Here is a 47,804-nt window from a genome sequence, read left to right on the forward strand (position 1 = left end):
TGAGTGCCGATTTTTTCTTCTATTTTGTGAAAAAAGTCATATATATGCCTTTTTTTTAGGCATTTCCACTACTTTTATTAATTTTTATTTTGGAAAAATACGTTCATCTTAGATTTTAGATGTCTTCTTATAGAGGTTATAGGCATATATAGTATTTTCGATTCCAAAGATATATTAGAGCAAATGCTCTACTCCCCAACTATATTTCTCTCTATCTTCTTATTTGCTTTAATTACTTTTCATTATTACTGATCTATAGATTGTTCCACGTGGAACGTTGAATTATTTTTTGTGATCCTTAAATAAAAAAAGCAGGATTACTCCTGCTTTTTATCACTACAGAACATTCTTAGTCAGTGAACGTTACACGTGCAATTGCTTTTTTACCTGACTGGATAATGAAAGTACCGTTTTCTTTTACAGAGAAACCTGCATCAACAGCATTCCAGTCAACTTTTACTGCACCGCGAGATACAGCATCTTTTGCAGCTGCAGCATTTGGATTTAGACCAGCTACACGTAGAATCGTGGCAATAAAGATTTCCCCACCAAACTCACCACGTGAAATAGTCACTTCTGGAGTGTCTTCTGGTACTTCACCTTCTGTAATAACGTTACCAGCACTTTTATGGGCATTAGTGGCAGCTTCTGCATCATGGAAGCGCTCAACTAGCTCAAGTGCAAGAATACGTTTTACTTCTTGTGGATTACGACCAGCAGCAATTTCATCTAATAAAGTTTTGATCTCATCTAGAGATTTAAAGCTGAGTAAATCGAAATAGCGTTCAATTAAAGAATCAGGCATTGATAAAACTTTTTGGTACATAGCCCCTGGTGTATCAAACACACCAATATAGTTAGCTAAAGATTTAGACATTTTATTTACGCCATCTAAACCCTCTAGAATCGGTACAGTGATACACACTTGCGACTCTTGGCCATAACGGCTTTGTAAAGTACGACCCATAAGTAAGTTAAAGGTCTGGTCTGTACCACCTAACTCAACGTCAGCTTCAAGTGCAATAGAGTCATAACCTTGAACTAAAGGATATAAAAACTCATGGATTGCAATTGGCTGATGGTTGCTATAGCGCTTAGTAAAGTCATCACGCTCTAACATGCGAGATACGGTTTGCTGGCTTGCTAGCTGAATAAGGTCAGCAGCAGACTTTTGATTAAACCATTCTGAGTTGAAACGTACTTTTGTTTTATTCGGATCTAATATTTTGAAAACTTGTTCTTGATACGTTTTAGCGTTGGCTTCTACTTGTTCACGTGACAACGGCGGACGAGTTGCGCTTTTACCAGTTGGGTCACCGATCATAGCTGTATAGTCACCAATCAAGAAGGTAACTTCATGGCCCAAATCTTGGAAAGTTTTTAGTTTGTTAATAAGAACCGTATGTCCTAAATGTAAATCTGGTGCTGTAGGGTCGAAACCAGCTTTAATTTTAAGAGGACGATTCTCTTTGAGCTTTTTCAGTAAATCTTCTTCTGAAATAATTTCGTGCGTGCCTCGTTGGATGAGGGCAAGCTGTTCTTCGGCGGGCAAGAAATTTGACATCACAAAACCTAAACACATCAGTTATTCAATTTGTGCGATATACTAACATTTTTTCAGCGTCTTGCAGGGGAAGTTGCATATGAGCGCAATCTATATCGGCGTAATGACTGGCACTAGTATGGATGGTGTAGATATTGTTGCGGCTTCATTTGAGCCACTACAGCTTCATGCCACTCTTACAGTTCCATTTGAACCCGAGTTACGTGATGAGCTTATGTCGTTAACTTTACCTGATGACAATGAAATTGACCGTATGGGTAAAGCTGACGTTGCTCTAGCGAAGATGACTGGTCATGGGATTAATACTCTCATTGAAAAAAACCAGTTAGATCGTAGCCAAATAAAAGCAATTGGGTCTCACGGGCAAACCATTCGTCACCGCCCAGAACATGGATTTACGCTACAAATTGGCGATCCCAACATCATTACTGAAATCACTCAGATTCCGGTTGTTTCAGATTTCCGTCGTAGAGATATGGCAGCAGGCGGTCAAGGCGCACCATTAGTTCCAGCTTTCCATCAAGCATTATTTCAACATCCAAGTATTCATCGTGTGATTTTGAATTTGGGTGGTATTGCCAATGTGAGTATGTTGCCTGCCAATAATGCTGACGGCGTATTTGGTTTTGATACAGGTCCTGCAAATATTTTGATGGATGCTTGGTGTCATCGCCATACAGGTCATCCATATGATGAAAATGGTGACTGGGCTGCCTATGGTCATCCTATTCGCTCTTTACTCGACCGTCTTCATGCGCATGAGTATTTTTCTAAAGAACCCCCTAAGAGCACAGGTCGTGAAGACTTTAATATTGACTGGTTAGATGATCAGTTAATCGATTGGCGAAATGATTTAACTTATGATGAGTTAGAAGATACACCTGAAAACATCCAAGCTACCCTATTAAAGCTTACTGTGCGTGCTATTCAAAAAGCGATTTATCGCTCTGAGATGGAAACAGGTGAAGTATATGTATGTGGTGGTGGTGCTTATAACTCTTATTTATTAGAACAATTACGCTGGCGTCTTCGTAAGCATAATTGGTCTGTTCAACCTACAGATGTTTTAGGGCTTTCCCCTACTTGGGTCGAGGCTACAGCATTTGCATGGTTAGCAATGCGCTTTGTAAATGGTTTAAGTGGTAATTTGCCTGCAGTAACAGGTGCTTCGGATTTCAGAATTTTAGGTACAATCACAGTAGTATAAAAACTACTTATTGATTGATTGGTCAGATTCGACCTCATAACACATTTACTGACCCGAAATGCTGTTATTTAAATGAGCATAAAAACTCATGATAAATGCCGACAAAAATAATTTAAGGCATATTTGTATGGATCTGACCAAACGTATTCATCAATACACACGTGGGGCTTGGACATTCGATGTAATTGATTCAGGCCCTATAGATGGTCCACTCGTTGTTTTATTGCATGGTTTTCCAGAAACTGCTCATAGTTGGGAGCAAACCTCAGAGTTATTGCATCAACATCAATTTAGAACGCTTGCGATCCATCAACGCGGTTATAGTTTAAATGCTAGGCCTCAAAGCCGATTTCAATATTCATTGAGTGAACTTGTAGAAGATGTGGCCAGTTTCATTGAGCAGCTTGGTCAGCCAGTTTATTTAATTGGGCACGACTGGGGCTCGGCAATTGCCTCGGGTGTTACGATGAAGTATCCACAATATATTCAGCATCTCACTTTAGTTTCTGTGCCCCATCAAGCTGCTTTTTTAAAAGCTTGTTTAAGCAGCAGACAACTTTTTAAATCTTATTATTTTGCAATTTTTCAGCTACCGATTCTGCCCGAACTTTTATTTAAAAAGATACCTAAATTGGGCCGTAAGTTTCTTAAGTCATCAGGTATGACCGAAGAGCAAATTGCGATATTCGAGGCTGAGTTTATAGAAGAAAATAGATTAACTACGGCATTGAATTGGTATCGTGGCTTTTTTTGGGACAAGCCTCAAAATCCTTTTAAAGCAATAGATGTTCCTACTCTTTTTATTTGGGGTAAACATGATATTGCCGTTACAGAGAAAAGTGCCGAGCTAAACTCACATTATTTTAAAAATAGTTATAACGTAGTTTTTATGGATGCATCGCATTGGATTCCATATCAGAATGCACCTGAACTGGTTCAATACTTTTTAGAATCTATCAGTGAAAAATAATGATTTGACCAATAAAAAAACCTCTCAAAATAGAGAGGTTTTTTTAATTTTAAAATTCTTTTTAAATCGAGAACGAAGAACCACAACCACATGTTGTTGTCGCATTCGGGTTTTGGATAATAAAACGCGACCCTTCAAGACCTTCTACATAGTCAACTACTGAGCCAATTAAATATTGATAGCTAAGTGAGTCAACAAGCATTTTTACATCGCCATTTACGAATTCTGCATCATCTTCATTTACGCTTTCAGCAAAATTGAAGCCATACGAAAATCCTGAACACCCGCCTCCTGTTACATATACACGTAACATGAGATCGTCATTCCCTTCACTATCACGGAGTTGGCGTACCTTATTGGCAGCATTATCTGTCAAAACTAGAGCTTGGGCATTCATGATGATTGTTCCTCGGATTTTGCTGTGCCTTTCAAAATAAAAAAGACCCTATATTGAGTATAGCATAATCAATATAGGGTCTGTCTTCGAAGTTTAAAGCGAATCTTGAGTATTTTTATCAAGATTATTTGTAATTCTCGTCCTGTAAGCCACATTCAAAGTTTTTAGCATCTTGCTTACAACGGAATTGCCACAGTAGTTTCATCATACGCTTATCGTACACACCACGTTGTGTAAGGTTAATTCGAGACTCCCGCATAAGCTTTTGGTAACCTGGTTTATCTGCTGCTGGAACATCCATCCAGTATTTTTGCGGAATATCAGCTTTCATTTTACCCAAGATGGTAAAGGCACGTGGTAGCTGACCTGAAACCCATTCTCTAGATTTCTGACCAAAACCAGCTGGGAACTTATCAGGACGGATAATAATATTTCCTGTGACCTGTAAGATCGGATAGTTCACGATCGCACCTTTTGTTCCTAAACCTTTTTGTAGCTCTAAAGGCTTAAATGCTGCTGCTGGCGCACCAATAATATCAACTTGATGGTTATTAAATTTCGCACCGAAATTTGTGACGTCAGCACTAACTGCCTGTGCCCCGACCTGCTGAACCATAATTTTTTGTGCTTCATCATAGTCAAGAACAGCAATTTTCTTACCTGCGGCTTTCGCTACTGTATTGATACTGCGATCGTTTACTAGAAGATAAGCATCACCAACTGGAATAACACCGACAACCTCATAGCGACCATTAACCATATATTTACTAAAAGTTGGACTCGCTAAACCTTGCATTATTTTTACAGCAAGCTTCAGGTCAGGAATGGCCCCGATCGCGTCTAATGACCCAGTAAATGAGTTAAATTGACGGCCACGCATACCTGACACACTAATACCATCACATTTGCCAGCTTTAAAATCTTCAGCAATCACGGCTTCATTCTGGTTTACTTTAAGTTCGATATCAGCTCCCCAGTTTTTAGCAGCAAGTTGATAATCCTTCATCAGTGCATAGACATCGCCATTTTTACCAACGAAGTCAAAAACACATACTGTTTGTTTAGCCTGAGCTGCAAAAGAAACTGTAGTAAGTCCCATTGCAAGTAATAGCATTTTGGAAAATTGCATATTCTTTTTCCTTTCCTTGTGGAGTTTTTGTTTTTCGATACCAAGAAATTTCACACCGATCAGGTATGAATCGGATAGGCCTCATATAAAAATCATATTGAAGATATTTTTACGAATCCATTTTACTTTTATGATTTTATTTCCATGAAAAATAGATAGCGGTTGACCTACCTATTAGCAATTATTTTAATCACTCAAGTCCTTGATCCATTTTTATACCTTCATGTTTCCTTATGAAGTTTTTATCTAAATTTAGCTTAACGTCTTTGTAGTTATCCACAATGGCAGAATTGACAGCATATACAAAACAAAAAGCCTAGAACTAAGTCTAGGCTTTTTGAGAGAAATTAAGGTTATTCACCAGGCATTGAACATTCAAAGTTAGCCTTGTCTACAGAACAACGTGCTTTTTTCAATACAGACATCATTCCTGCATCATAAACACCGCGTTTAGTTAAGTCCATACGGCCATCACGCAACATTTTTTGATACTTAAGTTTGTCTTCTGCACTTAAGTTCATTTTGTATTTGCCAGGAATTTGTGCTTCTAAGCGATTGATCATTGCCAAGTTCTTAGGTAACTGTTTAACGAACCAGTCACGAGATTTTTGACCAAAACCTGCTGGGAATTTATCAGAACGTAATACAAGATCTGCTGTAACGTGTAATACAGGGAAGTTCCACATTACACCGTTTGCACCCAAACCTTTATTTAACTCTAATGGTTTGTAAGCATAGGCAGGCGCACCAACCATATCTACTTGACCATTATTAAATTTCGCAGCAAAGTTTGAAATATCAGAAAGAACTGCTTGAGCACCTACACGTTGCACCATAATTTTTTGTGCATCGTCATAACCTAACACGGCGAATTTTTTACCCGCAGCTTTTTCAACAGAGTTGATGTTTTTGTCACGTACGAAAATGAATGCTGAACCTAGCGGAGAAATACCAGCAACTTCGTATTTTTTACCACCCATATTTGTGGTCATTTTTGCTGCATTACGCGCATCTAATACATAAGTAATTGCACGTTGAGCGATTTGGTTATTTGGAACACCGCCGAGTGAGTCGATAGATCCTGCGAATTTGTTATATTGGCGTGCACGCATTGCTGTCATTGCTACAGCATCACATTTACCCGCTTTAAAATCATTATCAGCAACAGCCTCGTCCTGACGAGGTACCAAGTTAATTTCAGTACCCCAGCCTTTTGCAGCTAGAGCCCATTCTTCCATCATTTTATATGAGTCGCCTGCTTTTCCTAAGAGGTCGAATACACACACGGTACTCGCTGCTTGCGCTGAAGCAGAAAAACCAACAACAGAAGCGGCAGCCATAGCAAGTACGATTTTTTTCATTTTCTTCATCCTTCCACGGAATAGATTTTTTGTTTGAAGTTTCCTTTCAAAGACAGATATTAATCATGTTTTTTAGAAAAAAATAGAGCTTTTACTCAAATATTTTTATCTAATTGAACCATTGTTTGTTCAATTTAAATTATTTATTAGTAGTAAAAATCACTAAGTTTCCGTAAGTTACTTTTTATATTCACAATTTTCATACCCATATTCAGATTTGAAATATATGTAGCGTTTTTGTGTTTAAAAAATAAGCTACTCTCCATTAAGTGTACATTCAAAATTTGTCCGTTCGACTGTACAGCGAGCACGCTTAAGTACACTCATCATAGTCGCATCATATACACCCTGTTTTGTTAAGATGAGGCGACCTTCACGTAAAATTTTTTGATATTTAATTTTATCTTCGGCTGAAAAATTCATTTTAATTTTTGAGGGTACACCCATTTCTAGCCGTTTGATCATGGCAAAGTTCTGAGGTAGTTTTTGTATAAACCAATCACGCGACTTTATTCCAAAATCGACTGGAAACTTGTCATTTCTCGTAATTAAATCACCAGTGACATTCACGACAGGAAAAGTAAACATAGCCCCTTTCGTTCCAATTCCTTTGCCTATCTCTAAGGGTTTATAAGCATAAGCTGGTGCAGCAATTGCATCGACTTGTCCACTATTAAACTTTTTCACAAAATCAGTAATTTCAGAAGGAATGGGTTTTGCCCCAACACTTTCAACCATAATTTTCTGTGCTGCGTCATATTGCAAAATAGCAAATTTAGTCCCACGTACTTTTTCAATTGAGTTGAGGTTTTTATCTCTTACAAATAAATACGCCAACCCAATCTGCACAATACCAACGACTTCGTAATTTGTTCCATTTTGTGCAGTCACCATGCGATGTTTATTGCGTTTATCGAGAACATAGCTAATTGCTTTTTGGGCAATTGCATTACTGGTTACCCCACCAATCGCATCGATAGAACCTGCAAATTTATTGTAATTTCTCGCCCGCATGGAAGTCATATAAGCGGCATCACATTTGCCTTCACGTAGCCTACGGTCAACCAAACCTTCATCTTGAAATGGAATTAAGGTGATATCAGCTTGCCAACTTTTGGCTGCAAGTGCCCACTCCTCCATCAATTTATAGGATTCACCTGACTTACCTAATAAATCAAATACACACACATTTTGTCCCGCATGTGCTGTCCCCATAGCACAGTAAAATACTGCACTAACTATCCCCAATCTTTTTTTCATTTGACTTTCCTTAGTCTAGTTTTATTAATAGCTCATTAATCAACCAAATTTTAAACTGTTTTTATTTTAGTCATATTTTTTTAAATATGTTCTATCTTGTTCAATATTTTGAAAATTTCGGATGAATAGCGAAATCTAGCCTATATTAATACATGCAATTATTGACTGTGACTCACTAAAATCCGGAATATTTTGTTTTCATCGGCAGTTGTCTTTAAAATACAGCATCCCTCACTCACCTCGATACAATAAGATGATTCAATTTGACCAAGTTTCTTTACGCCGCGGTGGACGTATTTTATTTCAAAAAGCGTCTATGCAATTACACCCAGGTTGGAAGATTGGTCTAACTGGTGTAAATGGTGCAGGTAAATCGACGTTATTTGCTGCATTACTTGGGAGTTTAGGTGCCGATGAAGGTTCACTTACTCGTCCTTCAGGCTGGACCGTAGCGCATATGGCGCAAGAGATAAAAGCCTTAGATATGCCTGCAATTGATTTTGTTCTTTCAGGTGATGAAGAATTTTGGGATATTCAAAATAAGCTTGCTCAACCAGATCAACTAAGTGACTTTGAATTGGCTAAATTGCATGGTCGATTTGATGAGATTCATGGTTATTCAGCACCATCTAAAGCTGCTCAACTCATGGCTGGTCTTGGTTTTCTAGAAAATCAATTGCGCTTAAACGTTGAGAGTTTCTCTGGTGGATGGCGAATGCGCTTAAATTTGGCGCGTACCCTCATGAGCCGTTCAGATTTATTATTACTAGATGAACCAACAAACCACTTAGACTTGGATGCAATCTTGTGGTTAGAAGATTGGCTTAAAGCCTATGAAGGTACACTCATTTTAATTTCGCATGACCGCGACTTTTTAGATGCGATTACAGATCATATTCTGCATATAGAAAATCAGGAGCTCACCCTTTACACCGGAAATTACTCTACATTTGAAACCACGCGTAGTGAACGTCTTGCTCAGCAGCAACAAGCTTTTGAGAAGCAACAAGAAACACGTGCTCACCTACAAAAATTTATTGACCGTTTTAAAGCAAAAGCGACTAAAGCTCGTCAGGCACAAAGTCGAATTAAACAACTTGAGCGCATGCAAGAGCTCGCTCCAGCTCATATTGATACACCTTTTACTTTTAGTTTCCGTGAACCAACCAAAATGAGTTCGCCGTTACTGACTTTAGACAATGCCAGCATTGGTTATGGCGATAAACAAATCGCCGAGAAAATCAGATTACAAATTACACCAACCTCTCGTATTGGTTTACTTGGTATGAACGGCGCAGGTAAATCAACCTTAATTAAGAGCTTAGTGGGTGATTTACCGCTCTTAGCTGGTGAACGCAAGGCGTCAGAGTTACTTAATATTGGTTACTTTGCCCAGCACCAAATGGATGCTTTAGATGGCCATGCTACTCCAATGTTACAAATTGCCCGTTTAGCAGGTAAACAAATTAGTGAAGCGACTTTACGTTCTTTTTTAGGTAGTTTTGGCTTTAGTGGTGAACGCATGGATACGCCATGTGAAACCTTTTCTGGTGGAGAGCGCGCTCGTTTGGCCCTCGCACTAATTGTATGGCAGCGTCCAAATGTTTTAATTCTAGATGAACCGACGAACCATTTAGATCTTGATATGCGTCATGCATTGAGCATGGCATTACAAGACTTTGAAGGTGCTGTCGTACTGGTTTCCCACGAACGTCAACTCATTGCAAGTGTTTGTGACGAGCTTCTTTTAGTGCACGGTGGTAAATGTACCGAGTTTGAAGGTGATTTACATGATTATGCTAAATGGCTACGTGAAGCACGTCAGCAACTCATCAATGCTCAAACTGCTGTGGCACAGAATAATTCTTCCTCTGCCGCTCCTGCCCCCTCTAAAGTCGATAAAGAGGCGCAGCGTAAAGAAGCAGCTCGCCGTCGTGAACAAACGCGACCTATTCGTAAAAATATTGAAAAAGTTGAGTCTCAAATTGAGAAGCTTCAAACGCAGCTTGCTAAAATTGAAGAATCTTTGGCAGACACAACGTTATATGAGGCTACACGTAAGGATGATTTACTCAAGCTTATGAATGAGCAGACTGAGCTGAAGGCTAAACTTGAGCAACATGAAGAGCAGCTTTTAGAACTCATGATGGAGTTGGAAGAAATGGAAGCTTCGTTCGAAAACTAATTATCTTGCCAGTTCCACGCTCACTGCGTGCTGGAACTGGCTTTTTTGCTAGTATTAAAAATAAAGCATATATTTTTGATTACATCAGAAAATTTGAGTGAAGACCAACTGCTTTAATTGAACTGTTAAATTTTTGAGATAGATTCAAATTTGATAACATATAAAACTTAAGCTACATCTTAAGGGTTGCCATACACAGATAATTTAACTAAATTCTGTAACTTCGTTTTACCCTTCTTGAGTAGGTATTTAATTCGGGATCAGACAAACTGAATGAATTTTATTGATTTTATTACTAATTTTGAACAATTTTTACCTATTTTAATTCAGGAGTATGGCGCATGGGTCTATGCCATACTCTTTTTAATTATTTTTTCTGAAACAGCTTTTGTGTTTATGTTCTTTTTACCTGGAGATAGCTTACTTCTAACAGTAGGAGCGCTGTGCTCAGTGATTGAAATGATGCACTTGGGTTATATGATTACGTTACTTACCGTTGCAGCCACGCTAGGTTATATTGTGAACTACTCTATTGGTCGTCATTTTGGCAATCGTATTTTTGAAGCAAAGTCACGTTTTATTAAGAAAGAGTATTTAAATAAAACTAACCGTTATTTCTTGCAACACGGCGGAAAAACCATTCTTCTGGCACGATTTATTCCTTTTGCACGTTCTTTTGCACCATTAGCTGCTGGCTCTAGCAATATGAGTTATGGAAAATTTTTAATCTATAATGTAGTTGGTGCTATTTTGTGGATCTGCATTCTTTTAACAGCGGGCTATCTATTTGGCCATGCGCTCATTCAGGTTACAGATTTAGTAGAAAATTAATCTTTTTCAAATTTAATAAACTCAAGTGAACTAAAAAATAAAGGGAATGAATCAATCATTCCCTTTATTTTATTTAGATCAAAATTAATCTATCTAAATTTTTTATGGTTTTCATTACGGATATTAACCAAATTGATTGCTTCCGTTTTTGCTTGGTCTAATTGACCCTTATCAACCAACACTGTAATTCGATCAATTTCAGTAACTAGTTGATCTAAACCTGCTTGATATTGCTTTACCTGTACATTTTCTGGTGGTAAACCTTCTAATTTATGAGGTAAAGAGTGTTTCGAAGATACTGCTGCCTGACGCATAATCACAAGCTGCTGTTTTGCATTATTAAGATTTTTCGCTTCAGCAAAAGCTTTTGTGCTCTTTGCTAAAGTTTTCATGTCGGCTTCTAAATCTGCTGCAAATGCAGAATGACTCACTAAAGCCGCACATGAAATCAGCATACTTGCTAAAATTTTTTGACCCATCATCTTCTCTCCCTAGACTGATTTAGAATCATGTTTTGAATTAAGCATCAATATCTGCATTTAAAGCATTCTCTTCAATGAATGCACGACGTGGTTCAACGTCATCACCCATTAAGCAAGAGAACATACGATCTGCTTCAATCGCATCGTCAATAGTTACCTGTAACATATGACGGTTGTCAGGGTCCATTGTGGTTTCCCAAAGCTGTTCAGCATTCATCTCACCAAGACCTTTATAGCGCTGGATCATCATCCCGCGGCGCGAATCTTGCAAAATATGCTGCCAAACTTGATGGAAGTTAGCCACTTGAATACGGCGATCACCTTTTTGTAAATAAGCGCCATCTTCAAGCAAACTGAACCAACTCTTCGAGTTTTTCAGCAAACGAGCATACTCAGCTGAGTTCAATAAACCTGCATCAAGCAAATATGCATGTGGAAGGTTATGAACATATACAGTAATACGCGGCCAATAATGCGCAGATTTTTCACCCTGAGCATTTTCACGCTCAAATGACTCTAGGGTAATTTCTGGACGTAAACTTGGCTGTAATCTTGTAATGATATCTTTTACCTGATCAGCCCATTGTTGTACATAAGCCTGATCATGATTTTGATCGCTCTTGAATGCTTCCACTTCAAGTAAAGCATCTAGTAAGCTAGCTGGATAACGTAACGTTAAGCGCTGTAAGCTCTTTTGCGAAACTTGATAATCCTGAATGACTTTAGCAAGTGCTTCACCTGTAATTGATGGTGCTTCAGCATTGGTATGCAAAGATAGCTCATCAATCGCATTTGAAATTAAATAATTTTCCAATGCATCATTATCTTTGATGTATTGTTCCTGCTTACCTTTTTTCAATTTGTATAAAGGCGGCTGTGCAATATAGATATACCCACGCTCAACCAATTCTGGCATTTGACGGAAGAAGAACGTTAACAACAAAGTTCGAATGTGCGAACCATCAACGTCAGCATCGGTCATGATAATGATTTTATGATAACGCAGCTTGTCAGGATTATATTCTTCACGGCCAATACCACAGCCGAGAGCAGTAATTAAAGTACCCACTTCCTGACTAGAAATCATTTTGTCAAAGCGTGCACGTTCAACGTTCAGGATTTTACCTTTCAACGGCAAAATAGCCTGCATTTTACGGTTACGACCTTGCTTGGCACTACCACCCGCAGAGTCACCCTCGACAAGATATAATTCAGAAAGTGCTGGATCTTTTTCCTGACAATCTGCCAATTTTCCTGGTAAACCAGCAATATCAAGTGCACTCTTACGACGCGTCATTTCACGCGCTTTACGTGCAGCATCACGCGCACGTGCAGCATCAATAATCTTACCGGCAATTGACTTTGCAGCTTGCGGGTTTTCAAGTAAGTAAGCAGAGAACTCTTTGTTCATTGCTTGCTCGACAGCAGGTTTTACTTCACTCGATACCAGTTTTTCTTTGGTTTGAGATGAGAACTTAGGATCAGGCACTTTTACCGAAATAATAGCGGTTAAACCTTCACGTGCATCGTCGCCCGTTACATTGACTTTTTCTTTCTTGAGAATATTTTCATTTTCAAGATATTGGTTTAAACCACGCGTCAAAGCTGCACGGAAACCAGCTAAATGGCTACCGCCATCTTTTTGAGGAATGTTATTGGTAAAACAACGAACGTTTTCTTGATAACTTTCATTCCACTGCAAAGCTACTTCTACACCAATACCGTTATCTGTATCCGCAGTAAAATGGAAAATCTCATTCAGATGCGTTTTACCTTCGTTAATGTATTTTACAAACTCAGATAATCCACCTTCGTAGTCATATACATGTTCAAGGTTAATACGTTCATCGCGTAATACAATACGTACGCCCGCGTTTAAGAATGAAAGCTCACGTAAACGACGCGCTAGAATTTCTACGTTAAAAATGGTTTGGGTAAATGTTAATTCACTTGGCCAAAAACGTACGGTTGTACCACTCTTATCCGTTTCACCAATCACACGTAATGGATATTGCGGATCACCGTGTTGATATTCTTGCTCATGCACTTGACCAGCACGAGAAATCATTAAATGTAATTTACTCGAAAGTGCGTTTACTACAGAAACACCTACGCCGTGTAAACCACCTGAAACCTTATAGCTGTTGTCATCAAACTTACCGCCTGCGTGCAGAATGGTAAGAATTACTTCCGCCGCAGAAACACCTTCTTCAGGGTGAATATCGGTTGGAATACCACGGCCATTATCCGAAACGCTTACTGATTCATCTTCATGAATAGTGACGATAATTTCATCACAATGACCCGCTAAAGCTTCATCGATTGCGTTATCGACTACCTCGAATACCATATGGTGTAAACCAGTACCGTCGTCTGTATCCCCAATATACATACCCGGACGTTTACGAACTGCATCTAATCCACGTAATACTTTAATACTAGAGGAATCATAAGCCTTTTCATTGGTTTGTTCTGTTTGAGAGGCTGATTGAGACTCTGAACTCATGGTTTCTCCCTAGCAAATATAGGTTTATTCAAAGATGGGTAACATCAAAAAATTATGGTGAAGCAAGACTAACTTGACCGGATTCAACATTGAATAATTGATATGAAATAGACAAATCATGTAAATGTTTTTTTACCGATGCATGATCTAAAGTTGTCATAAAAACCTGGCTACCAAGTTGGCTTAATCGTTCAATTAAACGTTGTTGTGCGGTTAAGTCTAATTCTGCTGTCAGATCATCTAATAATACCACAGTTTCCTTATTACTCGCATGCAACATTGCAATTTGTGACAGTTTTAAGGCAATAATCAGTAGTTTTTTCTGACCTCTTGATAAAACCACATCAGCATGGCCATAAGGGGTTTTTAAGCGCAAATCTGCTCGATGTGGGCCATATTCGGTATACCGTCGGTCAATGTCTTTTTGGTGTTGATTGAGCAGGTCTTGCATGAGTCCCTGCTCTGTATGAAAACCTGGACTGTACTCCAGTTCAATTTCAAGATCAGGGAGTAATTGACTCAAATCATTTTGAAAAAAAACATTCCATTGTTCCACAATACCTAGGCGCTGAGAGTGCAAAATTTCACCATAATCACTCAGCATTTTGTTCCAAGGCTCTAAATCTGCCAAAGACAAATTCCGCCTAGTTTTAAGTAACGTATTACGCTGTTTTAATGCACGCGAATAATATTGCCACGCAAAATAAAATTCAGGTTCCACGTGGAACATCAACCAATCTAGAAGTTGGCGTCGTGGTTTTGCCCCATGATCAATAATATCGATACTTTGTGGATCTAGGTGCTGCAAAGGAAGTAATTTAGCAAGTTGGCCTTGGGTAGCCACTGTATCGCCATTGACCTTCATCAACTGCTCACCAGAGGCTAATTTTTGCATGCCAATTTTCTCAGTACTAGACTGTGCAAAGACAATCGCATCTTCGGCAGCATACTGAATATAATTTTTTGGAATATGGGTGCGGAACGACCGCCCTGTTGCAAGCAAATGAATTGCTTCCAGAATTGAGGTTTTTCCAGAACCGTTCGCGCCATAAAATATATTAAACGGCTGCAACCCTTGGAGTGCAACCGTTTTTAAATTACGCACACGTTCGATATTTAAGCGCGTAAGATGCATATTAGATAGCCAAACTATACACGCATCGGCATAACTACATAAGTTTGATCAGTATGTACAGGGTCTTGAACCAAAACTGACTGATTCGCCTCACTCATACTCATATTTACGTCATCGCCATCAAGTACACCCAATACTTCAAGTAAATATTGCGCATTGAATGACATTTCGAGCGGTACATTTTGATATTGAATAGCTAAATCTTCAATGGCCTCATCTTGCTCAGGGTTATTCGCACGAAGCTGTAAAGAATCCTGATTAAAATTCAAGAAAACACCACGCAACTTTTCATTACTCAAAATTGCGACACGCTGTAATGATTGCTTAAATACATCATGGCTAATTAATACATGTTTATCGCCACCACGTGGAATTACACGACGATAATCAGGGAATTTCCCATCGATCAATTTTGTAGTAAAACGAACAGTAATATCGCCCTGTTCCTTGTCACGACTTGGGGTATTGATGGTTACATTTAGCAATTCGCGACCAATCAACAATGTTAATTGTTCATCTTCAATACTCAGTAAACGCTGTAATTCACCCACAGCTTTACGAGGTACAATGGCCTGAACCAATTGAGACGAGGTAGAAGAAGCAGTAATTTCACAAAGTGCTAAACGATGACCATCTGTTGTTACTGCACGTAATTGATTTTCATCAATTTCCAATAAAGTACCTGTTAAATAGAAACGAACATCTTGTACAGCCATCGCAAAAGCAGTTTTTTCAAATAAACGCTTTAACTCACGTTGGGTTACCTGTACTTGAGTACCTTGACTATTTTCAGTCGTCAATAATGGATAATCTTCTGCTGGTAAAGTCCCTAATACAAAACGGCTATTACCAGACTTTAAAATACATCTTTGATCTTCAGTAATTTGTAAATCAATTAATGCAGCTGTAGGCAATGATTTACAAATTTCCATTAATTTACGGGCAGGGACTGTGGTTTCCCCTGCTTCAAGGCATGCCCCTTCTGTTAAAACAGTGCTCGCAACCAGTTCGACTTCTAGATCAGAACCCGTAATGGTGAGCGCCTGAGCATTAGTCTGAATTTTGACGTTTGAAAGAATATTCAATGTATGACGACGTTCTACCGCACCGACAACATGCGATAAAACATTGAGTAAACTTTCTTTAGCGATTTTCAAACGCACGATTCATTCCTCTAGCAACTTGGAGCAAATATTTCATTTTTTAGCTGTGTACTATGCTGCACTTACGTAGACTTTGCAACAAGGTCTTATTATTTCATTAACTCTGAAGTAGACGTAGTAGATTTTTATAATCTTCATCAAAAATTGGATCTTCTCCGCGCAGACTGGCTACTTTTTCACAAGCATGCATCACAGTACTGTGATCGCGCCCACCAAAAGCCATTCCAATTTCCGGAAAACTATCACCGGTCAACTCACGAGCAAGTCCCATTGCTAACTGACGTGGTCGAGCATAAATTCGAGTGCGTTTCGGCCCTACTAATTCTTTTAATGGGATACGGAAATATTCACTCACCACGCGCTGGATATTTTCTACACTAATTGTTCGTGCACGAATCGCCAACACATCTTTTAAAGACTCACGAACAACATCAAGGTCGATTGGCGCGCCTTTAAAACGGGAAATTGCAACGACTTTATTAAGCGCACCTTCAAGTTCACGCACGTTAGCAACAACTTGTTGTGCAATAAATAATGCACAATTTCGAGGTAAATCAACGCCGCTATTTTCCGCTTTCTTTAATAAAATTTCGATACGAGTTTCAATATCTGGTGGTTCAACACCTACTGAAAGTCCCCAAGAAAAACGAGAAACTAAACGTGGATCTAACTCTGTTAATTCTTTTGGATAACGGTCTGAAGTTAAAATAATTTGTTTAGATTCATCAAGTAAAGCATTAAATGTATAGAAGAACTCAACTAGACTCGCCTCTTTACCCGCTAAGAGATGAATATCATCGACTAACAATAAATCTAGAGAACGGCAGTTTTTCTTAAACTCTTCTACTTTGCCTTTTTGTAAAGAACTCACAAAATCCTGAACAAAACTCTCAGAAGTCATATACATCACACGAGCATTGGGTTTGGCTTGTAGTAAAGCATTGCCAACAGCCTGCATTAAGTGAGTCTTACCTAGCCCTGTAGGACCATATAAAAACAAAGGGTTATGTTGTGAAGCACCTAATTGAGTTAATACTTTTCTACATGTTTCAGCAGCCATCTGGTTCGAACGGCCTTCAACAAATAAAGAAAAAGTAAACTGAGGATTGAGTAGCTTCTTCTTCGCTGTTTTTGGATTGACCACACTATTCGCATGAGAACTAGAAACAGAATCGGGTTCTTTTTTTACTTTAATGCTTGGTGGTGGCGAACTTTGCAAAGCGGCCGTAGTGGTTGCTGGTTGTTCACTCGACGACAAAATGCTCCCAGGACGAGAATCAACAAAAATCTCAACCTGACGGACACGCCCTTCTGACAACTGCTCAGCCAATATAGAAATTAATTCTAAATGATTCTCTTGAATGTAACGCGTCCAATAAGGGTTAGGAGCATAGAGACGTAGTATCCCTTCTACTTCTTCAGCAACTAATGGGCGAATCCACATCGCAAAGACGTTATCAGAGAGCTCTTGTCGCAAGCGAGTTAAGCAGTCTGTCCAAAGCATGTGTATCCCCTATTTCTGCGTTTTTAAATTCAAATAATCTAAAGATTAACCCTTCCTAATGAGAAGGGGTCGCCATTCTAACCAAGTTATCCACATCTGTCATGACGAATTCGAGTAATTTTGCCTAAAAAGAAATCTCTTGTGAATAATTTTAAATTCAAAACCGCTTGTGTATAACTTTTTGCACAACCTGTGGATAAATTACCACATAAACTTATCCACAATCCATAAATATAATAAAAACAGAGTTATCAACAACCCAAACACATGTTTTTTAAATTTAAAAGTGCGTAATCCACAGAAAAAAGAACCCCTAATAAGAATAAATATAAATTTTAAAATTTGAATTTATTTAATAAGGGGATGATCTTTTGTGGATAACTACAAAATATGAATTTAAATTCAAATGCAGCAAATCAAAGCCAAGATGATATCTTGTTTTGTTGATAAGTATGTATATAAGGTGTGTATATAATAAAAGTTCTAATTAAAATAGACAATTAGTTTGTGTATAACTTTAAAAACAATATATTGCACTGAATTATGACAATCATAAAAAAGAAGTAGAGAGATTAAAATTTGGGTTAAATACAAAACTTTCTTGGTTTTTCATTGACAGAGTAAACATTGCACAATAAAATCGCGGACCTTATAAAAGATCATTTTTGGGAGTTTCGATATGAAACGTACTTTCCAGCCATCTGAATTAAAGCGTAAACGCGTTCATGGTTTCCGTGCTCGTATGGCAACTAAAGCTGGTCGTCAAGTATTAGCTCGTCGCCGTGCAAAAGGTCGTCATAGCTTAACTGTTTAATACCGTTACGCTGACCAGACTTGGGTGTGATGACACTTTACAATTTTAGCACAGATGTGCGAATACGCTGTGCTGCAGATTATAAAAGTGTATTCGATGGTGCGCTTTTTAAAGTGCATCAACCCCATTTTTTATTTCTTGCAAAATTAACCGAACAGCCTAATAGCCGTTTGGGTATTGTCGTTGCTAAGAAAAAAGTGCGCCGTGCGCATGAAAGAAATCGAATAAAACGTCTTGCTCGTGAGAGCTTTCGTCTACACCAACCGAATTTTGGATCAGACATAGATATTGTGGTAATGCCGAAAGTCGGTATAGAAGCGATTACGAATGCTGAGCTATATCAACAATTAGATTTTGCTTGGCAAAAATTACAGCGCTTAGCAAAAAAACATTCTAAAGTTGGCACAAACTCGCAGAATTAAGAGATAGCCAATGGTTCGTTATCTACGTTGGTTGATTCGACTGTATCAAATTGCGATTAGTCCGCTTCTTGGACCCCGTTGTCGTTATATTCCGACCTGTTCCCAATATGCGATAGAAGCATTGCAAACTCATGGTGCGATAAAAGGCGTTTGGTTATCTTCTAAACGGATTTGTCGTTGTCATCCGTGGGGAGGATCTGGATATGATCCAGTACCGCCAAAAGCAATTCGTTTTATTTCGTTTCATCAAATAGATTCTCAAACGCATCATGTTGCTGTACCCTTTCGTGATCGTTTACTGAAGCAAAATCTCTCTAACCATTTGGGGTAATAGATATGCAACAATGGGCCAGGTTTGCAATTCTCGGGGCCATGTTTGTCACCGCATATTTGCTCATTTTGGCTTGGCAAAAAGATTATGGAAATGCTGCAACTGCACCGCAAAAACAAGCGGCGGCTGTAAGTTCACATGAAGTATCTGCTGATTTGCCAAATGCTAAAAATGCAACAGTGGCTTCCGATGTGCCACAAGCAAATATTGCGCAGTCACAAACCACAGATGCAACTGCACCTGTGAATCAACAGCTTATTTCAGTACAAACTGACCTTTACCATATTTGGATCAATCCAAAAGGTGGTGATATTGTTCGTATTGAATTACTCTCACACGACAGAAGCAAAGACAGCAATCAGCCATTTGTTATGCTTGAAAATGATGCCAAGCGTACATATGTTGCTCAATCTGGCTTAATTGGTTTGAATGGACCAGATAGCAGTCGTGGTGGTCGTCCATTATATGCTGTTGAAAAAACATCATATACTTTGGCTGATGCTAAAGGTGTGCAGGATCAAAAGGGTCAATCTGAAAAAGTTTTAAACGTTCCGATGGTATTTAAAACACCAGAAGGCGTTGAAATTATTAAAACTTTTACCTTTACTCAAGGGCAATATCCAATTGTTGTAAGACATCAAGTGATTAACCGTAGCCAACAAAGCTGGCAAGGTCAGATGTTTGGACAATTAAAGCGTGATAACTCTGACGATCCTGGTAAATCTTCTCAAGGTATTTTCACTCTAGGAACTTTCTTAGGTGGAGCTTGGGGGACGCCTGATTCACATTACAACAAGCTTAAGTTTGCTAATTTCTCAGAAGAAAAAGTAAGCACCGAAGCGAAAGGTGGATGGGTTGCGATTGTTCAGCATTATTTTGTAAGTGCTTGGATTCCTGGGAATCTTAAACTGACTCAAGCAAATGGTCAGCCTTATGTAGCTAAACTTGAATCTCGTCAATCTGCTGATCATATGAATATCATTGGTTTTACCTCACCAGTGATTAATGTTCCGGCAGGCACTTCAATGGAAGTGGACGCGAAACTTTATTCAGGTCCAAAAGTACAATCTGAATTAAAAGATTTAGCGGTTGGCTTGAATCAGACTGTTGATTATGGCTGGTTATGGCCGATTGCCAAGTTATTGTTCTTAGGTCTTCAATTCTTCCATAGCATTGTGGGCAACTGGGGATGGTCAATCATCTTACTTACCGTTATGGTGAAGATGATTTTGTGGCCTTTATCTTCAAAAAGTTATCGTTCTATGGCGAAAATGCGTGTGATTGCACCAGAAATGCAACGCATGAAAGAAGAGTTCGGTGAAGACCGTATGCGCTTCTCGCAAGAAATGATGGCTTTATACAAACGTGAACAAGTGAATCCTCTTTCAGGTTGTTTACCGTTGTTGCTACAAATGCCAATTTTCCTTGCTTTGTACTGGGTACTCATGGAAAGTGTGGAATTACGTCACGCACCATGGTTAGGCTGGATTCAAGACTTGTCAGCAATGGATCCTTGGTTCATTTTGCCGTTGATCATGGGTGCTACCATGTTTGCACAGCAAATGTTGAACCCGCAACCAGCCGACCCAATGCAGGCCAAAGTGTTCCGCATTATGCCGATTATGTTCACGGTATTTATGTTGTTCTTCCCTGCAGGTCTCGTGCTTTACTGGATTGTGAACAACAGTATTACAATTTTACAGCAATCGTTTATTAACAAGAGTGTTGCGAAAAGTCGTATAAATAAGACTGAATCAGCATCTTAATCGTTTAACTTTTGCTGAATAAATCCGCTTAAGATGGTAATCTTAAGCGGATTTTTCTTTGGCTGGATTTTAGGTTTTTAGGTGAATAATATGCAAAGTCAAACCACGATTGCCGCAATTGCAACGCCGCCAGGGCGTGGTGGTGTGGGCGTGATTCGCCTATCGGGGCCTAAGGCTTATGAAATTGCTCAAAACCTGACACAGAAAAACTTGCCTGAAGCACGTATGGCTGGGTTCCGTAAGTTTTATGATGCTGATGGAAGCATTATGGATGAAGGGATTGTTCTATGCTTTCCCAATCCGCACTCGTTTACAGGTGAAGATGTTGTAGAACTACAAGGTCACGGCGGTCCAGTCATTCAAAATGCATTGCTTGGTCGTCTATTTGAGCTGGGTGCAATCGCTGCAAAAGCGGGTGAGTTTTCCATGCGTGCTTTTGAAAATGGCAAGATGGACTTAGTGCAAGCAGAAGCGATTGCCGATTTGATTGATGCGACATCGCAAGCTGCTGCACGTTCTGCTGTTCGCTCTTTACAAGGCGCTTTTTCAACAAAAATTAATACCGTTTTAGAAAAACTGATCCATTTACGCTTGCATGTTGAAGCTGCAATTGATTTTCCTGAAGAAGAAATCGATTTCTTAGCAGACGGCAAAATTTTAGCTTTACTCGAAGATGTTCAGCAGTCAGTACATGCCGTTCAAACATCTGCGCGACAGGGCCAATTACTACGTGAAGGTTTACAAGTTGTTATTGCAGGTAAACCAAATGCGGGTAAGTCAAGCTTATTAAATGCGCTAGCTGGCGTTGAGCGCGCAATTGTGACCGATATTGCCGGTACAACTCGCGATGTTTTACATGAAAAAATTAGCTTAAATGGTCTGCCAATTACCTTAACAGACACCGCAGGTCTTCGTGAAACAGGTGACATTGTTGAAAAAGAAGGGATTCGTAGAGCAATCAAAGAAATTGAGCAAGCTGATTTGTTATTACTGGTTTATGATTTAAATCAAGGCGATGACCCGTTAAAACTCGCTCAAGAATATTTTGCTGAACATATTGAACCGCGCCGTTTAATGTTAATTGGTAATAAATGCGATTTAACAGGTCAATTAGCTGAAATAAATGATTTTCAAGGGTTCCGCCATATTACCGTTTCGGCAAAACAAGAGATGGGCGTACAAGGCCTTGTAGATGCGATTACAGCGCATGCAGGCTTCCACCCTGAGGAAGACACCTTTATTGCGAGAACACGTCATTTAGACGCAATGAAGCGCACACAGCTCTATCTTTCAGAAGCACATGAGCAACTCGTTGTGTTTAACGCAGGTGAACTGGTCGCTGAATCACTGCGTCTTGCTCAAAATGCTTTAGGTGAAATTACTGGTGACTTTAGCGCCGATGATCTATTAGGCAAAATCTTTGGTTCGTTTTGTATTGGAAAATAACTAAAAAACTCTGAATGATGCACATGGTTGTGTCGTTCAGTTACCTCGTTAACCGTATCTTTTTAGAACCTTTAAAAACTCATCTAACTCATTCTGATCAACCAGTGCTTCTTTGAGCACATGGTGATGTAAGTGTTGTTCCATCAATTCACTCATCAAACCGTTTATCGCACCTTTAATTGCAGCAACTTGTTGCAGTATTTCTATGCATGAAATATCAGGCTGTTCAACGGCATGCTCAATACTATTAATTTGCCCTTTTAGTCGTTTTACACGATTAAGTATTTTTTTATCCTGACCAATGTGACTCATCTGTGTTCTCTTGTATAATTCAATATACTGGTATGGAGTATATTGGGTTTAAATTTTATGCAGGATCATAGTGTATCACGTCATTATCAACATCAGTTCGATGAGAGTTTTTAAAGCTGTTTATGTTCCACGTGAAACATTGGCATAACTGAGTGTGAGTTTGGTTATAACTCGGTAATCAGTTCTGTTTTCATAAGCTGAACTGATTAAAATGAGTTCCTCTCCTACCTATGAGTTGGTTCTATGCTTAAAAAATTAGGAATATTGGCCTTAGTTAGCTTAACGACGAGTTTAAGTTTCGCTAATGTCGATACTGTTAGGGACAATATTAAAAAACAATATCCTAATTTGAAAATTAGCAATATTCAGAAAACCGAAATGCCTGGGTTATATAGCGCTAATCTGGATCAACAAATCATCTATGTTGGCGAAGATGGTCAGCATATGCTTATTGGTTCTATGATTCGATTGAAAGATCAGAAGAATTTGACTAAAGATCTGGTGTTAGGACAGAACTCAATTGACTGGAAACAACTTCCTTTAAAAGATGCGATTAAAACGGTTAAAGGCAATGGACAACATGTTTTAGCAGTATTTTCTGATCCAAACTGCCCTTATTGTAAGCAGCTCGAGCCTGAACTCGACAAGTTGAAAGATGTGACCATTTACACGTTTATTTATCCTTTGAAACCGCAGTCTATTGTGGTTTCTAGACAAGTTTGGTGTGCGCCGAATCAATCCTATTCATGGAAAAAACTCATTCAGCAAGGTGTTAAACCAACAGTTACAAGTTGTGCTAACCCAATTGATCGTAATTTAGAGCTTGGAAAGAAATTAGGTTTTAATGGTACCCCTACCTTGATTTTTGCAAATGGATTTAAACTGATAGGTGCACGATCTGCCGAAGAAATTCAGGCAGTTTGGAAAGAATTAGGTCTATAAAATGAATTAAAAAAGCACCATAAGGTGCTTTTTTATTGCCTAAAAGTAATTAACTTTTTCGTGCAATTAAATTGTAAATAAAGAGAATAATGACTGCACCAATCACAGATGCGATAAAGCCCGCAGCTGAATTTTCTCCGTAAAGACCGAGTAATCGACCACCATAAGTGGCTAAAAGTGAGCCTGCAATACCAATAAGTGTAGTTACAATAAAACCTGCTTTATCATCACCCGGATGCAAAGCACGAGCGATTAAGCCAGCAAAGAAACCAACCACAATAGCGACAATAAGTGACCACATATTTGTTCTCCAGTTGTTTTTTTGATGAAGTTAATGATTTTGCTTCATATTCTATCGTGCGGCAGAGCTGTACGTTTTGTCTGTAGCAGATTGCGACTTTTTGTGTCTTTTTTGTTCGAAGCTCAGGTTTTATATAAAAAAATAGCACCGTGAGGTGCTATTTTTTTGAAATTTATAAACCAATTTCGCCAATAAATGGTAAGTGGCGATATTTTTGGTCGTAGTCTAATCCATAACCCACAATAAACTTGTCTTCAACTTCAAAACCTAAAAATTTCACTTCGAGATCAATTTCACGGCGAGATGGTTTACTCACTAACGTGCACAATTGAATCGAATTTGGTTCACGAGTTTGCAGCATTTCCATAACTTTGCTTAAGGTATTACCTGAGTCGATAATATCTTCAACGACCAGTACATCTTTACCGCGAATTTCACCATCAAGATCTTTTAAGATTTTAACATCTCGACTTGAAGTCGTACCGCCGCCGTAGCTAGACACTGTCATAAAGTCGAGTTCATGCGGTTTGGTAATCGTTCGGCATAAGTCTGCCATGAAAATAACAGAACCACGCAGTAGTCCAATCAGGACCAACTCTTTGTCACTATTTGCGTAGTGAGCGTTAATTTGCTCGCCGAGCTCTTTGACTTTTGCTTGAATTTCTTCGGTTGAAATCATGATGCTCATTGCAACAGTCATGTCAGATTCCTACAAGATATAAAAGAAAAAATAAAAAAGGTGTTGACCTGCAACACCTCTAAAATCTGAGTTAATGGTAAAATTTTAAAGCAAAATGACTTTTCATGCACCCTTTGATGACTCTGAAATTTTATCATTTTGAGCAATATGTCGATCCCGCTTCAATGCAAGAGCATATATTCCAAATAATAACAAAAACTTAACGGCCCGATTTTTATTAGGCTGTTTCTTTTTGATAAGCACGGTTTCCATAAATATAAGTCGCCTCAATATTACGGTCATCACCTAAAGTGAATAATGCAAACAGTGAATCTTCAACTGACTTTGATTTCGACTGACGAAGTTGTTGTAGTGCAGTTGGCTTTAGATTCAATACAACAAAATCTGCTTCTTTACCGATGTTGAAATTGCCTAACTGGTCGTGCAAATCAAGTGCTTTTGCGCCGCCTAACGTTGCATGATAGAGAGCTTCATAAGCTGAAAGTTTATCACCTTGTAATTGCTGAACCTTATAAGCCTCGTTAACAGTTTGCAGCAAACTAAACGATGTGCCTGCTCCGATATCTGTACCCAAGCCCACTTTCACTTGTTTTTCCCATGTCTTTTTCAATGGGAATAAACCACTACCTAAGAATAGGTTTGAAGTTGGACAAAATGCGATAGCCGATTGCGTATCATGCATACATTGCCATTCTTCATCTTCTAAGTGAACACAATGAGCAAACACGGAACGTTTGCCAGTTAGGCCGTAATGTTGATAAACATCTAAGTAGCCTGTTTGTTCTGGAAATAAAGATTTCACCCACGCGATTTCATCTTTGTTTTCACTTAAATGGGTATGTACATAAACATCAGGAAATTCTTGTTTTAACTGCCCTACTCTTTCTAACTGTTCAGGTGTAGAAGTTGGTGCAAAACGTGGGGTAATCGCATACAGAGCACGGCCCTTGCCATGCCATTTTTCAATGAGTGATTTGGTGTCGCTGTAAGCCGTTTCTGGTGTGTCACACAGCGCTTCAGGGGCATTGCGGTCCATGAGTACCTTACCGGCAATTAAACGCATCTGAACGCGTTCTGCGGCTTCAAATAAGGCATCAACAGACTCAGGATGAACTGTACAGAAAACCAGTGCTGTGGTTGTACCGTGCTTTAAAAGTTCCTGAACAAAGAACTGGGCAATTTCATTTGCATATGCTTTGTCTTGAAACTGGATTTCAGTTGGGAAAGTATAAGTATTGAGCCAACTTAAAAGTTGTTCGCCGTAAGCTCCTATCATTTCAGTTTGCGGAAAATGAATATGGGTATCAATAAAGCCGGGTACAATCAATTGTTCTGGGTAATGTTGGACCTCAACTCCTGCAGGAAGACGCGCTTGAGCTTCTTCCCATGTACCAAACCATTCGATTTTTCCATGTTCACTAATCAATACACCATCTTCTAAATAACGCACTTGATTTGGAATATCAGTGGGCTCTGAGACAGTTTGTTGGATATCTAAAAAACGACCACGCACAACGGTGGTATTTGCGATCAATGACATGGAAAGCCTTTATATTTTCACTTTTTTCGATTGATTGTACCCCAGTTATCCAATATTTAAACGGTATAACGTTTACTTAGTCCCCATTCAGCCAAAATCCGTCGATAAGTTGTTGATGAGCGGTCTGCTTCAAAATGTGCTTCCATCATTAAATCAAGTGGCAGGTCTTCAGGCTTTTGTGATTCGACCATATCTTGGTCTTCTGCAAAAATTTGGGCATTAAATGCATATACCTTTTCTAAATCGCCAGTTTGGTCAAAGTTACGGGTGAGCGGAACAAATAAACGGGTTTTATTACTTGAGATAGGACAGCAAGCATTTAAGATTTTTAAGACTCCACCTTCTGGAAAATCGACCGTAAGCACAGCTGAAAAAGGCGGATAGACATCAAAGGTGCGTTTCCATAAAAAGCCTTCTGGTTCGAGATGTTTTAGCTCATGCGGATAGTTACTGACATTGCTGATATAGACTGTTTTTAAGCCGTAGCTGGTACGTTCAGTATGATATTTGGGTACGACTGGATTATCGCGGCTGGCAAAAGCATTGTGATGTACCCATGCAAAATGTGCGACGTCGATAAATCCTTCAAGTTGACGTCCGCTAGAACCGCCAATATCGACAAAAGGTGGCAAAATTGATTGATGCTCAGCATGTTCCCAAGTATCTAACACAGGAATATTGGCTTGAGTAACGTCACGACTGTGAATACTGGTCCAAATCAGGCCATATCGTTGCACGACTGGAAATTTGGTTAGAGAAAAACGATCAGAAATTTTGGTCAACTCAGGTTGAGCTGGTATTTGGGTGCACTTCCCTTCGCTGTTATAGCGCAGACCATGATAGGGGCATACAATTTCTTCACCATCGACCCACCCTTTGGTTAAAGGTACGCCACGATGAGGACAAATGTCTCGGACCAGATGAATTTCGCCACTTTCTGTCTTATACAGGGCCATATTCACATCTAATAAAGTCACCCGTTGCGGTGCGGTAGAGACGTCTTGAATACGGGCAACTGGATACCAGTGACTCGATAAAATTTCCCAATCTTTTGCATCAAAACTGCTGTTACACGGCATAGCAAGCGGCGTTAACGTTGGAATAGCATTCATGGCATCGCTCCTTAAAAAAATCAGGGCTCTCGCGAGCCCTTAAAATCTAGGCTTTTTTCTTTTTAGGAGATGCAAAGAACTTGCCAATATTGATTTTTAATAAAGAAGATAAGATTGAAAGTATTGAAATACATAGGATTAGAGTATTATATTTTTGAATTTTCGTTCTAATTTAGCTTTAATAATGAAAGTTCATTATTCGGTATATATTTAAAATGCACTGATTAATTGCGAATTAAGCACAATAAAAAAGCACTTTAAAAGTGCTTTTTTATGTAGATCCGTTGATTGGATGAATTACGACTGCAACTGCTTTTTGTTGTGTCGCAATGATAGATAAGCAGTAATTGCTAACACTATTACGATAAAGCTTAACGAGATCCAGATTGGCATGTGGAATACATCAAGCAACAACATTTTTGCACCAATGAACAATAAGATGATGCCTAAGCCATATGGTAAGTAATGCAATTTAGACGCAGCGCCAGCAAGCAAGAAGAACATTGCGCGTAAGCCTAAAATTGCCATTAAGTTCGCTGTTAAAACAATAAACGGGTCGCTTGTTACCGCGAAAATAGCAGGAATTGAGTCTACTGCGAAAATCACGTCTGAAGCTTCAACCAAAATCAATACTAAAAATAACGGCGTTGCCCACAATAAACCATTTTGACGTACAAAGAATTTGTCACCTTCAAGTTGTGGCGTAATACGCATGTGCTTACGTAACCATTTTAAAGCTTTGATGTCTTCAATATTGGTTTCTTCTTCTTGGCCCTTTAAGAATTTGAAGCCTGTATATACCAAGAACGCACCAAAGATATAAAGCACCCAAGAAAACTCTTGAACAAACCACGCACCAATAAAGATAAAAAGAGTACGCAGTACAATTGCGCCTAATACGCCGTAGAGCAAAATTTTACGTTGTAGTGCAGCTGGAATAGCAAACGCTGCGAAAATCATTAACCAGACGAAAACGTTGTCAATTGCGAGGGACTTTTCGAGTAAGTAACCTGCGAAGTATTCCATTGTTTTTTGATTTGCTAAGGTCACACCAGCAGTTTGCTGTAGATACAACCATAAACCACCACCAAATAACATTGCGACGCTTACCCACGCCACACTCCAGTAAGCAGCTTGCTTAATTGAGACATCTTGGCCTTGCTTTTGTTTAAAGCCTAAGAAGTCCACTAAAAGCATGACAATGACAATGCCAAAGAATGCTATATACAGCCATAAATTGCCGATCGATTCCATAAATCCTCCATACATCCGGCAATTGGGCGTAAAAAAACCTCGACCAGTCGCCAGATGAATTAAAACATCTGTATCAACATGATCAAGGTCTTGCCTACATCATGAATTTCATGATGCTCAGATACCGACTTTTTAATAAAAGTGTATTGACGATATCTGACACATAACATTGCTGTTATGTTTGGAGGAGGCTACTCCCCTTGTCAAACTAAATTCTGTTTTGGATAAAACATATCCAATTTCACATAGAATGGCAGATTTTTTTATATTACGCAACTGAACTTAATGCCGTAGTTTTAATATAAAAAAGATCTACGGATTATTTAATCAAACCACGGTCTAAAAGCGGTTTGCATATAATCTGGTAAAGGTGAATAAAGAATGCAGTGAAGCGTGTACCGTAAGCATTCCAGAAGTAATAACCTGCTGTATTGACCAGTAGCGCGACAATAAAAGCCCCTAACATGTCTAACGGGAAATGCACACCTAAATAAATACGTGACCATGCCACCACAAATGATAAGGATAGAAGAATGATTCCAATTATTTTGCGCTGAGCAAACAAATAAGACAGAGCAATAGTGCTGAAAATCAGCATATGATTACTTGGAAAAGATGCTGTTGGCGCATGCTCAATAAACGTTGTGCCAACACCCATGACAAACGGTCTGGAGTGATGATAAAACAGAGAGATAACGTAACCCACTAAAAGCGACACGCAGGTCAAAAAGACAGATTTAACAACCCTATTTTTTAAATCTTGATCACCATAGAACCATAAAAATGTAAGGATGAATAAAAGAATATAGAGGAGATCATTAGCAAAAAAGATAGCAAGACGAATGATAAATGGACTCGCATCCTGAGCACCATTAATAACATGGAATAAGCTAAGGTTGAGTGTTTCTAAAGACATTCATATTCCAAACAAGAACAAAAACGTGGGCTATGATAAAGAATTAAGCCCAATGCCTTGATAAAGAATTGTCACAAAAATGAAATATAGTTTGTTTGTGAGTGAAAATTAAACAGCTAGGCCTAGATAATTTTTAATGCGTGTTCTGGGCGTTAATATTAAAGTGTTAGCGTGTTGGCACTTTATTCGAGAACGTTATTTTATGACTACTCAAGAAAAACAGAAAAAATTAAGTTTGAGGCCTTTATCTCCAAGAGATCCACAACAGCCGCATAGAGCAGCGACTCCTCTCGAATTATTGTTCGATTTAATTTTTGTGGTCGCGATTGCAACAGCAGGTCAGCAGTTACATCACGCGATTATTGAAAATCACCTCTGGCATGCGTTACCAAGCTACCTGATGGTATTTTTTGCGCTGTGGTGGGCATGGATGAATTTTTCATGGTTTGCTTCAGCTTACGATAATGACGATGCATTGTATCGATGCCTTACCTTTGTACAGATTGTGGGTTCATTGGTAATGGCCGCAGGGATTCCTGATGTATTTCGTAGTCAGGATTTTGACATAATGATCATCGGTTATGTGATCATGCGAATGGCACTCGTTACCCAGTGGTTGCGTGCAGCAAAATATGATCCTGCTCGGCGTATTACGGCTTACCGCTATGCGATAGGCATTGTATTGGTTCAGGTGGGTTGGCTCATTGCCAATTTCACACATGTACTCTCAGTCCCTTTATTTTTATTTGTGGCTGCGATGGAGCTATTTGTTCCCTACTATGCAGAAAAATATTCACCTACGCCGTGGCATCCACATCATATTGTAGAGCGTTATGCCTTACTCACGATTATTGTTCTGGGTGAATCAATCGTCGGTAGTTTTAATGCAATACGTGATTCCTTAGCCGCTCAGTCAATGAATATTCCTGCCGTTTTCTTAATGATCGGTGGATTGATGCTGATGTTTGCAATGTGGTGGGCTTATTTTGACCGGAGCGAACAACACCATCATTTTAAAGGTGTCCGCCCATTTGTATGGGGATACGGCCATTATTTTGTTTTTGTCAGTATTGCTGCGGTGGGTGCTGCGCTTGCTGCCGCTGTGGATGTCACAACCCATCATGCACATATTTCCGATTTATATATGGGAATAGTCGTTGCGGTGAGTGTAGTGCTGTATACGACCTGTATTTGGGGACTATATGAATTTGAATGTTTAACGGGGATCAGCAAATGGTTTTACCCTATTACAGCGCTCATTATTTTATGTATTCCGTTTATTTGTAATAACGTGGGATATAGCATTTTTGCGATGGGAATTGTCTATAGTTTACGTTTAATGGTTTCTAATAAATTTATGGCCAATATAGAGCCAGAAAAAGTTTAAAAATAATTGATATAAAAAAACGGGTTTCAATTTGAAACCCGTTTTTTTATTGAATCAGCTAAAGCGGAAGTTAAGCAGCTTTCGCTTTTAATGCGCTCATGAGTTTTTGATGTAATCCGCCAAAGCCACCATTAGACATAATCACAACGGCATCGCCCTCACCTGCTTCATTGACAATACGCTCAATAATTTCGTCAAGTGAACGACTGACTTTAGCATGATTAGAAGCGGCTTCAATCACGGGTTGTAAATCCCAATCTAAACCTTCTGGCTGATACCAGATGACTTCGTCTGCTAAGCGTGCTGAGTGTGCTAAGCCATCTTTATGACTGCCCATACGCATTGTGTTTGAACGTGGTTCGATAATGGCCCATAAACGGCGTTCACCTAAGCGTTTACGTGCGCCATCTAAAGTGGTGTCAATTGCTGTTGGGTGGTGAGCAAAGTCATCATAAACCTCAATACCATTGACTGTACCGAGTAACTCCATACGACGTTTTACGCCGCCAAAGTTAGACAAAGCTTCACAAGCTTGTTCAAGCGTAACACCTACATGTTGAGCGGCTGCAATCGTTGCCAAAGCATTAGCTACGCTATGTTGGCCTGTCATGGTCCATTTAACTTCGCCAACGACATTGCCATTTTCTAATACTTTAAAATGGCTACCATCAATTGAAATTAATTCAGCAGACAAAGCAGCTTTTTCATTCGCTTCTAGACTTGTACGAATCACTGGTGTCCAGCAACCCATTTCAAGCACTTCATCAATATGAGTTTCAGTAATTGGCGCAATAATACGGCCTTCACTTGGAATGGTACGAACAAGATGATGGAATTGCTTTTGAATTGCTGCTAGGTCATCAAAAATATCGGCATGATCAAATTCAAGGTTGTTTAAAATCGCCGTTTTTGGGTGATAATGAACAAATTTAGAACGTTTATCAAAGAAAGCAGAGTCATATTCATCTGCCTCAACGCAGAAGTATTTTCCACCGCCTAAACGAGCACTTTCACTAAAACCAAGTGGAACACCACCAATTAAAAAGCCTGGATTTAAACCAGCCTGATCAAGTACCCAAGCCAACATGGTTGTAGTCGTGGTTTTACCGTGAGTACCAGCTACACCAAGGACATGTTTACCTTGTAAAACATGATCGGCAAGGAACTGAGGACCAGAAATATATGGCAAGCCTTCGTTCAGCATATATTCCACAGCATCAATACCACGTTTCATGGCATTTCCGACAATAACCAAGTCTGGATGAGGCTGTAAATGACTACGGTCGTAGCCTTGCATGAGGGTAATGCCTGCGTTTTCTAACTGGGTAGACATTGGTGGGTAAACGTTTGAATCGGAACCGGTTACCTTATGTCCTAAATCACGAGCTAAAAGTGCTAAAGAGCCCATAAAAGTGCCACAAATACCCAAGATATGCAGATGCATTGCTCGCCTTCTCCACTGCTTTTGTACACAATATTCGTATGAATGACTGTGTGTTCATTATTGATAAATTTGCCAGCAACGATAGCAAGGCTAAACTCGAAAAGATAGTCAAAAATCGTTGTTGTTCTATGTGTTTGAGGCCCTGGCAAAAGCACATCTTTATTTTTTCGATTTAAGCTGAATTACAGTTTTATCTTTTATAATGTTTTGTATCTTTAGAATACTTAAATCATCGTGATGATGAAGGATGTGCCTTTGAATCCAACGGTTTTAGCTTTTGCTTTCTTAATTATTTCTAACTGCTTTATGACACTTGCATGGTATGGGCATCTTAAATTTTTACACCATGCTCCACTCTGGCAAGCGATTTTATTCGGTTGGATTATAGCCCTGCTTGAATATAGTTTTATGATTCCGGCAACTCGTATGCTGAGTGCACAAGGCTGGTTACTCGGTGAAATGAAAATTACACAGGAAGTGGTTACACTGATTGTGTTTGTACCGTTTATGATTTTCTTGTTTAAACAGCCATTTAAACTGGATTACTTGTGGGCGATGTTATGTCTATTTGGCTGTGTTTATTTTGTATTTAGAAGCCAATAATCCGCAATAGCTTGTATTGAATCATTGATTCTACTTTGCAATAAGCCATTGCTCTTCCAAATGCCTGATTATCTTGCAGGATGTATAAATAATATTAATAAAATTTGAGAATGTGTCATTGTTAAACCATGACATTTTTTGATGAGATTAAAAATATTCGCAGAGCTGGTCAGTTAAATTTTCGTGAAATGAAAAATCAGTCTATAATAATGGGCTTCCGAACCATTTAAAACTTGGCTCTCGTCGAGATTTATCTTCTTTTACTTTTGTCTCTGGAACATTAGCAATGAATGCGGCCGCAGCACAAGACGCTCAACCTCTCGTTGGAATTATTATGGGTTCTCAATCTGATTGGGCAACTCTCGAAAACACAGCCAATATGCTGAAACAGCTTGGTGTCCCATTTGAAGCGGAAGTGGTATCTGCTCATCGTACTCCAGATCGTTTATTTGAATATGCAGAAACTGCGCGTGATCGCGGTATTCAAGTGATTATTGCTGGTGCAGGCGGTGCAGCACATTTACCTGGAATGTGTGCCGCAAAAACTGATTTACCAGTTTTGGGTGTGCCAGTTAAATCATCAATTTTAAATGGCGTAGATTCTTTGCTTTCAATTGTACAAATGCCAGCTGGTATCGCCGTTGGTACTTTAGCAATTGGTCCAGCTGGTGCGACGAATGCTGCAATCATGGCAGCACAAATCTTAGGTTTAACTCGTCCTGAAATCGCAAAAAATGTTGCTGATTTCCGTGCTGCACAAACTGATAAAGTTGCAAGCAAAAATATTCCGGGTCAGGTGTAAGAGGCTGAGATGGATAAAACTATCGGTATTTTTGGTGGTGGGCAACTGGGCCGAATGATGGCTCAAGCGGCGTTACCATTAAATATTCAATGTACTTTTTTTGAAGCAAATACAGATTGTCCAGCAGGTGTTTTAGGCCAAGTCTTTTCTAGCCAAGATAAGCAAGGCTTAAAGCAGTTTATTGAAAGTGCTGATGTTTTCAGTCTTGAGTTTGAAAATACACCCGTTGAAGATGTGGATGTTTTAACACAAACCAAAACATTGCACCCTCCCCGTGTTGCTTTAGCGACTGCGCAAAATCGCTTGTCAGAAAAAGCATTGTTTGATGAGCTTAGTATTCCTGTTGCGCCGTATCGTGCTGTAGATAGCTTAGAAAGCTTGAAAAAGGCTGTTGCTGAGCTTGGTTTGCCGATTGTGCTTAAGACTGCAACTGGTGGATATGACGGTAAAGGTCAGTTTGTACTTCGTTCAGAAGACCAGATTGATACTGCTTGGGCTGAACTTGGTCCTGCAAAAAGTCTAGTTGCCGAAAGCTTTGTTAAATTCTCTCGTGAAGTTTCAATTATTGCGGTGCGCGGGCAAAATGGTGAAGTAAAAACTTGGCCATTGGCTGAAAATCACCACCATAATGGTATTTTATCGCATTCAATTGTTCCAGCACCGAATAGCGAAGCTTTGCAACCTGTTGCTCAAGATTACATTACTCGTTTGTTGAATCACCTCAACTATGTGGGTGTGTTAACTCTAGAGCTGTTTGTGACAGAACAAGGTTTATGTGCAAATGAGATGGCACCGCGTGTGCATAACTCAGGTCACTGGTCAATTGAAGGCGCTGTTTGTTCACAGTTTGAAAACCATATTCGAGCTGTTGCAGGTCTACCATTAGGTTCAACAGACGTTGTTCGCCCAACGGTTATGATCAATATTATTGGTCAGCATCCTAAAACTGAAGATGTACTTGCCTTAAATGGTGCTCATCTACATCTTTATAACAAGTCTGAACGTGCTGGCCGTAAATTAGGCCATATCACTTTAATGCCTGTGGATAGTAATGAATTGACGACCTTATGCCGTCAATTGGCGAAAATTTTGCCAGAACCACTCGCTCTAACAGCAGATATGACCCTTTAAATACTTTTGATTTTGCAAAAAAGCGATCTTCGGATCGCTTTTTTTATCTTTTAAATTTAAAAAATAATAAATTATGAGCATTTTGGGTTTGTGGATAACTTTTTATAGGAATTTTTGAATTTAAATACTGCTGGTATTTTTAAATTTAAAAAGTGAAAACTAGTTTTTACATTGTTTTGAATTTAAAGTTAGTTATCCACAAGAGCGTTTGATTTATAATTGATGATAGAACTCATGGTTTTTGAATTCAAAACTAATGAGGTTTGTTGAAGTGTTTTAAATTCAAAATAACGTGGCAAGTTTGAATTTAAAACATGGGTCGATTTTTGAATTTAAAAATATAGATTGTTTGGTTGATCGGATTTGCTGTGTCATCAAGAATAATGAAATATAGAATAGAATCAATAAATAGCGCTGTTTTTGCTCGATTGTGGATAAGTTTGTCCACAGAAACACCTGTGTTGTAGTTTAAATTTAAAGTAAGGTTTTGAATTTAAACTCTGCGCTAATATTTTGAATTCAAAACTGGTGATGCACTTCAGAGAAGTTTTAAATTCAAAATAAAGTGAGAAATTTGAATTTAAAACATTGGAAATGATTTTAAAGAAGAGATTTTGAATTCAAATTTACGTTTTCTCTCTGAAATTTTAGACTCATAATGGTATGGTACTTAAAAATTTAAATTCAAAAATTGAAACTGGGATAATATGCGACGTTTTTCTTGTATTGTTGGCTCTGTATTTTTAGCAATGACTCAGGCTCAAGCAGAGCTGGTAATTAATGGTTCTACTTCTACAATATCTAGTAATGCGACTGTTCCTGTAACGAACAGTAATACTTATACGCCTAATAATAATTTCCAAAGTTGTTTGGCAAATTTACGTTCTCAAGCAATTGCTGCTGGAGTCTCGGGAACAACTTATGACCGTTATACGCAAAACTTAACACCAGATTACTCGGTTATTGATAAATTAAACTATCAACCAGAATTTTCGACACCAATTTGGGATTATCTTTCTGGCTTAGTCGATGAAGAGCGTGTTGAGCTTGGAAAACAAAAACTAACGCAATATCGCGATGTTTTAAATCGTGCTTCTCAAACCTACGGCGTGCCACCCGAAACAATTGTCGCAGTGTGGGGGGTAGAAAGTAATTTTGGTGATATTTCTGGAAAATATCCTTTATTACAAGCACTCGGAACTTTAAGTTGTGAAGGTCGCCGACAAAGTTATTTCCGTACTGAATTTTTTGCCACCATGCGTATTTTACAACGTGGTGATTTAACTGAAGATCAATTGAAAGGTTCTTGGGCTGGGGCGTTTGGACATACACAATTTATGCCATCGACCTATGAACGTTTAGCTGTTGATTTTGATGGAGATGGTCGTCGCGATTTAGTGTCGAGTACTGCAGATGCATTAGCATCAACGGCTAATTTCTTGAATAAAGCTGGTTGGCAAACAGGAATGCCATGGGGTTTTGAAGTAAAAGTTCCTCAAGGCATGTCAATTGATGGAGAAGGGCGACGCTCAAAGAAAGCATTAAGTAGCTGGAGTGCGCGAGGAGTAACGCGAATTGACGGCTCTCCACTGGTTCAAGGGGCTTTATCTGGCAGTACTTCGGCAGGTTTAATGGCGCCAGCAGGTGTAAATGGTCCAGTATTTTTAGTATTTAAGAATTTTGATGCTATCTATAGTTATAACGCAGCGGAAAGTTATGGTCTTGCAATTGCCCATTTATCTGATCGTTTAAAAGGCGCTCGTCCTTTTGCAACATCTTGGCCAACTGATGATCAGGGAACTTCACGCGCGGAACGTCGTGAAATCCAACAATTTTTGATTAACCGTGGTTACGATATTGGTGCAGTTGATGGTCTTATTGGTGATAAAACCCGTGTAGCCATCCGTCAGGAGCAGACTCGTTTAGGTTTAAATCCAACAGGACGGGCAGGGCAACAAATCTTACGCGCATTTCGCCAAGAACAAGCCCAAAAAATGATGCAATAAACTGAAAAGAATAAAAAGGTCTGCACATGCAGACCTTTTTAATAAGTACTTATATAAGATTACTAATCTAATTTTACCGCTTCCAAAATATCAAAAATAACTGAAGTGACATCTTGGCTTAAATCTCGATCATTAAAGATTTCATACGCAGTGATCGTAACATCTGTATCACTTGGTAATTGCTTTTGTTCTTCTTCAATTAAATGTTCAATCGGTAACAGAGTCTGTTTCACTTCAAGATGTAGAATATCTTTATATTCGATATTTTCATCTTCAAGCTCAATTTCATGCTCATTGAAAAAGGGAATTAGAATAGAATGGAGGTATGGTTTAATTTCAATAATATCAAACAGTTCAATATCACGTGTTTGTTCAATTGTGCTGATGTGATCATTTACTTCAATCAGGATATGGTAATAACTCATCTTGATCTCCATTCTATTTTAGTTAGCTCTTATGACCACAATAACATGACTTTGATATGAATTTCGATGTATCTATCTAGAAATAGATACATCATTTTATATCAAGTCCTTAATTATTGAGGTAAAGCACTTAATAGATTGCGATCAGCATCGGTAAGGCCAGTGACTTTTGTATCACCATCTTTACGAACTGAGTACATCAATGCATTTGGTTGATCACTATGTTTTAAACCAAGCGCATGTCCTAACTCATGAGCAATCGTTAAACGCAAATCATCAATAGATTTAAACTCATAAATCACAATTTGTTTGCCGTTGTAGATACCTTTTTTAAAGACATCAGCTTGAGCATTTTGCTTAAATTGGTTCAATGAATCATTGAACTTATTATTAATCTGATTGAAGTGAGTAACTTTGGTATTCAAATCTTTAGCTTGCTGATTATATAGAGCAATTTCTTTTTTTAAATCAACAGTTTGTTTTTGCAAATCTTTCTGAGTTTTAGCCAAAGATTTCGCACTATATTCAGGTGCTAATTTGCCTTGGTTAAGCTGTATCATTTGCTCGTCAAGATTTTTCAATTTGCCATTCAAAATCTGCTTTTTATTTTCAAGGTCAGATTGAGTTTGACCAAGTGTTTGTTTCAATTGCTTAATTTGTTGCTGTTCATCAATTACACGTTGCTGTTCTTGCTGAAATTGAGCTGCAATTTTTTGACGCTGTTCAGAACGACTTTGACCATTATCGTAAACTAGACGAATTTCTAACTTTGCATTTGGATCATAAGTAAAATAATCTTGGCCAGTGCCTTGTTTCCAAATATCCGCAGCTTGTTGGCTAATCTGGATTAATTGATCTTGGCTTAAACCAAAACGTGGATCAACTTCAGCAATTCTATAAGTCAGATGCTGACCAGCTTTTTGCTGAATTTGAGGATGAGCTGGAGTAGCAAGATGAGCATTAGCCTGAAAATTAGAAAAAGCAAAGGCTACGCCTAGTAACAAAGATGTTAAACGCATAATCGACGGGAGAGATTTAAAAAAAACGTATTATAAGAATATAAAGTGAAAAATCAATCAAAAAATGTACAATTTCGATAAATAAATGAGACTTTAGTCTCATAATTTTTTACAAAATGCCAAATTATTTTTTAGAAAAAATTTAATATTCTTGGTTTAGTGTAGTTTTTTTAATCATTTAACTTTAATGATTTTCCTTAATTGAACTATAAATTGAGCCTAATAACTCTAAATCTGAATCTGTTAATTTGAAATTATGGATATCTTGCTCTTTTAAACGGGGATACATTAAAGATTTGGGATCAGTAGTATGTTTTAGTCCTAATGCATGGCCAAACTCATGAGCAAGGGTTAAACGTAAATCATTTAAAGAAGCATAACCATAAATTTGAATTTGGTTTTGGCTGAATAAGCCTTTATGGAAGGGTTGAATACTGGCTTTTTGCTCTAGCTTAAATTGTGTCATTAAAGTTGTTAAATCACTTTGCTCTTGATTTAGTTTCTTGATTTTTGTATTAAGTATTTGAATTTTAAAATTTAAATTATTTGATTCGTTTTGCAGATTTTCAGACTTTTGCTGTAGCTGATTTTGCTGCTCTTTTAACTTATCAGCACGATAGTATCGATGTTCCCCTTGATTAAAGCGTATTACGTCTTGTTGATATTGCTCAAACTCAGCTTTCAGGCTGATCTTTCTTTTGTTTAAATCAGACGATAGCTGATCAATTTCTTGTTTATTTAAAATAATTTCTTCATTTTTAAGACGCCATACTTCCTGCTTTTGCAAAAGTGCATTCAAATTTTCTTGTTGCTCGCTTTTCATCAGTTGATGATCATCATAAATTAAGTTAATTGATAACTCTGCTTCTGAATCATAGATAAAATAGGTTTTTCCCGTCTCTTTGTGCCAGATTTCAGCAGCTTGTTGGCTTACTTCAATAAGTTGTTCTTTAGTGAGTTGAAATCGTGGATCAATAAAAGCAATTCGATACTTTAAAGGTTGATTAGAGGAACCCATTGCTAGATTATTTTGAGCAAAGCTTGTCGTTTGAAAGCTTATGCATAAACATAAGCTTAATCCCCACCATAGAATTTTTTTCATGGAAAAATAAAAAATATAAATAAATCTTATTGTTAGCTACTTAATTTAATTCGTCAAAATGATAAAAAGTGCAGGAGAGTAGGTGGCTTTGTGACCGTGGTAGAAAAATTCAAAAAGATGTTTTTATATTTGGCAATAATGGAATAATTAATGTAATAAGTAACAATGTATTTTAGTTTAGAAAATCTTTTTTATAATGAATAGATTAATTTTTATAATTGACCTTTTTGACATTAAATAATTTAAAAATATATGAAAAAACGTATTGTTATTTTTTGTAACCAATAAAAAACCGCGCCTAAGCGCGGTTTTTTATTAAAGAAACAAATTATTTTTTGTCATCTTTAACTTCAGTAAATTCTGCATCTACAACACCATCATCAGCTTTTTGTTGACCTGCATCGCCACCTTGGAATGCATTTGGATCAAAGCCTTCAGCACCACCAGCTTGCTGTGCTTGTTCATAAGCACGTTGAGTGATAGGCATCAAGATGTTTTGTAAAGCTTCAGTTTTAGCTTTGATTTCTTCAACATCATTTTCTTTAGTTGCTAATTCAAGTTCAGAAACCGCAGTACTTACAGCTGTTTTTTCATCTTCAGTAACTTTGTCACCAAGATCTTTAACTGCTTTGTTCGAGCTTGAAATCAATGCATCAGCTTCGTTACGAGCTTTTGCAAGTTCTTCAAACTTACGATCTTCTTCAGCATTCGCTTCAGCATCTTTAATCATTGCTTCGATTTCAGCATCAGACAAACCTGAGTTTGCTTTAATCTGGATCGATTGCTCTTTACCAGTGCTTTTATCTTTAGCAGATACTTTCAAGATACCATCAGCATTGATGTCGAAAGATACTTCAATTTGTGGCACACCGCGTGGAGCAGGCGGAATGTCACCTAATTGGAAGTTACCCAACAATTTGTTTTGTTGAGCCATCTTACGTTCACCTTGGTAAACAGAAATGTCTACAGCAGGCTGGTTGTCAGCAGCAGTAGAGAACACTTGTGATTTCTTCGCAGGAATCGTCGTGTTTTTCTCAATGATTGGTGTTAATACACCACCCATTGTTTCAATACCTAAAGTTAATGGTGTTACGTCTAATAAAAGAACGTCAGTTTTGTCACCAGACAATACCGCACCTTGAATCGCAGCACCGATTGCAACTGCTTCGTCAGGGTTCACGTCTTTACGTGGCTCTTTACCAAAGAATTCTTGTACTTTTTGTTGTACAAGTGGCATACGAGACTGACCACCAACCAAGATTACGTCAGAGATGTCAGAAGTCGAAAGACCAGCATCTTTAAGCGCGATACGGCAAGGCTCAATTGTACGAGCAACTAAATCAGCAACTAAACCTTCAAGTTTTGCACGAGTTACGTTGATCACTAAGTGTTTAGGACCAGTTGCATCGGCAGTGATATATGGAAGGTTGATTTCAGTTGCATTCGATGAAGAAAGCTCGATTTTTGCTTTTTCAGCAGCTTCTTTCAAACGTTGTAACGCAAGTGGATCATTTTTCAAGTTCACACTTTGTTCTTTCTTAAATTCTTCAACCAAGAATTCAATTAACGCGTTATCAAAGTCTTCACCACCAAGGAAAGTATCACCATTTGTTGATAACACTTCGATTTGTTGGTCGCCATCAAGATCTGCGATTTCAATGATTGATACGTCAAAAGTACCACCACCTAAGTCGTAAACAGCAATTTTACGATCGCCTTCTTTTTTGTCCATACCGAACGCAAGTGCAGCAGCAGTTGGTTCGTTAATGATACGTTTAACGTCTAAGCCAGCGATTTTACCCGCATCTTTAGTTGCTTGACGTTGAGCATCGTTAAAGTAAGCAGGAACAGTAATAACTGCTTCAGTTACTGTTTCACCTAAATAGTCTTCTGCAGTTTTCTTCATCTTTTTCAAGATTTCAGCAGAGATCTGTTGAGGTGCTAATTTTTTGTCGTTTACTTCAACCCAAGCATCACCATTGTCAGCTTTGATGATTTTGTAAGGTACAAGACCGATGTCTTTTTGTACCGCTTGATCTTCATAACGACGACCAATTAAACGCTTAATAGCGAATAATGTATTTTTAGGGTTAGTTACTGCCTGACGCTTAGCACTTTGACCCACTAAGATCTCGCCATCCTTATAAGCGATGATCGATGGGGTTGTACGTGTGCCTTCAGCGTTTTCGATTACTTTTACTTTATCGCCTTCAAGTACAGCAACGCATGAGTTGGTAGTACCTAAGTCAATACCAATAATTTTTGCCATGTGACGTTTTCCTCAAAAATTCTTTTGCAATGTTTTTGCTTGTTATCCGATATGAGAGTGAATCTATTTTTTTCAAGCATTTTAGCTAAAAAAAATCTAAAAACTCTCAAAAATTTACTTATTGACCGACCATAACCATAGCAGGGCGCAATAAGCGGCCATTTAAGGTATAGCCTTTTTGTAAAACAGTACCGATTTCATTCGCTTTAGCATTTGGATCAATACCAACTGCTTGATGTAACTCTGCATTGAAACCATTTTTAGTGTCAGCTTCTACAACGCCAAATTTTTCAAGCGCAGTTAACAGCGACTTCAATGTTAATTTGATACCTTCAAGTACTGGTGTTTCTTCATCACCCGCCGCTTGAATTGCGCGTTCTAGATTGTCTACAGAATCCAGTAATTCTTTTGCAAACTTTTCAAGCACAGTTTCCTTATGCTTTTCAGACTCACGTTGAATACGCTCTACACTTTTTTGTGCTTCGTAGACAGCATTCGCTGTACGTGCTTTTTCAAGTTTAAGACTTTCTTCTAATTTAGTGATTTGCGCTTGTAAAGATTCAACGGTAACGTCGTTTGCTTGCTCTACACCTTCAGCCTGAGTTTGCTCATTAGATTGCTCTGCTTGCTCGTGTTGAATGTCTTGAGCTTGCTCATTTTGCTCATTAGCCATTGATGATCTCCGTTTAAATGGGTTTTTAAACATGTACAGTCCTTTTGGCATCAGCATTTACTGGGTAAAACCTGAACTGCCATGCATATGCTGTAATTCATTAATAGCTATGAAGTATGGGCATTGCCTAAAAATTCAAGCGTACACGGCAATTTAAAACTTTTAATTTTGCGGTTTTAAGTAAAAATCTAAATTTTCGATCATAAAAGCAATAAATTCCTGCGTTATTTTGGGTAAATGTTGCCTCGATGCATATACCACTGACAAACTTAATTCCGGAGCTGAAAAGTTTTTAAATAAAGGAACTAGGCGTTTTTCTTTTAAATCTTTTTTAACTAATAGTGAAGGTAACATTGCTACACCTTGGGCATGTAGACACATGTCATAAACAGCATTTACATCATTACTTTTAAAGGTAACGTTCAAAGGATAATTCTGTGGTTGGTGCTCTTCATCAAAAAGAGTCCAGTACTGATGCTGGCTATGGTGAGTTAAACATTCATATTGAATAAGTTGTCTTGGGTGAGAGAGGGGGCTGTGCTGCTTTAAATAATCAGGATGAGCGCAGAAAACGGACTCGATTTGACATACAGGTCGTGCAATTAATCCATCTGCAACTTTTTGCGTTATACGTAAAGCTAAATCGACCTGTGCATCAATCAAGTCAATTGTATTTTCAGTAAGATATACGTCAAATTGAATATGTGGGTGCTGCTTTTTAAATTGACGAATACATTCCCCAACACCTAATTGGAATAAAAATAAACCACAGGTAAAACGAATCGTACCATTATGTTGTTCGGGTGCTGCCAGCTCTTGCAGAAGTTGTTGTTGCTGTAAAATATTTTCGCAGTAGAGTAGGGCTTTTTCACCGGCCGGAGTGAGAGATATTTTTCGGGTATTCCGCTGAAATAGTCGAGTTGAGAATGTGTGCTCTAGGTGCTCAAGATAGCGAGAAACCATGGCACGGGAATAATTAAGATGTTCGGCGGCTTTGGTTAAATTGCCATGTTGAGCAATAGAAACAAAGACATGTATGGCTTTTAATGTATCCATATGCTTTATCATTATTACAAGATATGCAACAGTTTATCTTAATTTAGTGCGTTTATCTTACAGAGATTGCAATTTAAAGTATTCCTCATGAAATTGGAGAATACATAATGAAATTTTTTAAATTAACTGCTTCAGCCCTAGCAACTGCCACAGCTTTGACAATGGCTTCCTCAGCTTTTGCGCAAGATCTAAAAATCCAAAGTTTTCTGGCTAAACCCGAACATTTTGGCGTGACTTCTACTTTAATTGAAGGTGATAAAGAAGTTCTATTGGTTAATGCGCAATTCTCAAAATCTGAAGCATTACGTATTGCTGCTGACATTATCGATAGTGGTAAAACGCTCAAGACAATTTTCGTAAGCTATGGCGATCCAGATTATTACTTTGGCTTAGACGTATTTAAACAATACTTCCCAAATGTACAAATCATCGCAACGCCGGAAACTGTTAAACATATTCAAGATACTCAAGCACTCAAAGTGAAGTATTGGGGTCCACAAATGGGTGCAAATGCGCCTAGCCAAATTATTGTGCCTCAAGCTTATACTGCTAAAACTTTAAAGCTAGAAAATGAGTCAATCGAGATTAAAGGTAAGAAAGAACTTACTTATTTATGGATTCCTTCTTCAAAAGCCGTAGTTGGTGGAATTCCAGTATCTTCAGGCATTCATTTATGGATGGCAGATACACCTAAAACTAAAGATCGTGCTGAAGTCGTTCAAACTCTAGAAAGCATTAAAGCACTTCAACCTAAAATTGTTGTTCCTGCTCATATGGTTGAGGGAGCTCCACAAGGTCTAGATGCTGTTAACTTCTCAATTAACTATTTAAATAGTTATGAAAAAGCGGCTAAAGCAAGTAAAAATTCGGCTGAGCTTAGTCAGCTTATGCAAAAGCAATATCCAACTCTTAAAAGTGTGGATAGCCTAGAGTTAGGCGCAAAAGTTGTAAAAGGCGAGATGCAATGGCCGTAATTTAGTACTTAGGCCATATCTACTTTCAAAAGAACCGTGATCATTTCGCGGTTCTTTTATGAAGAAATGAATTTTTAAGCAAAAAACCTCTGTAACATTCTACGCACCTTATATAGCGTTTCTATAAAGAGAATTTTTTTGAGCAGAGCAAAAGGTTAAGATAAAAATTAAAAATTGATAAAATTAAACAAAAGCTTAACTTGCAAGGTTTATATAAAAGATAGAGCTAAGAGTAGGGAAGCAAATTTAATAAAAAATTGCACAACTTGTACTTCTATTACTACAAAAGACAACCAATGATACGCACGCCAGAAAAAAAAATTGTGAATTATAGGCAGCGCGAAGATGATCTTTGCATTTAAGTGTTTGTCGTAATGAAAGGAAAGCGATTATGAAAAAATTAGGTCTTATCTCTGTAGTACTTGCTGGTGTTGCTTTTACAGCTGTTGGTTGTGCATCTGAAGCTGGTTTAAACGCATCAGGTTCTGCTCAAACAAGTGCTAGCCCATCTGGTGTACATGCTGGTGTAGGTGTTGATGCTGGCGTTTCTGGTCAAGCACAACCAGGTCAAGTTGATGCTGGTGCTTCTGGTTCAGTTTCAGGTTCGGCAACTGCTCAGTAATTTGCTGCTAAAAATAAGAGATATGAGTTTATAGAACATATATGTTCAAGATGCCGATACATATATGAAATGAGCTGCTACTCATTTTTCTATAAATTAGAGAGAATTTATATTCCTCAAAAAAGCCCCAAAAGACTTATCTCTTCGGGGCTTTTTATTCTATCTAGTATTGAATTTAGTCATCATGACGGTAATCTCGGTGGTCATGATCTCGATCTTCAACCCGTTTTTTATCCCAATCGCGGTGCTTTTTATCCCATTCACGACGATCTTTTTCTTGTTCACGAATATCTTTACGTTGTTGTTCGTATACTCGTTGACGCTCTTCCCAACGTTTCTGTTCCCAACCATTATATCGACGTTCGTCATTGCGGTCGTAGCGACGATTATCATCATGATTATGGTAACCTCCACCACCACGATAATAAGGGTCGTCTGGATAAGCAACACAGCCTACAGTTAAAAGACTGGTTGCTAACATAGTAACAACTAGTTTTGCTGACATAGCAGTACCTCTTTTTTTGTCTGTTAACAATAATTGGCAAAAAAGTCCTGTTTTAATCGACAGATTTGTTAATGACATTTGCTATAAATCAGATTAGCGTAATTTGGGTTTTACCTTTGTATCTTGATTACGTGAGTTGTATGCGAATATAGTCAAACAACAAAGAATTCTGTAGAAAATATGAAGGATAAGAGGAATTCATGGAGATAGGCATGACAGCATTTAATCAAAAAATTCAAACATTGCTAGAAAAGGGCCAAGGGCCCGCTGCTCGAGCTCTTGATAAGTTACCTGGATTAGCTCAAGAATCACTTGCCAAAATTCTTGGATATTCTTACCAATATCCAGATCTCGACTCATTTACTAAATGTATGATGGCTGTACAAATTAAACAGGGTCATATCGGTTTCATTGGTTCAGACCCCATTGAGTCTAGAAGGCAGTTCGATACCCAAATGCTGGCTATACGCCAGAAATCAACCGATATTGATTCAGTAGAAGATATTCGTTTACCTCTCCAAAGTGGAACCGTTTTCGCGAGACACTATCATCCTGCACCGAATAAAAAATTACCTATTATTGTTTTTTATCATGGGGGAGGATTTGTTGTTGGTGGTTTAGATACCCATGATGAGGTTTGTCGTATATTGGCAAAATATGCAAAAGTACAAGTACTCAGTATCGATTATCCTCTAGCACCTGAGGTTTCTCCTCAGCATTTAATCCAATCTTGTGAAGATGCTTTAGCTTGGGTGTATCAAAATCGTAGACAGTTAAAAATATTAAAAGGTCGAATTGCGGTAGCGGGGGATAGTGCAGGGGGAAACATTAGTACGGTCGTGGCTCAAAGATCAGTAAATAAACCTTATGCTCCACAGGCCCAACTTCTTATTTACCCTGCAGTTGATTTCAAGAGCCGACATCCTTCCTTCTATGCCTATAACGAAGGGTTGGTTTTGACAGATAAAGATATCAATAATGTCACTCAATATTACGCAACTCAGCATAACGTAGAATTAGACGATCCTATTATTTCTCCAACCTATGGAAACTTGAAAAAGAATCCACCGGCTTTCGTGATTACTGCTGGGCATGACGTATTACATGATGAAGGAAAAATCTATAGCTATAAGCTACGCCAAAATGGCGTCAAAATGCATTATGAAGAATACTCAGATCAAACCCATGGGTTTATAAATTTGACACCTATTTCTAAAAAGGCCAAACGGTACACCATTGAGTTCAGTAAAAACTTTAGAAAATTCTGGGATAAAAATAGCTAAATAAAAGTTTGGTCCATGTTTCACGTGGAACGTGGACTCATACTCAAATCTAAAATATCAGGCTTTAAATAAAAGATAATAAATACTCACTAGAATTCTTTTATATAGACGATTAAATTTAACCTTTATTAAGTTTTGCATTTTACTGTAGGAAGATATGAAAAAATTATTAATGTTATGCTGCTTGGGTTTAAGCAGTCATTCAGTCTGGGCTGACACTTTAGTTGAAATGCAAACAAATTTAGGCAACATAGAAATACAACTTTATGATGAGAAAGCCCCAATCAGCGTGAAGAATTTTAAAAGCTATATAAAGTCGAACTTTTATAAAGATACGATATTCCATCGGGTAATTCCTGGATTCATGGTACAGGGTGGTGGGCTTACTACAAATATGCAGGAAAAGACCACTCGAGCACCAATCAAAAACGAAGCTGGAAATGGAATTGCTAATACGCGCGGAACCTTAGCAATGGCTCGTACCGCAAATCCTGACTCAGCTACTAGTCAGTTCTTTATTAATGTCGCAGATAATAGTTTTCTAAATCGCTCTGCTGGTAATGCGGGCTATGCAGTTTTTGGAAAAGTGATTAAAGGAATGGATGTGGTTGATCGTATTGTAAAGGTACCTACAACCAACGATGGAATGCATCAGAATGTCCCAAAACAACCTATTAAGATAATAGAAGTGAAAATCAAAAAAGAATGAAAATAAAATATCTTAATACTTATTGATATTTATCAGTGACTTGTGATGATATTTTTACTTTTTTTGATTTTAATTGGGTGAAAAAGAATCGATCAAACACATATGTTTATAAAAGTGCTTGCGTACCAGTTTTTTTCCCCTATAATGCACTCATCCCGACGCGATACATGAGAATATCTTAGCTTACAGGGTTAAGATAAAAAGCTTAGTATTGCGTTGAATTCTGTCTCTGACGAAGAGCAGA

The 47,804-nt window shown here is 38.3% G+C and carries 43 protein-coding genes and 1 pseudogene; 19 read left to right on the top strand and 25 right to left on the bottom strand.

Annotation, left to right across the window (positions count from 1 at the left end):
- Positions 1-349 precede the first annotated feature (349 nt).
- Positions 350-1,582, bottom strand: a complete 1,233-nt coding sequence (gene tyrS, locus WA249_RS17580; RefSeq protein WP_336170627.1) for a tyrosine--tRNA ligase — start codon at positions 1,580-1,582, stop codon at positions 350-352.
- 61 nt (positions 1,583-1,643) lie between these two features.
- Here tyrS and WA249_RS17585 point away from each other — a divergent pair, with 61 nt between their 5' ends.
- Together WA249_RS17585 and WA249_RS17590 are read left to right on the top strand one after the other, a co-directional pair.
- Positions 1,644-2,771, top strand: coding sequence for an anhydro-N-acetylmuramic acid kinase (locus WA249_RS17585; protein WP_336170629.1), 1,128 nt, complete (start codon positions 1,644-1,646; stop codon positions 2,769-2,771).
- A gap of 127 nt (positions 2,772-2,898) precedes the next feature.
- Positions 2,899-3,741 (top strand): alpha/beta fold hydrolase, encoded by an 843-nt coding sequence (locus WA249_RS17590; protein WP_336170631.1) that lies wholly within the window; start codon positions 2,899-2,901, stop codon positions 3,739-3,741.
- 61 nt (positions 3,742-3,802) lie between these two features.
- Here WA249_RS17590 and erpA read toward each other — a convergent pair whose 3' ends face one another.
- The 4 genes from erpA to WA249_RS17610 form a co-directional block, all read right to left on the bottom strand.
- Complete coding sequence (gene erpA / locus WA249_RS17595; RefSeq protein WP_003656048.1) at positions 3,803-4,138, bottom strand: iron-sulfur cluster insertion protein ErpA; 336 nt, start codon at positions 4,136-4,138, stop codon at positions 3,803-3,805.
- A gap of 124 nt (positions 4,139-4,262) precedes the next feature.
- Entirely contained in the window at positions 4,263-5,267 is a 1,005-nt protein-coding gene (locus WA249_RS17600) for a putative solute-binding protein (RefSeq protein ID WP_013196508.1), read from the bottom strand.
- A 353-nt stretch (positions 5,268-5,620) separates the two neighbouring features.
- Positions 5,621-6,628 carry a putative solute-binding protein gene (locus WA249_RS17605; protein ID WP_199968729.1) on the bottom strand — a complete coding sequence of 336 codons (1,008 nt, stop codon included), beginning with the start codon at positions 6,626-6,628 and terminating at the stop codon, positions 5,621-5,623.
- A gap of 255 nt (positions 6,629-6,883) precedes the next feature.
- On the bottom strand, positions 6,884-7,888 hold the full coding sequence (locus tag WA249_RS17610; RefSeq protein WP_336170634.1) for a putative solute-binding protein: 1,005 nt from the start codon (positions 7,886-7,888) through the stop codon (positions 6,884-6,886).
- 253 nt (positions 7,889-8,141) lie between these two features.
- Here WA249_RS17610 and WA249_RS17615 point away from each other — a divergent pair, with 253 nt between their 5' ends.
- Together WA249_RS17615 and WA249_RS17620 are read left to right on the top strand one after the other, a co-directional pair.
- The gene (locus WA249_RS17615; RefSeq protein WP_336170636.1) at positions 8,142-10,073 is read left to right on the top strand and encodes an ATP-binding cassette domain-containing protein; all 1,932 of its coding nucleotides are present in this window, start codon (positions 8,142-8,144) and stop codon (positions 10,071-10,073) included.
- 273 nt (positions 10,074-10,346) lie between these two features.
- On the top strand, positions 10,347-10,904 hold the full coding sequence (locus WA249_RS17620) for a VTT domain-containing protein (protein ID WP_336170638.1): 558 nt from the start codon (positions 10,347-10,349) through the stop codon (positions 10,902-10,904).
- An 89-nt stretch (positions 10,905-10,993) separates the two neighbouring features.
- Here WA249_RS17620 and cybC read toward each other — a convergent pair whose 3' ends face one another.
- The 5 genes from cybC to dnaA form a co-directional block, all read right to left on the bottom strand.
- Positions 10,994-11,386 (bottom strand): cytochrome b562, encoded by a 393-nt coding sequence (gene cybC / locus WA249_RS17625; RefSeq protein ID WP_336170640.1) that lies wholly within the window; start codon positions 11,384-11,386, stop codon positions 10,994-10,996.
- A 37-nt stretch (positions 11,387-11,423) separates the two neighbouring features.
- On the bottom strand, positions 11,424-13,892 hold the full coding sequence (gyrB, locus tag WA249_RS17630) for a DNA topoisomerase (ATP-hydrolyzing) subunit B (RefSeq protein WP_336170642.1): 2,469 nt from the start codon (positions 13,890-13,892) through the stop codon (positions 11,424-11,426).
- A gap of 52 nt (positions 13,893-13,944) precedes the next feature.
- Entirely contained in the window at positions 13,945-15,027 is a 1,083-nt protein-coding gene (gene recF, locus WA249_RS17635; protein ID WP_336170644.1) for a DNA replication/repair protein RecF, read from the bottom strand.
- 14 nt (positions 15,028-15,041) lie between these two features.
- Positions 15,042-16,190, bottom strand: coding sequence for a DNA polymerase III subunit beta (gene dnaN / locus WA249_RS17640; RefSeq protein ID WP_336170646.1), 1,149 nt, complete (start codon positions 16,188-16,190; stop codon positions 15,042-15,044).
- Between the two features lie 97 nt (positions 16,191-16,287).
- Entirely contained in the window at positions 16,288-17,694 is a 1,407-nt protein-coding gene (gene dnaA, locus WA249_RS17645) for a chromosomal replication initiator protein DnaA (protein WP_336170649.1), read from the bottom strand.
- A 679-nt stretch (positions 17,695-18,373) separates the two neighbouring features.
- Between dnaA and rpmH the strand changes: the two genes are divergently transcribed.
- From rpmH to mnmE, 5 genes are all read left to right on the top strand, one after another.
- A complete protein-coding gene (gene rpmH / locus WA249_RS17650) occupies positions 18,374-18,508 on the top strand; it encodes a 50S ribosomal protein L34 (RefSeq protein WP_000831329.1) in 135 nt (44 codons plus the stop codon).
- A gap of 29 nt (positions 18,509-18,537) precedes the next feature.
- Positions 18,538-18,930, top strand: coding sequence for a ribonuclease P protein component (gene rnpA, locus WA249_RS17655; protein WP_016139733.1), 393 nt, complete (start codon positions 18,538-18,540; stop codon positions 18,928-18,930).
- A gap of 10 nt (positions 18,931-18,940) precedes the next feature.
- On the top strand, positions 18,941-19,261 hold the full coding sequence (gene yidD, locus WA249_RS17660; RefSeq protein ID WP_016139732.1) for a membrane protein insertion efficiency factor YidD: 321 nt from the start codon (positions 18,941-18,943) through the stop codon (positions 19,259-19,261).
- 5 nt (positions 19,262-19,266) lie between these two features.
- The gene (gene yidC / locus WA249_RS17665) at positions 19,267-21,027 is read left to right on the top strand and encodes a membrane protein insertase YidC (RefSeq protein WP_336170653.1); all 1,761 of its coding nucleotides are present in this window, start codon (positions 19,267-19,269) and stop codon (positions 21,025-21,027) included.
- A 90-nt stretch (positions 21,028-21,117) separates the two neighbouring features.
- Positions 21,118-22,473 carry a tRNA uridine-5-carboxymethylaminomethyl(34) synthesis GTPase MnmE gene (gene mnmE, locus WA249_RS17670; protein ID WP_049838387.1) on the top strand — a complete coding sequence of 452 codons (1,356 nt, stop codon included), beginning with the start codon at positions 21,118-21,120 and terminating at the stop codon, positions 22,471-22,473.
- A 48-nt stretch (positions 22,474-22,521) separates the two neighbouring features.
- Here the strand turns inward: mnmE and WA249_RS17675 are convergent, their stop codons facing one another.
- Complete coding sequence (locus tag WA249_RS17675) at positions 22,522-22,785, bottom strand: metal/formaldehyde-sensitive transcriptional repressor (protein ID WP_336170656.1); 264 nt, start codon at positions 22,783-22,785, stop codon at positions 22,522-22,524.
- Between the two features lie 243 nt (positions 22,786-23,028).
- Here WA249_RS17675 and WA249_RS17680 point away from each other — a divergent pair, with 243 nt between their 5' ends.
- Positions 23,029-23,727, top strand: a complete 699-nt coding sequence (locus WA249_RS17680; RefSeq protein ID WP_336170658.1) for a DsbC family protein — start codon at positions 23,029-23,031, stop codon at positions 23,725-23,727.
- Positions 23,728-23,776: 49 nt separating this feature from the next.
- Here the strand turns inward: WA249_RS17680 and WA249_RS17685 are convergent, their stop codons facing one another.
- The 6 genes from WA249_RS17685 to WA249_RS17710 all read right to left on the bottom strand — a co-directional run bounded on the left by WA249_RS17685 (position 23,777) and on the right by WA249_RS17710 (position 29,550).
- Positions 23,777-24,028, bottom strand: coding sequence for a GlsB/YeaQ/YmgE family stress response membrane protein (locus WA249_RS17685; RefSeq protein ID WP_000269732.1), 252 nt, complete (start codon positions 24,026-24,028; stop codon positions 23,777-23,779).
- Between the two features lie 172 nt (positions 24,029-24,200).
- Positions 24,201-24,728 (bottom strand): hypoxanthine phosphoribosyltransferase, encoded by a 528-nt coding sequence (hpt, locus tag WA249_RS17690; RefSeq protein WP_004795560.1) that lies wholly within the window; start codon positions 24,726-24,728, stop codon positions 24,201-24,203.
- Between the two features lie 217 nt (positions 24,729-24,945).
- A complete protein-coding gene (gene guaD / locus WA249_RS17695; protein ID WP_336170660.1) occupies positions 24,946-26,268 on the bottom strand; it encodes a guanine deaminase in 1,323 nt (440 codons plus the stop codon).
- Between the two features lie 56 nt (positions 26,269-26,324).
- A complete protein-coding gene (locus WA249_RS17700) occupies positions 26,325-27,380 on the bottom strand; it encodes an aromatic ring-hydroxylating dioxygenase subunit alpha (RefSeq protein WP_336170663.1) in 1,056 nt (351 codons plus the stop codon).
- Positions 27,381-27,677: 297 nt separating this feature from the next.
- The gene (locus tag WA249_RS17705) at positions 27,678-28,634 is read right to left on the bottom strand and encodes a TerC family protein (RefSeq protein ID WP_016139721.1); all 957 of its coding nucleotides are present in this window, start codon (positions 28,632-28,634) and stop codon (positions 27,678-27,680) included.
- Positions 28,635-28,953: 319 nt separating this feature from the next.
- Positions 28,954-29,550 (bottom strand): phosphatase PAP2 family protein, encoded by a 597-nt coding sequence (locus WA249_RS17710; RefSeq protein ID WP_336170666.1) that lies wholly within the window; start codon positions 29,548-29,550, stop codon positions 28,954-28,956.
- Positions 29,551-29,686: 136 nt separating this feature from the next.
- Between WA249_RS17710 and WA249_RS17715 the strand changes: the two genes are divergently transcribed.
- Complete coding sequence (locus WA249_RS17715) at positions 29,687-30,937, top strand: low temperature requirement protein A (protein ID WP_336170668.1); 1,251 nt, start codon at positions 29,687-29,689, stop codon at positions 30,935-30,937.
- Positions 30,938-31,007: 70 nt separating this feature from the next.
- Here the strand turns inward: WA249_RS17715 and mpl are convergent, their stop codons facing one another.
- Positions 31,008-32,381 (bottom strand): UDP-N-acetylmuramate:L-alanyl-gamma-D-glutamyl-meso-diaminopimelate ligase, encoded by a 1,374-nt coding sequence (gene mpl / locus WA249_RS17720; RefSeq protein WP_336170671.1) that lies wholly within the window; start codon positions 32,379-32,381, stop codon positions 31,008-31,010.
- Between the two features lie 240 nt (positions 32,382-32,621).
- Here mpl and WA249_RS17725 point away from each other — a divergent pair, with 240 nt between their 5' ends.
- The 4 genes from WA249_RS17725 (at position 32,622) to WA249_RS17740 (ending at position 36,923) form a co-directional block, all read left to right on the top strand.
- The gene (locus tag WA249_RS17725) at positions 32,622-32,984 is read left to right on the top strand and encodes a DMT family protein (protein ID WP_336170694.1); all 363 of its coding nucleotides are present in this window, start codon (positions 32,622-32,624) and stop codon (positions 32,982-32,984) included.
- A gap of 286 nt (positions 32,985-33,270) precedes the next feature.
- Positions 33,271-33,786, top strand: a complete 516-nt coding sequence (gene purE / locus WA249_RS17730; RefSeq protein ID WP_002115451.1) for a 5-(carboxyamino)imidazole ribonucleotide mutase — start codon at positions 33,271-33,273, stop codon at positions 33,784-33,786.
- A gap of 9 nt (positions 33,787-33,795) precedes the next feature.
- Positions 33,796-34,917 carry a 5-(carboxyamino)imidazole ribonucleotide synthase gene (locus WA249_RS17735; RefSeq protein WP_336170672.1) on the top strand — a complete coding sequence of 374 codons (1,122 nt, stop codon included), beginning with the start codon at positions 33,796-33,798 and terminating at the stop codon, positions 34,915-34,917.
- Between the two features lie 707 nt (positions 34,918-35,624).
- Positions 35,625-36,923 (top strand): lytic murein transglycosylase, encoded by a 1,299-nt coding sequence (locus WA249_RS17740; protein ID WP_336170674.1) that lies wholly within the window; start codon positions 35,625-35,627, stop codon positions 36,921-36,923.
- Between the two features lie 62 nt (positions 36,924-36,985).
- Here the strand turns inward: WA249_RS17740 and WA249_RS17745 are convergent, their stop codons facing one another.
- The 6 genes and pseudogenes from WA249_RS17745 to WA249_RS17770 all read right to left on the bottom strand — a co-directional run bounded on the left by WA249_RS17745 (position 36,986) and on the right by WA249_RS17770 (position 43,467).
- Complete coding sequence (locus WA249_RS17745) at positions 36,986-37,360, bottom strand: hypothetical protein (RefSeq protein ID WP_003656007.1); 375 nt, start codon at positions 37,358-37,360, stop codon at positions 36,986-36,988.
- 101 nt (positions 37,361-37,461) lie between these two features.
- Positions 37,462-38,470, bottom strand: a pseudogene (locus tag WA249_RS17750) (matrixin family metalloprotease).
- Between the two features lie 81 nt (positions 38,471-38,551).
- A complete protein-coding gene (locus WA249_RS17755) occupies positions 38,552-39,469 on the bottom strand; it encodes a matrixin family metalloprotease (RefSeq protein WP_336170677.1) in 918 nt (305 codons plus the stop codon).
- Between the two features lie 328 nt (positions 39,470-39,797).
- The gene (dnaK, locus tag WA249_RS17760; protein ID WP_336170679.1) at positions 39,798-41,738 is read right to left on the bottom strand and encodes a molecular chaperone DnaK; all 1,941 of its coding nucleotides are present in this window, start codon (positions 41,736-41,738) and stop codon (positions 39,798-39,800) included.
- A 118-nt stretch (positions 41,739-41,856) separates the two neighbouring features.
- Entirely contained in the window at positions 41,857-42,411 is a 555-nt protein-coding gene (gene grpE / locus WA249_RS17765; RefSeq protein WP_016139708.1) for a nucleotide exchange factor GrpE, read from the bottom strand.
- Between the two features lie 162 nt (positions 42,412-42,573).
- Complete coding sequence (locus WA249_RS17770) at positions 42,574-43,467, bottom strand: LysR family transcriptional regulator (protein ID WP_336170683.1); 894 nt, start codon at positions 43,465-43,467, stop codon at positions 42,574-42,576.
- Between the two features lie 107 nt (positions 43,468-43,574).
- Between WA249_RS17770 and WA249_RS17775 the strand changes: the two genes are divergently transcribed.
- Together WA249_RS17775 and WA249_RS17780 are read left to right on the top strand one after the other, a co-directional pair.
- On the top strand, positions 43,575-44,441 hold the full coding sequence (locus WA249_RS17775; protein WP_336170685.1) for an MBL fold metallo-hydrolase: 867 nt from the start codon (positions 43,575-43,577) through the stop codon (positions 44,439-44,441).
- Between the two features lie 391 nt (positions 44,442-44,832).
- Entirely contained in the window at positions 44,833-45,063 is a 231-nt protein-coding gene (locus WA249_RS17780; RefSeq protein WP_199968781.1) for a hypothetical protein, read from the top strand.
- Positions 45,064-45,238: 175 nt separating this feature from the next.
- Here the strand turns inward: WA249_RS17780 and WA249_RS17785 are convergent, their stop codons facing one another.
- Positions 45,239-45,568, bottom strand: a complete 330-nt coding sequence (locus tag WA249_RS17785; RefSeq protein ID WP_336170688.1) for a hypothetical protein — start codon at positions 45,566-45,568, stop codon at positions 45,239-45,241.
- Between the two features lie 212 nt (positions 45,569-45,780).
- Between WA249_RS17785 and WA249_RS17790 the strand changes: the two genes are divergently transcribed.
- Positions 45,781-46,851: an alpha/beta hydrolase gene (locus WA249_RS17790; RefSeq protein ID WP_336170690.1), complete on the top strand. Its 1,071-nt coding sequence runs from the start codon at positions 45,781-45,783 to the stop codon at positions 46,849-46,851.
- A 157-nt stretch (positions 46,852-47,008) separates the two neighbouring features.
- A complete protein-coding gene (locus WA249_RS17795) occupies positions 47,009-47,560 on the top strand; it encodes a peptidylprolyl isomerase (protein WP_336170692.1) in 552 nt (183 codons plus the stop codon).
- Positions 47,561-47,804 lie beyond the last annotated feature (244 nt).

Source organism: Acinetobacter sp. 161(2023) (assembly GCF_037027805.1).
Classification (GTDB): Bacteria; Pseudomonadota; Gammaproteobacteria; order Pseudomonadales; family Moraxellaceae; genus Acinetobacter.

What these genes read in the sequence shown, in the direction of transcription:
- WA249_RS17615 (WP_336170636.1), top strand. Translation starts at nt 8,142, where the DNA reads ATGATTCAATTTGACCAAGTTTCTTTACGCCGCGGTGGACGTATTTTA.
- WA249_RS17755 (WP_336170677.1), bottom strand. Translation starts at nt 39,469, where the DNA reads ATGAAAAAAATTCTATGGTGGGGATTAAGCTTATGTTTATGCATAAGC.
- rnpA (WP_016139733.1), top strand. Translation starts at nt 18,538, where the DNA reads ATGACACTTTACAATTTTAGCACAGATGTGCGAATACGCTGTGCTGCA.
- WA249_RS17585 (WP_336170629.1), top strand. Translation starts at nt 1,644, where the DNA reads ATGAGCGCAATCTATATCGGCGTAATGACTGGCACTAGTATGGATGGT.
- cybC (WP_336170640.1), bottom strand. Translation starts at nt 11,386, where the DNA reads ATGATGGGTCAAAAAATTTTAGCAAGTATGCTGATTTCATGTGCGGCT.
- yidD (WP_016139732.1), top strand. Translation starts at nt 18,941, where the DNA reads ATGGTTCGTTATCTACGTTGGTTGATTCGACTGTATCAAATTGCGATT.
- WA249_RS17745 (WP_003656007.1), bottom strand. Translation starts at nt 37,360, where the DNA reads ATGGAGATCAAGATGAGTTATTACCATATCCTGATTGAAGTAAATGAT.
- dnaA (WP_336170649.1), bottom strand. Translation starts at nt 17,694, where the DNA reads ATGCTTTGGACAGACTGCTTAACTCGCTTGCGACAAGAGCTCTCTGAT.
- dnaK (WP_336170679.1), bottom strand. Translation starts at nt 41,738, where the DNA reads ATGGCAAAAATTATTGGTATTGACTTAGGTACTACCAACTCATGCGTT.
- WA249_RS17620 (WP_336170638.1), top strand. Translation starts at nt 10,347, where the DNA reads ATGAATTTTATTGATTTTATTACTAATTTTGAACAATTTTTACCTATT.
- WA249_RS17705 (WP_016139721.1), bottom strand. Translation starts at nt 28,634, where the DNA reads ATGGAATCGATCGGCAATTTATGGCTGTATATAGCATTCTTTGGCATT.
- WA249_RS17610 (WP_336170634.1), bottom strand. Translation starts at nt 7,888, where the DNA reads ATGAAAAAAAGATTGGGGATAGTTAGTGCAGTATTTTACTGTGCTATG.
- yidC (WP_336170653.1), top strand. Translation starts at nt 19,267, where the DNA reads ATGCAACAATGGGCCAGGTTTGCAATTCTCGGGGCCATGTTTGTCACC.
- WA249_RS17600 (WP_013196508.1), bottom strand. Translation starts at nt 5,267, where the DNA reads ATGCAATTTTCCAAAATGCTATTACTTGCAATGGGACTTACTACAGTT.
- guaD (WP_336170660.1), bottom strand. Translation starts at nt 26,268, where the DNA reads ATGTCATTGATCGCAAATACCACCGTTGTGCGTGGTCGTTTTTTAGAT.
- WA249_RS17735 (WP_336170672.1), top strand. Translation starts at nt 33,796, where the DNA reads ATGGATAAAACTATCGGTATTTTTGGTGGTGGGCAACTGGGCCGAATG.
- mnmE (WP_049838387.1), top strand. Translation starts at nt 21,118, where the DNA reads ATGCAAAGTCAAACCACGATTGCCGCAATTGCAACGCCGCCAGGGCGT.
- recF (WP_336170644.1), bottom strand. Translation starts at nt 15,027, where the DNA reads ATGCATCTTACGCGCTTAAATATCGAACGTGTGCGTAATTTAAAAACG.
- rpmH (WP_000831329.1), top strand. Translation starts at nt 18,374, where the DNA reads ATGAAACGTACTTTCCAGCCATCTGAATTAAAGCGTAAACGCGTTCAT.
- WA249_RS17740 (WP_336170674.1), top strand. Translation starts at nt 35,625, where the DNA reads ATGCGACGTTTTTCTTGTATTGTTGGCTCTGTATTTTTAGCAATGACT.
- tyrS (WP_336170627.1), bottom strand. Translation starts at nt 1,582, where the DNA reads ATGTGTTTAGGTTTTGTGATGTCAAATTTCTTGCCCGCCGAAGAACAG.
- WA249_RS17775 (WP_336170685.1), top strand. Translation starts at nt 43,575, where the DNA reads ATGAAATTTTTTAAATTAACTGCTTCAGCCCTAGCAACTGCCACAGCT.
- WA249_RS17675 (WP_336170656.1), bottom strand. Translation starts at nt 22,785, where the DNA reads ATGAGTCACATTGGTCAGGATAAAAAAATACTTAATCGTGTAAAACGA.
- WA249_RS17795 (WP_336170692.1), top strand. Translation starts at nt 47,009, where the DNA reads ATGAAAAAATTATTAATGTTATGCTGCTTGGGTTTAAGCAGTCATTCA.
- WA249_RS17715 (WP_336170668.1), top strand. Translation starts at nt 29,687, where the DNA reads ATGCGTGTTCTGGGCGTTAATATTAAAGTGTTAGCGTGTTGGCACTTT.
- WA249_RS17605 (WP_199968729.1), bottom strand. Translation starts at nt 6,628, where the DNA reads ATGAAAAAAATCGTACTTGCTATGGCTGCCGCTTCTGTTGTTGGTTTT.
- gyrB (WP_336170642.1), bottom strand. Translation starts at nt 13,892, where the DNA reads ATGAGTTCAGAGTCTCAATCAGCCTCTCAAACAGAACAAACCAATGAA.
- purE (WP_002115451.1), top strand. Translation starts at nt 33,271, where the DNA reads ATGAATGCGGCCGCAGCACAAGACGCTCAACCTCTCGTTGGAATTATT.
- WA249_RS17725 (WP_336170694.1), top strand. Translation starts at nt 32,622, where the DNA reads ATGAAGGATGTGCCTTTGAATCCAACGGTTTTAGCTTTTGCTTTCTTA.
- WA249_RS17700 (WP_336170663.1), bottom strand. Translation starts at nt 27,380, where the DNA reads ATGAATGCTATTCCAACGTTAACGCCGCTTGCTATGCCGTGTAACAGC.
- WA249_RS17710 (WP_336170666.1), bottom strand. Translation starts at nt 29,550, where the DNA reads ATGTCTTTAGAAACACTCAACCTTAGCTTATTCCATGTTATTAATGGT.
- mpl (WP_336170671.1), bottom strand. Translation starts at nt 32,381, where the DNA reads ATGCATCTGCATATCTTGGGTATTTGTGGCACTTTTATGGGCTCTTTA.
- erpA (WP_003656048.1), bottom strand. Translation starts at nt 4,138, where the DNA reads ATGAATGCCCAAGCTCTAGTTTTGACAGATAATGCTGCCAATAAGGTA.
- WA249_RS17590 (WP_336170631.1), top strand. Translation starts at nt 2,899, where the DNA reads ATGGATCTGACCAAACGTATTCATCAATACACACGTGGGGCTTGGACA.
- grpE (WP_016139708.1), bottom strand. Translation starts at nt 42,411, where the DNA reads ATGGCTAATGAGCAAAATGAGCAAGCTCAAGACATTCAACACGAGCAA.
- WA249_RS17785 (WP_336170688.1), bottom strand. Translation starts at nt 45,568, where the DNA reads ATGTCAGCAAAACTAGTTGTTACTATGTTAGCAACCAGTCTTTTAACT.
- WA249_RS17780 (WP_199968781.1), top strand. Translation starts at nt 44,833, where the DNA reads ATGAAAAAATTAGGTCTTATCTCTGTAGTACTTGCTGGTGTTGCTTTT.
- WA249_RS17680 (WP_336170658.1), top strand. Translation starts at nt 23,029, where the DNA reads ATGCTTAAAAAATTAGGAATATTGGCCTTAGTTAGCTTAACGACGAGT.
- WA249_RS17685 (WP_000269732.1), bottom strand. Translation starts at nt 24,028, where the DNA reads ATGTGGTCACTTATTGTCGCTATTGTGGTTGGTTTCTTTGCTGGCTTA.
- WA249_RS17770 (WP_336170683.1), bottom strand. Translation starts at nt 43,467, where the DNA reads ATGGATACATTAAAAGCCATACATGTCTTTGTTTCTATTGCTCAACAT.
- WA249_RS17790 (WP_336170690.1), top strand. Translation starts at nt 45,781, where the DNA reads ATGACAGCATTTAATCAAAAAATTCAAACATTGCTAGAAAAGGGCCAA.
- hpt (WP_004795560.1), bottom strand. Translation starts at nt 24,728, where the DNA reads ATGACTGTTGCAATGAGCATCATGATTTCAACCGAAGAAATTCAAGCA.